At 63.0% G+C, this 55,173-nt stretch carries 57 protein-coding genes (2 of these 57 cut by a window edge); 24 read left to right on the plus strand and 33 right to left on the minus strand.

Annotated elements, in window-relative coordinates:
- On the minus strand, positions 1 to 51 hold the 5' end (the start) of the coding sequence (locus B0G62_RS07020) for a LysE family translocator (RefSeq protein WP_103703431.1). The gene continues 585 nt to the left of window position 1, outside the view; only the first 51 of its 636 coding nucleotides appear in the window; its start codon is at positions 49 to 51; its stop codon lies off the left edge, out of view.
- Positions 52 to 150: 99 nt separating this feature from the next.
- Positions 151 to 861 carry a CerR family C-terminal domain-containing protein gene (locus tag B0G62_RS07025; RefSeq protein ID WP_103703432.1) on the minus strand — a complete coding sequence of 237 codons (711 nt, stop codon included), beginning with the start codon at positions 859 to 861 and terminating at the stop codon, positions 151 to 153.
- Between the two features lie 111 nt (positions 862 to 972).
- Between B0G62_RS07025 and B0G62_RS07030 the strand changes: the two genes are divergently transcribed.
- Genes B0G62_RS07030 through B0G62_RS07040 form a run of 3 tightly spaced genes read left to right on the plus strand, consistent with a single transcriptional unit; the run spans position 973 to position 5,201 of the window.
- Positions 973 to 2,109, plus strand: coding sequence for an HlyD family secretion protein (locus B0G62_RS07030; protein ID WP_103703433.1), 1,137 nt, complete (start codon positions 973 to 975; stop codon positions 2,107 to 2,109).
- Positions 2,102 to 3,706: an MDR family MFS transporter gene (locus B0G62_RS07035; RefSeq protein WP_244193130.1), complete on the plus strand. Its 1,605-nt coding sequence runs from the start codon at positions 2,102 to 2,104 to the stop codon at positions 3,704 to 3,706. The genes B0G62_RS07030 and B0G62_RS07035 overlap by 8 nt, the downstream gene beginning before the upstream one ends.
- A 19-nt stretch (positions 3,707 to 3,725) precedes the next feature.
- Positions 3,726 to 5,201 (plus strand): efflux transporter outer membrane subunit, encoded by a 1,476-nt coding sequence (locus B0G62_RS07040; RefSeq protein ID WP_103703435.1) that lies wholly within the window; start codon positions 3,726 to 3,728, stop codon positions 5,199 to 5,201.
- A gap of 59 nt (positions 5,202 to 5,260) precedes the next feature.
- Here the strand turns inward: B0G62_RS07040 and B0G62_RS07045 are convergent, their stop codons facing one another.
- The gene (locus B0G62_RS07045; RefSeq protein WP_103703436.1) at positions 5,261 to 5,794 is read right to left on the minus strand and encodes a cytochrome b; all 534 of its coding nucleotides are present in this window, start codon (positions 5,792 to 5,794) and stop codon (positions 5,261 to 5,263) included.
- The gene (locus B0G62_RS07050) at positions 5,791 to 6,849 is read right to left on the minus strand and encodes a catalase family peroxidase (protein ID WP_103703437.1); all 1,059 of its coding nucleotides are present in this window, start codon (positions 6,847 to 6,849) and stop codon (positions 5,791 to 5,793) included. The genes B0G62_RS07045 and B0G62_RS07050 overlap by 4 nt, the downstream gene beginning before the upstream one ends.
- Positions 6,850 to 7,083: 234 nt before the next feature.
- Between B0G62_RS07050 and B0G62_RS07055 the strand changes: the two genes are divergently transcribed.
- The gene (locus B0G62_RS07055; protein WP_103703438.1) at positions 7,084 to 7,476 is read left to right on the plus strand and encodes a GFA family protein; all 393 of its coding nucleotides are present in this window, start codon (positions 7,084 to 7,086) and stop codon (positions 7,474 to 7,476) included.
- Between the two features lie 49 nt (positions 7,477 to 7,525).
- On the opposite strand, the gene B0G62_RS07060 is transcribed toward B0G62_RS07055, so the two are convergent.
- The 5 genes from B0G62_RS07060 to B0G62_RS07080 form a co-directional block, all read right to left on the minus strand.
- Positions 7,526 to 8,968 carry an NAD-dependent succinate-semialdehyde dehydrogenase gene (locus tag B0G62_RS07060; protein ID WP_103703439.1) on the minus strand — a complete coding sequence of 481 codons (1,443 nt, stop codon included), beginning with the start codon at positions 8,966 to 8,968 and terminating at the stop codon, positions 7,526 to 7,528.
- A 227-nt stretch (positions 8,969 to 9,195) separates the two neighbouring features.
- The gene (locus B0G62_RS07065) at positions 9,196 to 11,406 is read right to left on the minus strand and encodes a TonB-dependent siderophore receptor (RefSeq protein ID WP_103703440.1); all 2,211 of its coding nucleotides are present in this window, start codon (positions 11,404 to 11,406) and stop codon (positions 9,196 to 9,198) included.
- Between the two features lie 323 nt (positions 11,407 to 11,729).
- Entirely contained in the window at positions 11,730 to 13,880 is a 2,151-nt protein-coding gene (locus B0G62_RS07070; RefSeq protein ID WP_103703441.1) for a phosphocholine-specific phospholipase C, read from the minus strand.
- A gap of 57 nt (positions 13,881 to 13,937) precedes the next feature.
- Positions 13,938 to 14,348 (minus strand): hypothetical protein, encoded by a 411-nt coding sequence (locus B0G62_RS07075; protein WP_146055215.1) that lies wholly within the window; start codon positions 14,346 to 14,348, stop codon positions 13,938 to 13,940.
- A gap of 305 nt (positions 14,349 to 14,653) precedes the next feature.
- The gene (locus tag B0G62_RS07080) at positions 14,654 to 14,926 is read right to left on the minus strand and encodes a hypothetical protein (RefSeq protein ID WP_103703443.1); all 273 of its coding nucleotides are present in this window, start codon (positions 14,924 to 14,926) and stop codon (positions 14,654 to 14,656) included.
- A 254-nt stretch (positions 14,927 to 15,180) separates the two neighbouring features.
- On the opposite strand from B0G62_RS07080, the gene B0G62_RS07085 reads away from it, so the two are divergent.
- Positions 15,181 to 15,510: a hypothetical protein gene (locus B0G62_RS07085; protein ID WP_103703444.1), complete on the plus strand. Its 330-nt coding sequence runs from the start codon at positions 15,181 to 15,183 to the stop codon at positions 15,508 to 15,510.
- Between the two features lie 47 nt (positions 15,511 to 15,557).
- Complete coding sequence (locus tag B0G62_RS07090) at positions 15,558 to 16,022, plus strand: RbsD/FucU family protein (protein ID WP_103703445.1); 465 nt, start codon at positions 15,558 to 15,560, stop codon at positions 16,020 to 16,022.
- A 3-nt stretch (positions 16,023 to 16,025) separates the two neighbouring features.
- Here the strand turns inward: B0G62_RS07090 and B0G62_RS07095 are convergent, their stop codons facing one another.
- Positions 16,026 to 16,352 (minus strand): DUF1330 domain-containing protein, encoded by a 327-nt coding sequence (locus B0G62_RS07095; RefSeq protein WP_103703446.1) that lies wholly within the window; start codon positions 16,350 to 16,352, stop codon positions 16,026 to 16,028.
- 369 nt (positions 16,353 to 16,721) lie between these two features.
- On the opposite strand from B0G62_RS07095, the gene B0G62_RS07100 reads away from it, so the two are divergent.
- The gene (locus B0G62_RS07100; RefSeq protein WP_103703665.1) at positions 16,722 to 16,949 is read left to right on the plus strand and encodes a hypothetical protein; all 228 of its coding nucleotides are present in this window, start codon (positions 16,722 to 16,724) and stop codon (positions 16,947 to 16,949) included.
- Between the two features lie 37 nt (positions 16,950 to 16,986).
- Here the strand turns inward: B0G62_RS07100 and B0G62_RS07105 are convergent, their stop codons facing one another.
- Positions 16,987 to 19,161, minus strand: coding sequence for a tetratricopeptide repeat protein (locus B0G62_RS07105; RefSeq protein WP_244193131.1), 2,175 nt, complete (start codon positions 19,159 to 19,161; stop codon positions 16,987 to 16,989).
- A 295-nt stretch (positions 19,162 to 19,456) separates the two neighbouring features.
- Between B0G62_RS07105 and B0G62_RS07110 the strand changes: the two genes are divergently transcribed.
- Complete coding sequence (locus B0G62_RS07110) at positions 19,457 to 20,452, plus strand: aldo/keto reductase (protein ID WP_103703448.1); 996 nt, start codon at positions 19,457 to 19,459, stop codon at positions 20,450 to 20,452.
- Positions 20,453 to 20,540: 88 nt separating this feature from the next.
- Here the strand turns inward: B0G62_RS07110 and B0G62_RS07115 are convergent, their stop codons facing one another.
- A complete protein-coding gene (locus B0G62_RS07115) occupies positions 20,541 to 21,593 on the minus strand; it encodes an alcohol dehydrogenase (RefSeq protein WP_103703666.1) in 1,053 nt (350 codons plus the stop codon).
- A 356-nt stretch (positions 21,594 to 21,949) separates the two neighbouring features.
- On the opposite strand from B0G62_RS07115, the gene B0G62_RS07120 reads away from it, so the two are divergent.
- Both B0G62_RS07120 and B0G62_RS31570 read left to right on the plus strand, forming a co-directional pair.
- Positions 21,950 to 22,366 (plus strand): MarR family winged helix-turn-helix transcriptional regulator, encoded by a 417-nt coding sequence (locus tag B0G62_RS07120; RefSeq protein ID WP_103703449.1) that lies wholly within the window; start codon positions 21,950 to 21,952, stop codon positions 22,364 to 22,366.
- 41 nt (positions 22,367 to 22,407) lie between these two features.
- On the plus strand, positions 22,408 to 22,578 hold the full coding sequence (locus B0G62_RS31570; protein WP_167401198.1) for a hypothetical protein: 171 nt from the start codon (positions 22,408 to 22,410) through the stop codon (positions 22,576 to 22,578).
- Positions 22,579 to 22,654: 76 nt separating this feature from the next.
- On the opposite strand, the gene zwf is transcribed toward B0G62_RS31570, so the two are convergent.
- Together zwf and B0G62_RS07130 are read right to left on the minus strand one after the other, a co-directional pair.
- Complete coding sequence (zwf, locus tag B0G62_RS07125; RefSeq protein WP_103703450.1) at positions 22,655 to 24,130, minus strand: glucose-6-phosphate dehydrogenase; 1,476 nt, start codon at positions 24,128 to 24,130, stop codon at positions 22,655 to 22,657.
- A gap of 263 nt (positions 24,131 to 24,393) precedes the next feature.
- Positions 24,394 to 25,740, minus strand: coding sequence for an Nramp family divalent metal transporter (locus B0G62_RS07130; protein ID WP_103703451.1), 1,347 nt, complete (start codon positions 25,738 to 25,740; stop codon positions 24,394 to 24,396).
- Positions 25,741 to 26,088: 348 nt separating this feature from the next.
- Here B0G62_RS07130 and B0G62_RS07135 point away from each other — a divergent pair, with 348 nt between their 5' ends.
- The 4 genes from B0G62_RS07135 (at position 26,089) to B0G62_RS07150 (ending at position 29,915) form a co-directional block, all read left to right on the plus strand.
- Positions 26,089 to 27,111 carry a YncE family protein gene (locus tag B0G62_RS07135; RefSeq protein WP_103703452.1) on the plus strand — a complete coding sequence of 341 codons (1,023 nt, stop codon included), beginning with the start codon at positions 26,089 to 26,091 and terminating at the stop codon, positions 27,109 to 27,111.
- Positions 27,112 to 27,126: 15 nt separating this feature from the next.
- Positions 27,127 to 28,134: a sterol desaturase family protein gene (locus B0G62_RS07140; RefSeq protein WP_103703453.1), complete on the plus strand. Its 1,008-nt coding sequence runs from the start codon at positions 27,127 to 27,129 to the stop codon at positions 28,132 to 28,134.
- A gap of 189 nt (positions 28,135 to 28,323) precedes the next feature.
- Positions 28,324 to 29,451: a 3-deoxy-7-phosphoheptulonate synthase gene (locus B0G62_RS07145; protein WP_103703454.1), complete on the plus strand. Its 1,128-nt coding sequence runs from the start codon at positions 28,324 to 28,326 to the stop codon at positions 29,449 to 29,451.
- A 266-nt stretch (positions 29,452 to 29,717) separates the two neighbouring features.
- Complete coding sequence (locus B0G62_RS07150) at positions 29,718 to 29,915, plus strand: hypothetical protein (RefSeq protein ID WP_103703667.1); 198 nt, start codon at positions 29,718 to 29,720, stop codon at positions 29,913 to 29,915.
- A gap of 118 nt (positions 29,916 to 30,033) precedes the next feature.
- Here B0G62_RS07150 and B0G62_RS32630 read toward each other — a convergent pair whose 3' ends face one another.
- The 3 genes from B0G62_RS32630 to B0G62_RS07165 all read right to left on the minus strand — a co-directional run bounded on the left by B0G62_RS32630 (position 30,034) and on the right by B0G62_RS07165 (position 31,283).
- Positions 30,034 to 30,318 carry a hypothetical protein gene (locus B0G62_RS32630; RefSeq protein WP_103703668.1) on the minus strand — a complete coding sequence of 95 codons (285 nt, stop codon included), beginning with the start codon at positions 30,316 to 30,318 and terminating at the stop codon, positions 30,034 to 30,036.
- Positions 30,319 to 30,680: 362 nt separating this feature from the next.
- The gene (locus B0G62_RS07160; protein WP_103703455.1) at positions 30,681 to 30,920 is read right to left on the minus strand and encodes a hypothetical protein; all 240 of its coding nucleotides are present in this window, start codon (positions 30,918 to 30,920) and stop codon (positions 30,681 to 30,683) included.
- A 72-nt stretch (positions 30,921 to 30,992) separates the two neighbouring features.
- The gene (locus B0G62_RS07165) at positions 30,993 to 31,283 is read right to left on the minus strand and encodes a hypothetical protein (protein ID WP_103703456.1); all 291 of its coding nucleotides are present in this window, start codon (positions 31,281 to 31,283) and stop codon (positions 30,993 to 30,995) included.
- Between the two features lie 341 nt (positions 31,284 to 31,624).
- Between B0G62_RS07165 and B0G62_RS07170 the strand changes: the two genes are divergently transcribed.
- A complete protein-coding gene (locus tag B0G62_RS07170; RefSeq protein WP_144271821.1) occupies positions 31,625 to 31,891 on the plus strand; it encodes a hypothetical protein in 267 nt (88 codons plus the stop codon).
- A 73-nt stretch (positions 31,892 to 31,964) separates the two neighbouring features.
- Here B0G62_RS07170 and B0G62_RS07175 read toward each other — a convergent pair whose 3' ends face one another.
- Positions 31,965 to 32,189 (minus strand): hypothetical protein, encoded by a 225-nt coding sequence (locus B0G62_RS07175; protein WP_103703458.1) that lies wholly within the window; start codon positions 32,187 to 32,189, stop codon positions 31,965 to 31,967.
- A 278-nt stretch (positions 32,190 to 32,467) separates the two neighbouring features.
- Positions 32,468 to 32,671, minus strand: coding sequence for a cold-shock protein (locus tag B0G62_RS07180; protein WP_103703459.1), 204 nt, complete (start codon positions 32,669 to 32,671; stop codon positions 32,468 to 32,470).
- Positions 32,672 to 33,211: 540 nt separating this feature from the next.
- Between B0G62_RS07180 and B0G62_RS07185 the strand changes: the two genes are divergently transcribed.
- From B0G62_RS07185 to B0G62_RS07200, 4 genes are all read left to right on the plus strand, one after another.
- Positions 33,212 to 33,502, plus strand: a complete 291-nt coding sequence (locus tag B0G62_RS07185) for a hypothetical protein (RefSeq protein WP_103703460.1) — start codon at positions 33,212 to 33,214, stop codon at positions 33,500 to 33,502.
- Positions 33,503 to 33,593: 91 nt separating this feature from the next.
- Positions 33,594 to 33,809, plus strand: a complete 216-nt coding sequence (locus B0G62_RS07190) for a hypothetical protein (protein WP_103703461.1) — start codon at positions 33,594 to 33,596, stop codon at positions 33,807 to 33,809.
- 235 nt (positions 33,810 to 34,044) lie between these two features.
- Positions 34,045 to 35,940, plus strand: coding sequence for an FAD-binding monooxygenase (locus tag B0G62_RS07195; protein WP_103703462.1), 1,896 nt, complete (start codon positions 34,045 to 34,047; stop codon positions 35,938 to 35,940).
- A gap of 20 nt (positions 35,941 to 35,960) precedes the next feature.
- Positions 35,961 to 36,425: a MarR family transcriptional regulator gene (locus B0G62_RS07200; protein ID WP_244193133.1), complete on the plus strand. Its 465-nt coding sequence runs from the start codon at positions 35,961 to 35,963 to the stop codon at positions 36,423 to 36,425.
- 97 nt (positions 36,426 to 36,522) lie between these two features.
- Here the strand turns inward: B0G62_RS07200 and B0G62_RS07205 are convergent, their stop codons facing one another.
- From B0G62_RS07205 to B0G62_RS07235, 7 genes are all read right to left on the minus strand, one after another.
- A complete protein-coding gene (locus B0G62_RS07205) occupies positions 36,523 to 37,332 on the minus strand; it encodes a siderophore-interacting protein (RefSeq protein ID WP_103703463.1) in 810 nt (269 codons plus the stop codon).
- Positions 37,333 to 37,390: 58 nt separating this feature from the next.
- A complete protein-coding gene (locus tag B0G62_RS07210) occupies positions 37,391 to 38,191 on the minus strand; it encodes a PadR family transcriptional regulator (RefSeq protein ID WP_103703464.1) in 801 nt (266 codons plus the stop codon).
- A 297-nt stretch (positions 38,192 to 38,488) separates the two neighbouring features.
- Complete coding sequence (locus B0G62_RS07215) at positions 38,489 to 39,568, minus strand: porin (RefSeq protein ID WP_103703465.1); 1,080 nt, start codon at positions 39,566 to 39,568, stop codon at positions 38,489 to 38,491.
- 173 nt (positions 39,569 to 39,741) lie between these two features.
- On the minus strand, positions 39,742 to 40,476 hold the full coding sequence (locus B0G62_RS07220; protein WP_103703466.1) for an SDR family NAD(P)-dependent oxidoreductase: 735 nt from the start codon (positions 40,474 to 40,476) through the stop codon (positions 39,742 to 39,744).
- A 63-nt stretch (positions 40,477 to 40,539) separates the two neighbouring features.
- Positions 40,540 to 40,989, minus strand: coding sequence for a nuclear transport factor 2 family protein (locus B0G62_RS07225; RefSeq protein WP_103703467.1), 450 nt, complete (start codon positions 40,987 to 40,989; stop codon positions 40,540 to 40,542).
- Positions 40,990 to 41,080: 91 nt separating this feature from the next.
- Entirely contained in the window at positions 41,081 to 42,775 is a 1,695-nt protein-coding gene (locus tag B0G62_RS07230; protein ID WP_103703468.1) for an FAD-dependent oxidoreductase, read from the minus strand.
- Positions 42,776 to 43,145: 370 nt separating this feature from the next.
- The gene (locus tag B0G62_RS07235; protein ID WP_103703469.1) at positions 43,146 to 43,892 is read right to left on the minus strand and encodes a GntR family transcriptional regulator; all 747 of its coding nucleotides are present in this window, start codon (positions 43,890 to 43,892) and stop codon (positions 43,146 to 43,148) included.
- Positions 43,893 to 44,058: 166 nt separating this feature from the next.
- On the opposite strand from B0G62_RS07235, the gene B0G62_RS07240 reads away from it, so the two are divergent.
- From B0G62_RS07240 to B0G62_RS07250, 3 genes are read left to right on the plus strand one after another with little or no spacing between them, the layout of a single operon-like run.
- Positions 44,059 to 44,910, plus strand: coding sequence for a fumarylacetoacetate hydrolase family protein (locus B0G62_RS07240; protein WP_103703470.1), 852 nt, complete (start codon positions 44,059 to 44,061; stop codon positions 44,908 to 44,910).
- A 59-nt stretch (positions 44,911 to 44,969) separates the two neighbouring features.
- On the plus strand, positions 44,970 to 46,772 hold the full coding sequence (locus tag B0G62_RS07245; RefSeq protein ID WP_103703471.1) for an FAD-dependent monooxygenase: 1,803 nt from the start codon (positions 44,970 to 44,972) through the stop codon (positions 46,770 to 46,772).
- Positions 46,772 to 47,707, plus strand: coding sequence for a VOC family protein (locus B0G62_RS07250; RefSeq protein WP_103703472.1), 936 nt, complete (start codon positions 46,772 to 46,774; stop codon positions 47,705 to 47,707). Before B0G62_RS07245 ends, B0G62_RS07250 begins: the two co-directional genes overlap by 1 nt.
- Positions 47,708 to 47,741: 34 nt before the next feature.
- On the opposite strand, the gene B0G62_RS07255 is transcribed toward B0G62_RS07250, so the two are convergent.
- Positions 47,742 to 48,677, minus strand: coding sequence for a LysR substrate-binding domain-containing protein (locus B0G62_RS07255; protein WP_103703473.1), 936 nt, complete (start codon positions 48,675 to 48,677; stop codon positions 47,742 to 47,744).
- 115 nt (positions 48,678 to 48,792) lie between these two features.
- On the opposite strand from B0G62_RS07255, the gene B0G62_RS07260 reads away from it, so the two are divergent.
- On the plus strand, positions 48,793 to 49,659 hold the full coding sequence (locus B0G62_RS07260; RefSeq protein WP_103703474.1) for a pirin family protein: 867 nt from the start codon (positions 48,793 to 48,795) through the stop codon (positions 49,657 to 49,659).
- A gap of 706 nt (positions 49,660 to 50,365) precedes the next feature.
- Positions 50,366 to 51,343: a LysR family transcriptional regulator gene (locus tag B0G62_RS07265; RefSeq protein WP_244193134.1), complete on the plus strand. Its 978-nt coding sequence runs from the start codon at positions 50,366 to 50,368 to the stop codon at positions 51,341 to 51,343.
- Here B0G62_RS07265 and B0G62_RS07270 read toward each other — a convergent pair.
- From B0G62_RS07270 to B0G62_RS07300, 6 genes are all read right to left on the minus strand, one after another.
- Complete coding sequence (locus B0G62_RS07270) at positions 51,340 to 51,762, minus strand: OsmC family protein (protein ID WP_103703475.1); 423 nt, start codon at positions 51,760 to 51,762, stop codon at positions 51,340 to 51,342. The genes B0G62_RS07265 and B0G62_RS07270 overlap by 4 nt on opposite strands.
- Positions 51,763 to 52,030: 268 nt before the next feature.
- Entirely contained in the window at positions 52,031 to 52,417 is a 387-nt protein-coding gene (locus B0G62_RS07280; protein ID WP_103703477.1) for a DoxX family protein, read from the minus strand.
- 112 nt (positions 52,418 to 52,529) lie between these two features.
- The gene (locus B0G62_RS07285) at positions 52,530 to 53,168 is read right to left on the minus strand and encodes a hydrolase (RefSeq protein WP_103703478.1); all 639 of its coding nucleotides are present in this window, start codon (positions 53,166 to 53,168) and stop codon (positions 52,530 to 52,532) included.
- Positions 53,169 to 53,509: 341 nt separating this feature from the next.
- On the minus strand, positions 53,510 to 54,424 hold the full coding sequence (locus B0G62_RS07290; protein ID WP_103703479.1) for an efflux RND transporter periplasmic adaptor subunit: 915 nt from the start codon (positions 54,422 to 54,424) through the stop codon (positions 53,510 to 53,512).
- Positions 54,425 to 54,454: 30 nt separating this feature from the next.
- Complete coding sequence (locus B0G62_RS07295; protein ID WP_103703480.1) at positions 54,455 to 54,655, minus strand: DUF1656 domain-containing protein; 201 nt, start codon at positions 54,653 to 54,655, stop codon at positions 54,455 to 54,457.
- Positions 54,645 to 55,173 carry the 3' portion of an efflux transporter outer membrane subunit gene (locus B0G62_RS07300; RefSeq protein WP_103703481.1) on the minus strand. 935 nt of this gene lie beyond the right edge of the window, so the window shows 529 of its 1,464 coding nt (coding positions 936-1,464); its start codon lies beyond the right edge, outside the window — the gene reads right to left on this strand; its stop codon occupies positions 54,645 to 54,647. The genes B0G62_RS07295 and B0G62_RS07300 overlap by 11 nt, the downstream gene beginning before the upstream one ends.

A 55,173-nucleotide genomic window follows, 5' to 3' on the forward strand; every position in this document is an offset into this window, starting at 1 on the left:
ACCGAGCAAAACAGCGGCGAGGATGCTGACGACGGCGGTAGTGGGTGACATGGGGATCCTGGGCGCCGGGAAGGAATCTTTAACACTAGCACGCGTTTCCGATCGGGAACGGCGTGCCGCTTTATTCTCTTATCGGAAACGCATCGCAACTCAAGCCTTGCCGCGCTGCCGGCTCCAATGCTCCAGCAGAACGCGAGTCTGTTCGCAGACGCTCGCCTTGAGGAATTCGGTCCTCTCGCGATCGATCTCGTCCCACGCCAGCGTCGTCAATGCCGAGCGGCGCGCAATGTGAAACACCAGCAGCTGCCCGTAGAGGCTGAACATGCGCACGGCGGTGAGCGTATCGTCGGCCTGGGTGCCGGTGATGCGTGCCAGCAGTTCGATGTTCACCGCGTTAAGCGGCGTACGCACGCGCTCGCGCAGCACCTGGGAGCCGACCTCCGGTTCGCCGCCGCCTTGTTCACGCGCGAAGAACAGGCGCTGGTCCGGCTCGCTGCTCTTGATGAACGTGCGGTCGGCCACGGCGCGCTGGATGTCGAGAAAGGCCTCGATCAGCGCTTCGGTGTCGCCGTTGCTCTCCATCACGGCACGCGCGCGCAGCACGGCGGGCTCGAAAGCTTGCCACGATTCGTCGGCGATCGATTCGGCGCACGCGCGGTAAAGCCCTTCCTTGTTCTCGAAGTAGTACTGCAGCGCAGGGGCGTTCACGCCTGCGCGTGAGGCGATGTCGCGCGTGGAGGCACCTTCGAAACCATGCTGTCCGAACAGGCTGATGGCGGCTTCGATGATCTTGCGGCGGGTTTCGTCGCCGCGCGCATAACCGCCCGCCGAGGGGCGGCGCAGTCGTTTGGGTTCATTCATGTCATGTGGGCTGCGACTTTGGGCTGTCGAAAATATAACACTTGACAGAATTTTCCCGGCTGGAATAATTTTACCGAGTGGTATAAATATTTTACTGAGGTTGTAAAAAACATGTCTACGACAGCGGGAGCGCCTGCACGCGAAGTGCCGGGCGACGTCGTTTCGCCGGCGAAACGCGGCAACAAACGCATGGTGTTGATCGGTCTCGGGCTCGGGGCACTCGTTGCCGCGAGCGTTTGGGGTGGTCACTGGTGGCTCGTGGGCCGCTTTATCGAAAGTACCGACGATGCCTATCTCCAGGCGGACAGCGTGACCGTCGCGCCGAAGGTCAGCGGCTATATCACCGATGTCTACGTGGCCGACAATCAAACCGTGAAGGCTGGCGACCCGCTCGTGAGGCTCGATGCGCGCCAGTATCAGGTCGCGCTCGACCAGGCGAACGCCACGATCGACGCGCGCGCCGCCGACATCCAGCACGCCGACGCGCAGCTCGCGCAGCAACGCGCCAACATCGCCCAGGCGCTGGCCCAGCAGGAAGTGGCGCGGGTGAGCTTGCGTCACGCTCAGGACGAAGTCGCGCGCTATACGCCGCTCGCGGCCACCGGCGCGGAAACCGCCGAGCGTCTCGCAGAACTCAAGAGCACGCGCGACCAGGCTCAAGCTACGCTGGCCGCCGATTCAGCCGTTGTCGAAGCCCAGCGTTCGCAGATCGCCGCGCTGACCGCGCAACAGGCGCAGGCGCGTGCTCAACTGGAGGCGGCGCGCTCCAGTGCCGCCCAGTCGCAACTCGATCTCGACAATACGGTGGTGAAGAGCGTGCTGGCTGGACGCGTCGGCGATCGCACGGTGCGCGTGGGACAGTACGTGCAGCCCGGCACGCGCATGCTGACCGTGGTGCCGGTGCAGAAGACCTACCTCACCGCGAACTTCAAGGAAACGCAGATCGGCCGCATGCGTATTGGCCAGCCTGTCGAGTTGTACGTCGACGCGCTGCCTGGTCACACGCTGCATGGCGTGGTGGACAGTTTCTCGCCGGGCACGGGTGCGCAGTTCGCGCTGCTGCCGCCCGAGAACGCGACCGGCAACTTCACGAAGATCGTGCAGCGCGTGCCGGTGCGCATTCGTATCGACACGGGGCCGCAAACGCGCGGCGTGCTGCTGCCAGGCATGTCCGTGACCGTCGATGTCGATACGCGCTCCGCGCGCGACGACGATCGCCGTATCGACGCCGAGAATCATCGTGGCTGACGCAGCGAGTTCGTCTTCCGGCGCGGCCGCCGCGCCGCATCCGCACGGCGAGCGCGCCGGCGCCGCCGACTGGATCGCCGTGGCCGCAGGCGCCCTGGGCGCGCTGATGGCGACGCTCGACATCTCGATCACGAACTCCGCACTGCCGCAGATCCAGGGCGAAATCGGCGCGACCGGCACCGAGGGCACGTGGATCTCCACCGGCTATCTGATGTCCGAGATCGTGATGATTCCGCTTGCCGCGTGGCTCACGCGGGTATTCGGACTGCGAAATTTCCTGCTGGCCAATTCCGCGCTTTTCATTGGTTTTTCGATGATGTGTGGCTGGTCGGGCACGCTTGGCGTGATGATCGCCGGGCGCATTGGCCAGGGCTTCACGGGCGGCGCGATGATTCCCACCGCGCAGACCATCATCCGTACGCGGTTGCCGCTCTCGCAGTTGCCGGTCGGCATGACGGTGTTCGGCTTGATCGTGCTGCTGGGGCCGTTGCTCGGCCCCGTACTGGGCGGCTGGCTCGCGGAGAACATCAGCTGGAGCTGGTGTTTCTTTATCAATCTGCCGGTCTGTATCGCGCTCATCACGCTGCTGATCGTTGGGCTACCGCCGGATCGTCCGCATTGGGAAGCGTTTCTCAAGGCCGACTGGCTCGGCATCGTGGGACTCGCCGTCGGGCTGAGCACGCTCACGGTCGTGCTCGAAGAAGGGCAGCGCGAGCGCTGGTTCGAATCGAGCATGATCGTTTCGTTGACCTGCGTATCGCTTGCCGGCATGGTGCTCATCGGCATTTCGCAGTTCGTGGCGAAGAAGCCCATTCTGCGGCTGTCGCTGATGCACAATCCGCGTTACGCCAGCGTGATCGTGATTGTGTCCGCAGTGGGTGCCGGTCTTTATGGCATTTCCTATCTGCTGCCGCAGTTCCTGAGCATCGTCGCGGGCTACAACGCGGAACAGTCCGGCGCGATCATGCTGCTTTCCGGTCTGCCCGCATTTCTGATGATGCCGGTCCTGCCGCGCCTGCTCGGCAAGGTGGATTTTCGCGTGCTGGTGGTGAGCGGTCTGCTGCTTTTCACGCTGAGTTGCATGCTCGATATTTCGTTGACCGCGCAGAGCGTGGGGCACGACTTCGTCTGGTCGCAGCTTATTCGCGGCGTGGCGCAGATGCTCGCGATGATGCCGCTCAATCAGGCTTCGATGGCGGCGGTCGCGCGCGAGGACTCGGGCGACGCGGCGGGTCTCTACAACATGGCGCGTAACCTGGGCGGCTCGATTGGCCTTGCGATCATCGGCACGCTGATCGACCGCCGCGAGACCTATCACACCGCCGTGCTGCGCGAGTCCATTAGCGCCAATTCGCTGATCGGGCAGGAACGTCTCGCCTCGGGCGCGGCCAACTGGTTCGCGCAGACCGGCGACATGGCTTACTCGCAGATGCGCTCGCTCGGTCAGATCGCCGCGCAGATCCAGCAGCAGTCGACGGTCATCACGTACTCCGAAACATTCTGGGTGCTCGGCATCGCGCTCGCTGCCTGCGTGCCGCTCGCGCTCCTGCTCAAGAAACCGCAGCCCGGCGTGAAGGCGCCGTCAGCCGGCCACTGATGCTTTCTTTTTCCGACTCATGACGGCAACTCGTACTTATCGACTCGCACTCGCGCCGCTCACGGCGCTGGCGGCTGCCTGCACGCTCGCCGCGTGCACGGTTGGTCCCGACTATCACGGCGCGCCCGCAGTGGCGCCGGAAGCGGCCAGCGCCGCTTCGTTCGTGCGTACCCCCGCTCAAGGTGTGACGCCCGCGCGCGCGCCCAGCGAATGGTGGCTCGCGTTCAACGATCCGCAACTGAATGCGTTGATTGCGGCCGCCTTCGAGCACAATCCCGATCTGCGCGCAGCGCAGGCGCGGTTGCGCGAATCACGTGCGCAACTGCAGCAGCAACGCGGCGCGGAAATGCCGAAGGTATCGGCCAGCGTTGCCGCGCCGCGTATGCGTGAGCCTAACCTCAGCGCGTTCTCGCAGTCCGATGGCAGCAGTAGTTCGGGCTCGGGCGGCGGTGGTCCGCTGCAGTTCTATACGGCGGGCTTCGATGCCTCGTGGGAGATCGATCTGTTCGGCGGCACGCGTCGCGCCGTGGAAGCGGCGAGCGATGAAGCCGACGCTGTGCAGGCCGATCTCGCCGATGCGCAAGTCTCGCTCGCCGCCGAAGTGGCGCAGGCCTACATCGATCTGCGCGACGAGCAGCAGCGCTTGCTGATCGCACAGCGCACGGCAGAGTTGCAGCAGCAGTCGCTGACGCTCACCGAGCAGCGCCGCGCCGGCGGCACCGCCGCTGATGTGGACGTCGAGCGTTTGACCACGCAGGTCGAAACCACGCGTTCGACCATCACGCCGCTGGCCTCGCAGGTGGAAATCTCGCTCGATCAGCTCGCGGTGCTCACGGGCAAGGCGCCCGGCGCGCTCGACGCCGAGCTGGCGACGCCGCGCGCATTGCCGGCGCTGCCGGCATCGGTGCCGGTCAGCGATCCGGCGACGATGTTCGCGCAACGTCCCGACATCCGCGCGGCCGAACGCCGCCTGGCTTCCAGCAACGCGCAGATCGGCGAGCATGTGGCCGATTTTCTACCCAAGCTCACATTGTTCGGCGATCTGGGCTTTACGGCCGCGGACCCCGGTCATCTGCTGCGCAAGAACAATTTCAGCTGGGTGGGCGTGCCGTATCTGCAATGGAATCTGTTCGACTTTGGCCGCACGCTCGGCGCTGTGCATGGCGCCGAGGCTTCGCGCGACGAAGCCGAGGCGCGCTATGAGAAAGCCGTGTTGGCCGCGTTGCAGGATGCGAACGGTGCGCTTTCGCGTTACGGCTATCAGCGCGAGCATCTCGTGACGCTGCAGAAGGTGCAGGATTCGGCGCAGCGTTCAGCGGTGTTGATGCGCCAGCGCTATCGCGCGGGTACGTCCACGCTCGTCGATCTGCTCGATACGCAGCGCTCCGAATTTCTCGCGCAGCAGGACGTGATTTCGGGGCAAGCCGAACTGCTCAAGGATTTCATTTCCATCCAGAAGAGCCTGGGTCTGGGCTGGCGCAGCAACGCAAGCTGAATCCCCTGTGCGGGGACGCGAGCCTTCGCGTCCCTTTGGACATCGAGGGATGCGACGGATCAACCTCGCGCCATACTGGCGAGCACGCCATCGCGCCGGATCAACCCATGAAACAGCGCTGCGCCCAGATGAAGTAGCACGGTCGCCAACAGCAGCATGGCGAGCCACGTATGCGCCGCGCGCAGGAAGGCATAGAGCGCAACGTCGTGCGGCGCGATGGCGGGCAGATGCACGGCACCCGCAAGCACGACGGGATAACCGGCTGCGGACAGCATTGCCCAGCCGATCAGCGGCATCGCGATCATGAGCGCATAGAGCACGAGATGCGAGACATGCGCGGCCATGCGCTGCCAGGCGGGCATGTCAGCGGGCAACGCGGGCGCAGTGCGCGAGAGCCGCACGACGATTCGCACGATCACGAGCGCGAGCAACGCAATGCCGAGCGGCCGGTGTAGCGCAATCAAACTGTTATGAAGCCGCGAGACCGTGGCGACCATGCCCACGCCCACGAACAGCATCGCAACGATCAGGACTGCCATCGACCAGTGCAGCAAGCGGGCGAGACCGCTGAAGTGCGCTTGAGCGGGTTTCATTGCTGGGCTTCTCCATGAGCGTGGGCGAGCGCCGCTTCTTCGTGCGTGCGGCGATTGAACGAGACCGCATAGGCGGCGGAGCGCGCGGCGAGCAGCGGGTCATCCGAAGGCTTCAGGCCGTCGGGCAGCACGGTCGGGTCGTAGTTGACGTCGCGGCAGGCGCCCGAGCGCTGCGGTGTGGCCTGCCGCAAAACGAGCGTGCCCGCGTCGATCTGCTCGCGCGAAGCCGGCCATTGTTGCGTGGCATCGTTGGTGGGGTCGCCCAACGCGGCCACCGTGAGGACGAGATGCCAGCGCAGCGGGCCTTGTGCGAGCCGCGAACCGAGATCGTCGGCGAGGAAGTCGGGGTTGAGCTTCTGGTCGGCCGATTCGGCCTCGTAAGGCGTTTGCGGCACCATCTCCCAGCGTACGGCGTGCGCGTTGCCGTCGGCATCCGTGGCGAGGAACGCATTGATGCCCCAGAACGCCGTATTGGCGAAGCTCGATGAAGGCGGGTGGGCCTTGATCCACTGGCGAAACGGCAGCGTTTCCGGATTGGCCCCAAAAAACGCGTCGAGTTTTGCGGGATCGGGCTTGCCGGTCTGCGGATCGGGTTTCGATGCCACCAGTTGTTGATAAAACTGGTTCGGGGTGCGAACCACAAAGACCGGCGCGGAGTTCATACCGGTGCGCCATTGTTCGCCGTCTTTCAACTGGAACAGCAAGGCCATGCTGCGTACCGGTATGCTGGCGTCGGGCGTGGAAGGATTGCTGCCCGGAATCGCAAAGCGTCCGATCACGGGCGTTTCTCCGGGCGCGAACACGGCCGCGCGCGAGACCCGGGCGCCGTTGCCGTTGCTCTCGAATTCGCCTTCCACGCACAGGCCTTTCGCGTGATTGCGCCGGTAGCCCGCGTGGATGCCGTAGTTCGATTCGAAGGTGTTGACGATGTGCGGTGCGTCCACGCGCTTCGGCGTGAGCCAGCCGGCCGTCCACGCAAAGGCCGCCGCAGTGCAGCCGATCACGGCCGCAATGGCGGCGAGCCGGCATGGCACGCAGATGTCGGCGCGACTCATGATGCGCCTCTACACTGCGCGCGGGCGCATGAGGGACGCGAGGAAATCCGTGGCATGCGCTGTTGCAGCGAACGCAGCGGGCAGGGCGGGGCGCGATGAGGCATGATCGGTCCTGTCGAAGGTCGTGGTGGCCGTTATGGGCGTCAACAGGACGAAGGCGTGTTCTATTCCAGGCCTGTGCGAAAAAAACCGGCTGTAAGGCGCGCGCAAGAAAAAGCGCGCAAAGGAGTGGCAATGCTCAAGGGTGGCTGCTTGTGCGGAAAGATCCGCTATGAAATCACGGGCGAGGCGATTGGCACGACGGCGTGCCATTGCGTGGACTGCCGCCGTGCGTCGGGAGCACCGTTTGTCGGCTGGATGAGCGTGGCGCGCGACGCGTTGCGCTTCGTTGCGGGCGCAACCAGAACGTATGCGTCGAGTGCGGGAGTGGAGCGGGGCTTTTGCCCCGACTGCGGTACGCCGCTTACGTACTGCAGCGCGGCGTTCGCCGATGAGATCGATGTTGCCACGGGCACGCTGGACGCGCCCGGCGACGCGCCGCCTGAGGAACACACCTGGACGTCACAGCAGCTCGCCTGGGTGCGGCTGGCGGATGGACTGCCAAGGTATCCGCGCAGCCGTTCATGAAGAGAAGCTAATACAGCATGCCGATGCGGCGGCTGCCGCATCGAACGTTTCAACGATGCTCGGTGACGAACTTGGTCACGAGGTACGGCTCCATCGCTTCGGTGCCGCCTTCCGAGCCGTAGCCCGAATCCTTGACGCCGCCGAACGGCACTTCGGGCAGCGCGAGGCCGTGATGGTTGATCGAGAGCATGCCGGTCTCGATGTCTTCCGAAAGCGCCGCCGAAGTCGCGCTCGAACGCGTGTAGGCATACGCCGCGAGACCATAGGGCAGGCGATTCGCCTCGGCGATGGCGTCGTCGTAGGTCGAGAAGCGCGAGACCAGCGCGAGCGGGCCGAACGGCTCTTCGTTCATGATACGCGCGGAAAGCGGCACGTCGGTCAGCACGGTCGGCGCGAAGAAGTAACCTTCGCGGCCGATGCGCTCGCCGCCCGTCAGCACCTTCGCGCCTTGCTCGCGCGCGTCGGCTACCAGGCGTTCCATCGCGGCGAGGCGCCGATCGTTCGCGAGCGGCCCCATCTGCACGCCTTCGGCCAGACCGTTGCCAACCTTGATCGTCTTCGTGGCCGCGACGAAGTGTTCGAGGAACTCGTCGTAAGCCGCGTCCTGGACCATGAAGCGCGTAGGCGAAATGCAGACCTGGCCCGCGTTGCGGAACTTCGCGCCTGCGAGCAGCTTCGCCGCGCGCGGGATGTCCGCATCGGCGAACACGATGGCCGGCGCGTGACCGCCCAGTTCCATGGTGGCGCGCTTCATGTGCTCGCCGGCCTTCGCGGCGAGCAGCTTGCCCACCGGTGTCGAGCCTGTGAACGAAATCTTGCGGATGGCCGGGTGCGCGATCAGATAGGAGGAGACTTCGGCAGGCACGCCGAACACGAGGTTAAGCGCGCCTTGCGGCACGCCCGCGTCGATGAACACCTGAACGAGCGCCGCGCAGCTCGCGGGCGTTTCTTCCGGCCCCTTGAGCACGACGGTGCAGCCCGAGGCGAGCGCCGCGGAGACCTTGCGCACGGCCTGATTGAGCGGGAAATTCCACGGCGTGAAGCAGGCGACCGGACCCACCGGCTCGCGCGTGACGATCTGGCGGACCGCATCCGTGCGCGAGGGCACGACGCGGCCATAGGTACGGCGGCCTTCTTCAGCGAACCAGTCGATGACGTCGGCGCCCGCGAGCACTTCGCCCTTGGCTTCGCCAACCGGCTTGCCTTGTTCGCGCGTCATGATCGCGGCGATGTCGCCCGCGCGTTCGCGCAGCAGGTCGGCGGCGCGGCGCATCGTCTTGCTGCGCTCCAGCGGCGAGACCTTGCGCCATTTGCTGAAAGCGCGTGCGGCGGCGTCGGCGGCGTCCGAGAGGTCTTGTTCGCTCGCGAGGCTCAGGCGTCCGATCTCCGCCTCGGTGGCGGGGTCGATCACGGCAATCGTCTTCGCGCCGGCGCGCCATGCGCCATCGACGTAAATCTGGGTATCCGGATAGGGCTTCACGTTCGAAGTCATGATGGGACGATCCTCTTCAACGGTGCAAGGGTGGGGAACAGGTGCCGCGCGCGGCGACGTGCTGCGCCGAAGCCGGCTGAACGGGTTATCGCCGGCAACGCCGGGCACCTGGCAGCCGCCTATTCTGCCACCGCTGCGCGCGCTTTGCAGGCGGCCCCAAAGACAAGGGCCTTCGAGAAACTCGAAGGCCCTCGCGTCAAGTCCCTGTTTTGCGCGGATTTAATGCGTCAGAACTCGATCGTGGCATTCGCAACAAACGTGCGCGTCGCCGAAGGCATCACGTAATAGCCCCAGGCCGCGTTCCAGTAGCGGCGATTGAAGAGGTTGTTCACGCCGGCGCGCAACGTCACGTCCTTGCCGCCCACCTGGGTTTCATATTTCGCGCTCAGATCCCAGGTCGTATATGCGGGGACAAACTGCGTGTTGGCGGCATCGACGGCCATGTTGCCCACGTACTTGCCGCCAAACGCAACGGTCAGCGCGCGCAGATACGACGGGTTGTATTCCACGCGGCCCGTCAGCGTGAAGCGCGGCGCGCCGTAGATGCGCTTGCCTTCAACGCTCGCATCGTCCACATCGACGGCCTTGGTGTCGAGATACATCAAGCCGCCCATCAGGCGCCAGTCCTGCGCGAGCTGGAGCCAGCCGCTCGCGTCCAGGCCCTGGTAGCGTTTGGTGCCGCTTTGCACGAACACGTTGGCGGTGTTGGTGTACTCGTAGCCCTGATCGATGCGGAACAGCGCGACGTTGGCGCCCCAGTTGCGATGATCGGCCTTCAGGCCCACTTCGTATTGCTTGCTCTTGAGCGGGCCAAAAGTTTGCGGATAGTTGACGTTGGTGTTGCTCGACGAGCCGCCTTGCTGCAAGCCTTCGACATAGCTCGCGTACAGCGTCGTATCGCGGTCGAGCTTGTACATCAGCGCGACGGTCGGCGTGACCGGGTTGGCCGCGTAATCGGCCAGCACCGACTGGTCGGGGTTATAGGTGCGATCGCGGAACTGCGTGTAGCGCAGGCCGAGCAGCGCCGACAGGCGCGACGTGAACTGCACGGTGTCGCTCGCGTAGAGCGCAGTCTGCGTGGTGCGTTCGTGACGGAACAGGTTTTCGCCGATATTGACGGCGTCGTTCGTCAGCAGCGTGCTCTGATACAGATTGCCGTTGCCGAGGTTGAAACCGTCGTTCCAGCCTTCGCTGTTGTCGTACTCGCTTTGCTGCGTCTGATAGCTCGCACCGAGCACCACGTCATGCTTGAACGGGCCGGTATCGAATTTGCCTTCGACCATGGCGTCGACGTTCTGATAGAAGTAGCGCGTCAAGGCTGCATAAAGCGTGTTGCTGTAATTGCCGGCCGCATCGGTGACGGTCAGCAGGCTGTCCGAGTTGGTGCGGTTTTCCTTGGCGAAGCGGTATTTGAGGTTCGCGTGCCAGTTTTCGGAAAGGCGATAGTCAAGCCCGGTGCCGAACGAGGCGATCTCGGTCCGGTAATAGTTCTGCGGCTGCGTGAGCTGGTGCGTGACCTTACTGGCGTCGGGAATCGGCGTGTCGTAGAAGAACATGCCGAACAGCGTGCCGTTGGTCTTGCGCTTCTGATAGAACGCGTCGGCCGTCCACGTGAGATCCGGCGTGATGCGGAAATCGAGCGCGAGCGACGCCACCTGGCGGCGCACGTGGCCGTTGGCTTCGGCGGTGTTGCCGTCTTCGTTCACGAGATTGAGGCGATAGCCAAAGCGTTTGTCGTTACCGAAGCGCCCGCCCAGATCGAGTTTTTCGCTGAATACCCCCGCCGACTGATAGCCGATCGAGAAGCTGCGGTAGGGGTCGTCGGTGGGGCGCTTGAGCACATAGTTGACGATGCCGCCGGGATTGCTGAAACCGTACATGAACCCCGAGAGGCCCTTGAGCAGTTCGACCTGTTCGAAGGGTTCGAGCGATAGTTCGGTGTCCCAGGAAGGGAAATTCTGGCCGTCCACCTTGACGCCGTTGAGCATGTCGATTGCGAGTCCGCGAATGCTGAGCGCCGAGTTTTCGCCCGTCGCATTGTCGCCGACGACGTTGACCGCCGGATCGTACTTGAAGAGATCGTTGGCCGTGTTGGCAAGGCGGTCTTTGCCCTGCTCGGTCGTGACGACGTCGGTGGAAAACGGCGTGTCGACCTGGCGCCGGTTGCCGAGCGCGCCTGCCGTGACGCGCTCCGGCGACGCGGCTTCGCTGTCGCGCGCCGCGCTGACCTTGACGGTGGGCAGCGCCTTCGTGGCGTCGGTTTGCTGATCGGTCTGCACCGCGGGTTGGGCCGCCTCCTGGGCCCAGCCGGTGGTCGAAAGCGTGGAAAGCACAAGTCCCGCGCTTACGAGCAACGCGGCGCTCAGAGGAATCCGCGTGCAGGCGGTGCTGCGCACGGTGACGAAGCCCGAACGGCGGGCGGCGGCAATATTCTTCATGGTGATCGATCGGCCGGCTGCCCGGCTCAAGCTTATTTTGTTGTCGGTGCCGAAAACGGCGCAGGCGCTCCTGATGAGCGTCGCAAATGCTAATGCAAATGATTCGCATATACAACAAAATTAATCAAGCTAATTGAAAGTTAGAAATCAGGCAACAGTCAGCTTGAAATTGGGGCTGATTTATGCAAAGAGGGTAGTTTGGCGATTTTGTCTGATGAATTTCCGCTGGCGGCGATCTGCCCGAACCGGCGTGGAAAAGCACACGGCGCCCGAAGGCGCCGTGTGAAAGCCGAGTGAGGGCGGCCGCAGACGCGCCGCCTTTGTCAACTCAATTGCGTGATGGGTGCGACCGCAGCCGGATCGCTGATGCTCGGGCGGCCGGTTTCGACGTGACCGGCATAGCGGCGCGCGAAGGTCGAATCATCGGGGCTCGTGACCGTGAGGTCGTACCAATGATGGCTCGACGCGAGCACCCACGGCTCCTCGATGCGCGAGTGGGCGGCTACCGCCACGAGGCGCTCGCGAGCGCCGTAGGCGTTGTCCGTCACCGTGAGGCGCGCGATGCCGCCGCCGTTGTTCGTGAACTTCAGGAACAGGTTGCCGTTCGCGACGTCGTATTGCGCCGAGACTTCGGGCTGCGGCGTGCTGTTGTGCTTGCCGAAAAACCCTTGCGCCGAGGAGGACGCGGAGCTCGCCGCCGTGCCCGAGAAGCGGCGCACGAAGCCGTTCGGACCATGCACCTCGAACGCGTAGACGCCGTTGGTCACGCTCAGATCCCACGTGTCGTCGAGCGACTTGCCCGCTTCGACCGTATAGCGCCACGGGCCGTCGCTGCGGTTCGTGCCATAGACGTAGAAGTGCGCGCCCTGGCGGCCCTTGTTGGCGAAGGTGATCGAGAGCGTCTTCTTCGACGAATCGACCTGTGCGTTCACATGCAGCTCGTAGGGCAGCGCGCGGGCGTAGCGCACGCCCGGTTCCTGCGCGTCGATCGGGCCGGGCGTCGCGGGCACGGTCGGCGCCTTGTTCGCGGAGCACTGGTTGTCGGCCTGCGACATATAGTTGCTCGTATCCGGCAGCGACGGCACCGACGAATCCGGCGTGCGGAAATCGAATGCCGTCGTGAGGTCCCCGCACACGGCGCGACGCCATGCCGTGATGTTCGGCTCATGCACGCCGAAGCGTTCTTCGATAAAGCGGATCACCGACGTGTGATCGAACACCTGCGAGCACACGAAGCCGCCCTTGCTCCAGGGCGACACGATCGTCATCGGCACGCGCGGGCCAAGGCCGTAAGGCAGGCCATCGGCGGTGTACTTGCCGCCGCGTCCCGGATTGACGACGTTGTGAATTTCGCCTTCCACGCTCACCGTCGATTTGCCCTGCGTCGGCGTGGTGGGCGGTTGCGGCGGCACGATATGGTCGAAGAAGCCGTCGTTCTCGTCATACATGATGAAGAGCACGGTCTTGCTCCATACTTCGGGGTTCGAAGTAAGGGCGTCGAGGATCTGCGAGGTGTATTCCGCGCCGTACGCCGGCGTGTATTTCGGATGCTCGGAGAAAGCGGCGGGCGGCAGCAGCCACGACACCTGCGGCAGATTGTTCGCGAGCACGTCGTTCTTGAGATCGGCGATCGTGCGTACGGTCTGCGCGCGCTGATAGAGCGCCGAACCCGGCTGCGCGTTGATGAAGTTGACGAAGTTCTGCAGGATGTTGGTCCCGTAGTTGCCGTTCATCGGATCGTTGCCGTTCGTGCCCTGCTGGTAGATCTGCCAGGAAATGCCGGCGGCCTGCAGGCGCTCGGGGTAGGTGGTCCACGACAGCAGTTGATACGCGGGCGGCACGTCGCCGTCCACATAGTCGTTGTTGTCGAGCAGCGGGCCGCCCATCGTGCCGCTCGGATCGACCATGCCCGTCATCAGATAGGCGCGGTTCGGGTGCGTCGGCCCCGCCAGCGAGCAGAAATAGTTATCGCAGACGGTGAACGCATCGGCCAGCGCGTAGTGGAACGGAATGTCCGCGCGCATGTAATAGCCCATCGTCATGTCGGTCTTGTACTGCGGCCACTGGTTGTACAGACCATTATTGATGGCGTATTGCGTCGGATACCACGAGTGGTCGAGATCGCCCACGCATTGCACGCTCGTCGTCTGCGTGTCCAGATGGAACGGCAGCACCGGCCTGGTGGCGTCTTCCTTGGACGGCTGATACCAGACCGGCTGACCGCCGGGCAGCGGGATCGGCAGGCGGTCGTTATAGCCGCGCACGCCACGCAGATGGCCGAAGTAATGGTCGAAGGAGCGGTTCTCCTGCATGAACACGACGATGTGCTCCACATCGCGGATCGAACCCGTGCGCGAGAACGCCGGGATCGCCAGAGCGTTGCGGATGGACTCGGGCAGGACGGTCATCGCCGCGGCGGCGGCGCCGGAGGAAGCGACAGTCTGCAGGAAACGGCGACGGCTGTTTGACGTCATTGTTGTGCACCTTTCTGCTCGTTGGACGGGTGTGTGCATAAGCACACGAATGGTGTATTACTGACGCGTCGTTGCGGTACTGCGGGAATCGTTGCTGGACTGCGGCGGCTCGTCGCCAGGGGCGTAGCTCATGACGGGCGCGACCTGCTGGCTGTCGGCGGCGAGGCTTGCCTGCACACTCTGCACAGGGTCGCTCGCATAGGCGTAGCTGGCGGGGTTCGCAGTTTCGGCTGGCGCGGCGGTGCCGATGCTGCCGGCAAGCGCAGTGTTCGGCTGGTTCGCCGGGTTCGGGTCCGGTGCGGCTGGCGTGGGCTGAAGCGCCGCGCCGCTCTGCTGCTGGGCGGGGGCGCCGGTCGTATCGGTGGCTGCCGACGAACCCACTCCGGGTCCACACGCGGCGAGCGGGATAGTTGTCAGCACAACGGACATCACGCTCACCAACGACGGCTCGAACAGGCGTTTTTGCATATGCGCTTGCACTCCGATGATCGGGTCGGCGCACAGTTTCTACGGTCTCGAAGAAAGAATTGTGAAACGAGTGAAAACGTTTGCGTGCGATGATTTTTCTTTTACAAACGTTTTATGTCGAATAAAACTGGCGAAATAGTCGATGTCGAAACAGTGTCAATTACAAACTGTTTCGAATTCGCACTCGCGGGAAGTTTCGAACAAGGCGAGCGGCGGCTCGACCTGGCATGCCGTCGAATCGACAGGCGATTGAACAAATATTGAATCAAGCCGACGGAGCCGTCGGCTTGCCAGTCCTCTGGCGGCTAGGCGGCTCGCTGGCCGAGCGCTTCTTCGACGATGCGTCGCCCCACGCTATAGCCTCGCATGAGCGCGTCGACCTCGGTTACAAACCATCGGTCGCCGATGTCCGTCAAGCGCATCTGAGGAAAGCACGGTTCCTGTCGATCGGATTTGTAAATCGACACCATGGCGATGTAGCCCGATTCAGCCATGCGAACCTGGCGCAGCACCGGCTCCGAGATGGAATCCGTGCTGACTCGAATGGCATATCCCATGTAATCGTAATTGCGTTCCATGCCTGTTGCTCTCCGTGCAGCGAATCTCTGTCTGTGAGTAAAGACCTCTCCTGAATCCAGCGGTGACCTTGATCTTCAAGGAGTGTTCTATCCAAGGTTAACGATCGCCGCCAGGAAAAGTTGATAGCAAATAATGTGCCCCGATTTTTCTGTCTGCGGTGCCGGAGCTTGTCCAGCGGCGGCCAGGAATCGCCGATCCCGCCGCCGCATTCAGGTACGATGGGAAGATGATGCACACGAACCTGGGGCCTCTCATGGACACGTCCTCTCGCGAGCCGCACGAAGTTGCCGTCGAAGCACTGGCGACACTGTCGGAGTATCTCGAACGCTCGTTGGACAAGGGCGCCAGTCTGATTCTGGTGCGCTCCCACGCCGACCGCAGCGATATCTATCTGGGCGAGGCGGGCGAGGCCCAGGAGGAGTGGGCGCGCTGCGGTTTCATCCGCAACGCCCTGGTCGCCGAAATCCTCGAAGCGACCCGGGCGGGACTCAATTCCCTGTCAATCGACGGTCAGACTTATCGCTTCGTGCGCACCTTCACGCAGGTTGCCCAGCACGGCGCGATCGTATTTTCCGCTGCATAGAACAAGCACAGAAAAACCGTGTTCCGAACGATTTCGGAGGAGACATAGTGCTGAAGAATCTCGACCCGCTGCTCAACCCCGACGTGCTGCACGCGCTCGCCGCGATGGGGCACGGCGACGAAGTGGTGATCTGCGACGCGAATTTTCCCGCCGATGCCGTGGCGCGCGATTCGGTGCTGGGCCGCCTGCTGCGCCTCGACGGCGTGGATTCGCCGCGCGCGGTGCGAGCGGTGCTCTCGGTGCTGCCGCTCGATCGTTTTGTCGATCATCCGGCGCTGCGCATGGAAATCGTCGGCGACGCGCAAACGCTGCCCGCCGTGCAGCGCGAAGCGCAACGTGAAGTCGATGACGCCGAAGGACGCGCGGTGCCATTCGCGTCGCTCGAACGCTTTGCGTTTTACGAGCGCGCGCGCCGCGCGTACTGCGTGATCGCGACGGGCGAGGCGCGCGGCTACGGCTGCTTCGTCTTCAAGAAGGGCGTGCTGCTGGCGGCGGACGAGCCGCGCGGCTGAGATTCACTCGCGTTCGAGCACCTCGGTTGCGCGGTGCGGCTGCGCTACCTGATCGACAAGAAAGATATCCCCGCGCGCGTGCCGGGTGCGCAGCGGCAAAATCGCCTGATAAGCCGGGGAGCGATACCACGCGCGCGCCCGCTCGCGGTCTTCGAATTCAATCACGATCAAGTCGCCGCTGAAGCGTCCTTCTAGCCGCTCCACGGGGCCGCCGTGGAGGATAAAGCGCCCGCCGAACGGCGCCAGCGTCCCGTCGATTTTCTCCAGATATTCGACGATGTCGGCGCAAAGCTCGACTTCGTGCAGATGGCCGATGGCATAGCTCGTCATGGTTGTCCTCGTCTGGGTGATGTCCTGGTAGCGAGGATAGGGCGCCATGCGAACCGGATCGATTACCTCAGGGGTAAATCGGCGCTCGATCATTCAGGCCAGATATTTTTCAACGCGCCGCAAAAAACACTTGCCAAGGCTAGGGGAAAACCCTAGAATGAACTCGTCTCCTCCATGTCTCCTCCTGATATGGATTCAGCCCGCCCAATTCAGGCGGGCTTTTTCTTTTCCGGCGCCGGAAATCGCGCAGCCGCGTCGGCCCGCTCAGGGTCTTGCCTGATCCGTATGCCGCAAGGCTTCAAGAGTAAAATGCGTGAATCGGTGCATCATGCCGGTACGCCGAACGCTCAACGCTTCTTCAACGCTCCGATGAAACCGTCTTCCGCGCAGGAACCCAAGCAAAAGTCCAGGCGCAAGCCGCCGCCGTGGCTGCTGAACACGATGACCGCGCTCGTCGGCATCCTCACGCTCGCGCTGGGTGTGGGCTGGCTGATCCGCAGCTGGATCGTCGATATGGAAATTCCTTACTTCGCGATCCCGCTCGTGATGTGCGTGCCGGTGATCGTCGCCGTGGCCTTTCGCAACTTCTGGGACTGACGCACTCCGTCAGCCCAACAACCCTTCGGGCCTTCGTTCAGGAGGCCATGCCAAACTCTTCCTCGCACGCCTGCCGCACGCGCTCGATCGCCGTGCTCCAGGTGTCCTTGCCCGTCTGGCGGAAAATCCGCACGTTGCCAGGATACCAGGGCGAGTCCTCGCGCGCGTCGAGCCAGCGCCAGTCCACGTCGCGGCGCGGCAGGATCACCCAGCAAGGTTTGCCGAGCGACGCGGCCAGATGCGCCGTTGACGTATCCACGCAGATCAGCAGATCGAGTTGCGCGATGATGGCCGCCGTATCGACGAAATCGGCGATATCGCTGCCCAGATGCAGCAAGGGCTGATCCGATCCCGTTTTCTGCGCAGCCAGCGCCTCGTTCTCGCCCGCGCCTTTTTGCAGACTCACGAACTTCAGTCCCGGCACGCTCCAGAGCGGCGCGAGTGCGGCAAGCGTCGGGATCGAGCGGTGTAAATCGTTGTGGTGTTTGGGGTTGCCGCGCCAGACGAGGCCCACGCGCGGCCCCGCGCCCAGCGTCGCGAGGCGTGCCACCCAGTGCTCGACGCGTGCGGGATCGACATTGAAGCGGGTCGGCTCGGGCGTCGTGTCGAGCGTGGTGCCAAGCCGCAGCGGCAGGCTCAGCGGGCTGGCCCAGTAATCAAACTGCTGGGCGCGCTCGCTCGCTTCGGCGTGCGTAAGCAGCGTGTCGATGCCCTCGACGCCCGCGAGGATGCAATGCAGCGCCTCGACGCCGCCGAACGCGACATGCGCCGCGCCTTGCGCCTTGAGCAGGCGCGCGTAACGCGAGAACTGGATCATGTCGCCCAGTCCATCCTCCTGCCAGAGCAGCAGCGATTTGCCGGCGATCGGCTCGCCTTGCCAGTGCGGGCAGCTCAACATGCGGCGCGATGCGTAGTGCACGAAGCCGTTGTTTTCATAGCGGCGCTCGTAGAGGCGCCAGCCTTCCTCGTAGCGGCCCATCGTGATGAGCAGGGTGGCGAGGCGAAATAGCGCGTCGCCGTAATCGGGTTCGAGTTCCAGCGAGCGACGGTACGCCGCCACGGCCTCGTCGAGCGCACCCTGTTCCTTGAGCACGCTGCCCATGTTGAAGTGCGCGAGCGCCAGATCGCCGTTCTGGGCGAGCGCCAGCGCGAACGTCTCGTGCGCCTCGTCGATGCGGTCGAGCGCGCACAGCACGGAGCCCAGATTGTTGAAAATTTCGGCGCGCCCGGGGGCCAGGCGCAGCGCCACGCGGTAGCTGGTTTCGGCTTCCGGATAGCGTTCGAGCCGCTGCAACGCGACGCCCAGGTTGTAATGCGACTCGGCGTGATCGGGGCGCAACAGGATCGCTTTGCGAAAGAACTGCTCGGCTTCGGCGTAGCGCTGCAGATCGGTCAGCACGCAGCCCAGGTTGTTGAGCGCTTCCGCGTAATCGGGGCGGATCTGGATCGCGAGACGGCAGGACAGTTCCGCCTCGATATAGCGGCGCTGCGCCTTGAGCAGCGCGCCGTAATTGTTGAGCGCTTCGGGGTACTGCGGCTCGGCGAGCAGCGCCTGCCGGTAGGCTTCCTCGGCGTCCTCGATGCGGCCGCGCTCACGCAGCACATTGCCGAGGTTGTTGTGCGCGCGGGCGAACTTCGGATTGAGCGCGAGCGCGGCGCGGTAGGCCGCTTCGGCCTCATCGTGGCGGTTCAGTTCGTGCAGCAGGATGCCGAGGTTGTAATGCGCGTCGAGATGGCCGGGCTGGCGCGCGAGCGCCGTGCAATAGGCGTTTTCCGCTTCCTGATGCCGTCCGAGGCGATGCAGCACGAGGCCCAGGTTGCCGTGCGCATCCGCGTGGGCCGGGTTGACGTCCAGCAGGCGGCGCCAGACCGTTTCGGCGGCGGCCAGTTGGCCCAGCGCCGTGAGCATCGCGGCGAGGCCGTGGTAAGCCTCCTCGAATGCGGGCCGCGCGGCGATACAGCGCTGCCAGAGCGCGTGCGCGACGTCGGCGTTGCCCGAACCCATCGCGGCGAGCGCGGCGAGATTGAGCGCATCGACGCGCGCGGCGTCGGCTTCGGCATCGCCCTTGCCCTTGCCCTTGCCCTTGCCCGTCCCGGCGCCGACGAAGGGCGCGAGCATCTCGAACGCGTCGGCGAAGCGGCCTTGCGCGCATAGCGCGCTCGCTTCCTGCTGGCGGTCGGGATGAAGAGGCGTGTCGGTCGTCGAAGTCACGGTGAGCGCGGGAAGAATGATGGACGGTACGAAGCTTAAGCCAGGGCTGGCAAGGACAACGGGCCGATTAGAGCGTCCCGCGTGCGCTTATTCCAGCAATGGAGCCTTCAGCGCGGTTACGGCGCACGGCCTTTCAGCGGCGTAAGGCGCTGAGGCGGCGCCAGGCTGGATCGAGTGGTCCGCGCTATGCTTTCGGACAAGGCGCGGCGTGTCGGTTCGAAGGCTCTGCCTGTAACAGGACCCACAACACGACGCGCGCTTTGCGCAATGAACGTCCGTCAAAAAGGAGCATTGAATGCAATACCGTCGTTTCGGCCAGACCGGCCTCAATGTTTCACGTCTGTGTCTCGGCACCATGACCTTCGGCCTGCAGACCGAGGAAGACGTGTCCCGCCTCATTCTCGACAAGGCCGCCGACTCCGGCATCAATTTCATCGATACGGCTGACGTCTATCCCCTGGGCGGCGGCGAAACGCACGCCGGCCGCACCGAGGAAATCGTCGGGCGCTGGCTCAAGGGCCGTCGCGAGCATTTCATTCTGGCGACCAAGGCCGTGGGCAAGGTCGGGCCGTCGCCGTGGGATCAGGGCGCTTCGCGCAAGCATTTGCTCGATGCCATCGACAATTCGCTGCGGCGCCTGGGCACGGATTACGTCGATCTCTATCAACTGCATTCGGACGATGCCAATACGCCGCTCGACGAAACGCTCGAAGCGCTCGACACGATCGTGCGTGCGGGCAAGGCGCGTTATATCGGCGTGTCGAATTTCCTGGCTTATCGGCTCGCCCGCGCACTGGGCCGCGCCGACGTGCTGCGCGTGGCGCGCTTTGTCTCCGTGCAGCCGCGCTACAACCTGCTGTTTCGCCAGATCGAGCGCGAGCTGCTGCCGCTCGCGGGCGAAGAGGGACTTGCCGTGATCCCCTACAACCCGCTCGCGGGCGGGCTGCTCACGGGCAAGTATCGCCACGACAGCAAGCCGGGCGAGGGCCGTTTTTCGCAGAGCGTGGGGGTGGCCGGCACGATGTATCAGGACCGCTACTGGCATGAGCGCGAGTTCGAGAGCGTCGAGCGCCTGCGCGGCGTCGCTGAACAGGCGGGGCAGTCGCTCACGACGGCATCGGTGGCGTGGGTGTTGGCGAATCCGCTTGTGACCTCCGCGCTGATTGGCGCGAGCCGGCCCGAGCAACTCGATGCGTCGATCGCCGCCGCCGATCTCGAACTCGATCCCGAGTTGAAGTCGAAACTCGATGAAGCGAGCTTCGGCTACCGTATGGGTGATGCGGCGCGCTGATCGATATTAAGTAGCGATCCGAAGTAATTGTGGCCGTAAAAAAGGGCGATGTGTTCGCCCTTTTTTATCGGCTAAAGCAAGCCGACAATCACGGCACGAGCACCTGCCGTCCCATCACCTTGCCTTGGGCCAGCGCTTCGAGCGCTTCGTTCACTTCGCCCAGCGGACGCTGCGTGACCGACGCAGGCTGCATCTTGCCCGCGCGCATCAGCGCCACGAGTTCGCGCAGTTCGGGCAGCGTGCCCACATAGCTGCCTTCGATCCTGAGCGGACGCATCGGAATGATGGGCAGCGAGAGCGTGATGTCGCCGCCCATCAAGCCGACCACCACCACATGGCCGCCGCGCGCGCACGAATCGAGCGCGAGCTTCACGGTGGGCGTCGCGCCCACCAGGTCGAGCACGGCGCGCGCGCCGCCGCCCGTGGCTTCGGCGATCTGCTTGACCGCGTCGCTTGCGCGCGCATCGATGGCCGCGAGCGCGCCGGCCTTGAGCGCCGCTTCGCGCTTGCCGGGCTCGACGTCCACCACGACCGCGCCTTTCGCGCCCAGCGCCTTGAGCACTTCGATCGCCATCATGCCCAGGCCCCCCGCGCCGATGATGACGACCGGGTCCTGATGAATGCGCTCGCCGAACTTCTTCACAGCGGAATAAGTGGTCACGCCCGCGCAGGCGAGCGGCGCGGCCTTCACGGGATCGAGGCCGCCGAGATCGACCAGATAGCGCGGATGCGGCACGATCACGTAATCGGCGAATCCGCCGTCGCGCATCACGCCCAGCGATTGCGGCTTCACGCAGATGTTTTCTTCGCCGCGCTGGCACGCCGCGCACTGGCCGCAGCCGATCCACGGATGCACGACGGCCACGGCGCCGGTCTTCACGTCGCCGGCCTCGGGACCGGCGGCGACCACCTCGCCGCAGATTTCATGGCTCAAGGTCAGCGGCAGCTTGATGCCGCGATCGGCGAGCGAGAGTTTCTTGCCGCCGCCCAGATCGTAATAACCCTCCCAGATATGCAGGTCCGAATGGCACAGACCGGCGGCCTGCACGCGCACGAGCACTTCGGTGCCTTGCGGTTGCGGCGTGTCGCGCTGGACGAGTTCGAGAGGCTGGCCGTGATGGGTCACGCAGTAACAACGCATCTGCATCTTTGTCTCCGTGAGTGTTGTGTCGAGCAGGCTGGCGAGGTCGATCCCCTCGCATCATAACGCGGTTAGGCGGATAAATCGTCCGATCGTTCGTTTTTCATATGGGCATAACTGGAACGCATATTGAGTCCCCGCGCGGTCACTCAGCGTTCACAAAAAATGCGGGTCGCGTACCATGACTTTTCGCGCGCGCTTCAAGCACCGTGAATTGGGGGCGTGCACAACGAAGCTTCAATGAACTGAATCCGCGCCCTGAAGTCATATCGAATGTATTCGAAAAGTGCCTGAAATCAGGCCTCAATCGTATCGAATTCGTTGCATAGCTAACGATAACCGGTTATTCTTTCGCCATGTTCGATCAGTGTCTCTACTTCAATACCTCGGCGCTTGCGCGTCGTCTGGAACGCGAGTGGTCCGAAGCGTTCGAACCGTTCGACCTCACGCCGCCGCAGGGCTTCATGCTGCGCGCGGTGCTGGAGCGGCCGGGCTCGCTGCAGCGTGAGCTGGCCGATCTGCTGTCCATCGCGCGGCCCACGGCCACGCGCGTGCTCGACGGTCTGGAATCGCGCGGCTGGCTCGAACGCCAGCGCACCGAAGGCGATCAGCGTGAAGTAGCGATCGTGCCCACGGCGCAGGCCGTGGCGATTCGCGATGCGCTCAACCACGCCAGTGCGCAGGTCACGGGACGCATCAAGCGTTCGCTCGGCGGCGAGGCCTTCGTGGACACCGTAAGCCGCTTGCGCACCGCGCGCGCGACGCTCGGCTGAGCGCGGGCACCCTTTGTACGGAAGTACCGGAGTTTTTCATCATGCGGCGCATGGGCGCTTTTTTTGTTTCGACGTGGCTTGCAGCCGCAATGCTTTTTCTGGGCCGGCATTCGGTGCCGATGATGGCGCTTAGCGGTGTGCTGGTGTTCGCGGGGCTGGACCTGTTCCGTCCCGATCACGGTGATAGCACCGGGCGGGAGAACGGCGACTGAGCGCCAAAAGGAAACGCCGCGCAAGCGCGGCGTTTCTTCGTTCACGGGCGGACGATCGCCCGTATGAGCGCCTGCATCAGGCTTCTTCCGCCCACGACATACCCTCGCGCGCGAGCAGCGCCGACGATGCCGCCGGGCCGAACGTGCCCGCCGTATAGGTGCGCGGGCGATCGTTGAGTTCCTTCCAGCCGTCGAGAATCGGCTCGACCCACGTCCATGCGGCTTCGAGTTCGTCGCGGCGCATGAAGTGCGTGAGGCGCCCGCGAATCACGTCGATCAGCAGGCGTTCGTAGGCTTCGGCGCGGCGCTCGGGAATCGCTTGCTGCAGATCCAGATTCAGGCTCACCGGCAGCATGTTCATGCCGCTGCCCGGTTCCTTCGCGAGCATCTGCAACTGGATCGATTCTTCCGGCTGGAGCTGGATCACGAGGCGGTTGCCGTAGTTGCGCGGGCCGCTCGGGAAGATCGAGAAGGGCAGATCCGCGAACTCGATCACGATCTCCGACTGGCGCTTTTGCAGGCGCTTGCCGGTGCGCAGGAAGAACGGCACGTTGGCCCAGCGCCAGTTGTTGATGTGCGCGCGCAGCGCCACGAAGGTTTCGGCCTTGCTGTCCGCCGGCACGTTGTCTTCTTCCAGATAGCCCTTGACCGGCTGGCCGTCCACGGCGCCCGCGGCGTACTGGCCGCGCACCGTGTCGCGCGCGATATCGGCGAGCGACATCGGACGCAGCGAGCGCAGCACCTTGAGCTTTTCATCGCGCACCGCATCCGGGTCGAGCGACACGGGCGGCTCCATCGCCACGATGCACAGCAGTTGCAGCAGGTGGTTCTGCACCATGTCGCGCAGCGCGCCGGTGTGATCGTAGAAGCCCGCGCGGCTGCCGACGCCCACCGTCTCCGCCACCGTGATCTGCACGCTGCGGATATACGGCGCCTGCCATAGCGGCCCGAAGATCGGATTGCCGAAGCGCAGCACCATCAGGTTCTGCACCGTTTCCTTGCCCAGGTAATGGTCGATCCGGTAGATCTGCGATTCCGCGAAGTGGCGGCCCACCGACTCGTTGATCTCCTTGGCCGAAGCCAGATCGTGGCCGAGCGGCTTTTCGAGCACGACGCGCGAATTCGCATCGATCAGACCCACCGCCGACAGGTTGTCGCAGATCGTCGTAAAGAGTTCGGGCGAGGTCGAGAGATAGAACGCGCGAATGGCGTGCTCGCGCGAGGCGGCCTTCAGGCGCGTGTAGTCTTCCGTCGCATTGACGTCGATGATGACGTACTGGAACAGGCTCAGGTAGCGGTCCCATGCCTGGGCGTCGAAGGCCTTGGCATCGATGAAGGGACGCGACTGCTCTTCCATGAACTTGCGATAGTCGTCGATCGTCCAGTTCTTGCGGCCGACGGCGATGATGCGCGTCTCGGGCGGCAGATTGCCGTGCAGGTGCGCCATGTAGAGCGCGGGGAGCAGTTTGCGCGCGGCCAGGTCGCCGCCGCCGCCGAAGATGATCATGTCGACGGGCTGGTCGGGCGCGGCTTGGGCAGGCTGATTCGTCATGGCAGGTCGCTCGGTAGTGGCGCTGGGTTGTGGCGATTTGTGGCGCAGAGTTGCGAAATTTGCGCTAGCCGCAAGGGCGAACGCGGTGAAAGAGGCTAATGTTGCATGGTTTCACGCGAGTTTGCACGCATGACGAACGAAGTCACCGCTGACGTGCGGGCTATTGAGCGCTCATTGAACGGTTCGAGCAGGCCAGGCGCGCGAATTGAGCGAAACGCTCGCCAGGCGCATGTTGCGCTGCACGGTTTGCGCTGACGGATGTTTTAGCCGAGTCCCGGCACGTGCATGCCGAAGGTCTGCGCAAGCAACAGCGCATTAAGCGCCAGCACGGAGAGCGCACCCACGACGGCCAGCGCGGCCAGCGGCGCTGCATTCCTGTATCGCCCCATGACGTCGCGCCGGCAGGTGAACCAGACGAGCGCGGCCATCGGAAACGGCAGCGCAAGACTTAGCACGACCTGGCTTGCGACCAGCGCAACGGTTGCGTTCACGCCCAGACCCACCACCACGAAGCTCGGCGCCATCGTCACGAGGCGGCGCAGCCAGAGCGGAATCTGGAAGCCCACGAAGCCTTGCATGATCATCTGGCCCGCGAGCGTGCCGACCACCGAACTCGAAATCCCCGAGGCAATCAGCGAGACCAGAAAAATCGCCGCCGCCGCCGCGCCGAACAGCGGAGCGAGCGCGTGCCAGGCGGTTTCGATTTCGGCGACATCGGCGTGGCCCAGATGAAATGCCGCCGACGCCATCATGACCATCGCCATGTTGATCAGCCCGGCCAGTGCCAGCGCGACGATGACCTCGATGTTGGAAAAGCGCAGCAGGCGCGTGCGTTCGGTGTCGTTGCGCGGCTGCACGCGCGCCTGGATGAGGCCCGAATGCAGAAAGAGCACATGCGGCATGACCGTTGCGCCGACGATGCCCACCGCGATCGTCACGGCCTGCGCATCGGGCAGGCGCGGCGCGGCCAGGCTGCGCGCGACTTCGTTCCACGCGACCGGCGTGACGAAGAGTTCGAGCAGATAGCACAGCCCGATCACGCCGACGAGGCCTCCGATCACCAGCTCCAGTGGCCTGAACCCGGCACGCTCGAAAAACAGCAGGCCGTAGGTGACCAGCGCCGTTATCGCCATGCCTGCGAGCAGCGGCACGTGCAGCAGCAACGCGAGACCGATCGCGCCACCGAGGAATTCGGCGAGATCGGTGGCCATTGCCGCGATCTCGCTCACGATCCACATGAGCCAGACGAGCGGGGCGGGCAGACGCTCGCGGCAAAGCTCGGCGAGATTGCGTCCGGTGACGATGCCGAGTTTCGCGGAAAGCGACTGGAACAGCATCGCGACGAGATTGGCGAGCACCACGATCCACAGCAGCGCATAACCGTAGCGCGCGCCGGCCTGGATGTTGGTCGCGAAGTTGCCGGGGTCCATGTAGGCGACCGAGACGATCACGGCTGGCCCCGCGAGCGGCAGGAGCAGCGCGGCGCCGCGCCGGCGCCCTTCGAGCGCCTCGCGCACTTTGCGCGCCGTGCTGGCGGAGAGTCCGTCGGGTACGCCAGGCAGGCTGTCTTCGGGGTGGCCCTCCCAACGGGGGCGGGTGCGATGGCGCATGAACGCCTTGTCGAAATGAAGCGGCCGAAAGAACGGTGAAACTACGGCGAAACTACCAGGAAACGACGAGGAAACTACCAGGGCCGGATCTTGCCGCGGCAATCCGGCACATGCGAAATCGATGCAGGAAAACGCCTGTGCGCGTCATCGGAATACGAGCCTCGTGCGTTAACCAGACGTTCCGCGCGCGCTATTGGCGGTCCGCTTTGCAGTCCGCTTCGCTGCCCGGTTTCAGCGAGGTTTCGTCTGGCTTTCGCCCACGTTGCGGCGCACCAGGCTCTATCTCAGCACAAACCGGCCCTGCGCGCGCTCACCCCGGTTATGCACCGGTTCTCTTGCCCCTACGAAATGCCAGAATTCCCGACATTCAGCTTTACCCGGAACCCGAGACGCGGCCTCGCAGCGGCGCTGCTCCTCGGCGGTCTTGTGTGCAGCGCGCTCGCTCATGCGGACGACAAAGTCATCGTGCTCGACTCCGGCGAGGCGCAGCTCTCGCTGATCGACGAAGCGAGCCGCAGCGTCGTTGGCACCGAACCCACCGGCAAGGAGCCGCATCACCTGATGATCACGCCCGACGGTCAGTCGCTGATCGTCGCCGATTCGGTCTCGAACGACCTGATGTTCCTCGATCCGCACACGGGCAAGGTGCAGCGCCGCGTCGAAGGCATCGAAGATCCGTATCAGCTCGGCTTCTCGCCCGATCACAAATGGTTCGTGACGGCGGGTCTGCGTCTCGATCGCGTGGATGTCTACAGCTACAACGGCCATGACGTCACGCTCGCGAAGCGCATTGCGCTCGCGAAGACGCCGAGCCACATCACCTTCTCGTCGGACAGCAAGATCGCGTTCGTGACGCTGCAGGACACCGGCGAAGTCGCGGCGATCGATCTGTCCACGCAGACCGTGATGTGGAAGCTGAAGATCGGCAACACGCCCGCGGGTCTGTGGATGACGCCCGGCGACAAGTACCTGCTGGTCGGCATGACGGGCGAGGACGACGTGGCCGTGGTGGACTGGCGCAACCGCACGCTCGTGAAGAAGATCCAGACGGGCCGCGGCGCGCACAACTTCCGCAATCTCGACGACGGCAAGCATGTGGTCGTGTCCAATCGCGTGGAAAGCACCATCAGCATCATCGATTACACGACGCTCACCAAGGTCGGCGACATCACCGGTTTGCGTCCTGGTCCCGACGATATGGAACTTTCCGCCGACAAACGCTATCTGTGGGTTACGTTCCGCTTCGCTAAGCACGTGGGCATCATCGATCTCACGACGCGCCAGCTGATCGACACGATCGCCGTGGGCCGCTCGCCGCACGGCATCTATTTCGCGAACAGTGCGCCCGTGGTGGCGCCGAATCCGGACTGATGACCGGGAGTTTCGATGCTTGATACGCTGCTTTCGCAGGCCGACAACCTCGTTTCGTGGCTGCAAACCCTCGTCTACGTGGACGTGGTGCAGCCGATCTTCTACAAGGTCGGCCTGATGGGCTACGACGAGGACACCTACGACGCGCTCTACTGGGTGATCGTGGGGGTGCTCGAAATCCTGCTGACTTACGTGCTGCTGCGCCCGCTCGAAGCGCTGCGCCCGCTTGAAGCGTGGAGCGACCGCAAGGCGCTGCGCGCCGACGTCTGGTACACGTGGATCGCCAAGCTCGGCATTCTGAATATCGCGTTCTTCTTCGTGCTCACGCCGGTGTTCAATCACTGGCAGAGCCTGATGGCGATCCACAATATTCCGAACATCGACGTGGATGGTCTGTGGCCCGGCGTGACGGACAGGCCTTACGTGTCGTTCGCGATCTATCTGGTCGTGCTCGATTTCGCGGGCTACTGGTATCACCGCTGGCAGCATCGCTTCGGCGTGTGGTGGGAGTTGCATGCGGTTCATCACAGCCAGCAGCAGATGTCGCTGTGGTGCGACGATCGTAATCACTTCCTCGACGATATCGTGCAGGCGGCGTTCTTCGCGGCGATCTCGCTCTTTATCGGCGTGCCGCCCTCGCAGTTCGTCGTGTTGATCGCCGTGAGCAACTTCCTGCAGGCGGTGCAGCACGTCAACGCGCGGCTCGTTTATGGGCGCGTGCTGGAGCGCATCCTCGTGAGTCCGGCGTTCCATCGTCGCCATCACGCGATTGGCTATGGCCACGAAGGTACGCGTTATGGCTGCAACTTCGGCGTGCTGTTTCCGTGGTGGGACATGATGTTCCGCACCGCGTCGTGGAACGCGGCGCCCGAGCCGACCGGGATCCGCGATCAACTGCCGGCGCCGCACGGCCGTGGTGTCAACTACGGCGAGGGTCTGATCGCCCAGCAATGGTTCGCGCTCGTGCGTATCGCGCGGCGGCTGGCGGGCAAGGGCTATCCGCTCGGCGGGTCGGCTAACTGACCTTCGTCGGGTGGCTATTGGATCGGGAACGGGGCGGCTTTTGCCGCCTCGTTTCGTTTGGGCGCGCGTTTTTGCGTTTGCGCTGCCGGTTCGGGACGTCGCGGCGGATGCGATAATCATCGTTTGTCCCCCAACACATACCGCGCGACTATCGCAGCGCTTCGGCAGCAGGCGCCCGAGGAGAAAATCTTGAGCCGTATCGACAATCCGCAGCACGACCAGGAAGTCGGCGTCGCCGACGCTACCCAGGACACCACCCGCATCGACGACGTGCGTATCGGCGCGGTGCGGCCGCTCATCTCGCCGGCGCTGCTGCTCGACGAACTGCCGGTGCCGCAGTCCACGCAGACGCTCGTTGAAACAAGCCGCGCGCAGATCGCCGATGTACTCGCGCAGCGCGACGATCGTCTCGTGATCGTAGTCGGCCCCTGCTCGATCCACGACCACGATCAGGCGATCGAATACGCGAAACTGCTCAAGGAGAAGGCCGACACGCTCAAGGACGATCTGCTGATCGTCATGCGCGTGTACTTCGAGAAGCCGCGCACGACGGTGGGCTGGAAGGGCTATATCAACGATCCGCGCCTCGACGGCAGTTTCCGCATCAACGAAGGCCTGCGCGCGGCGCGGCAACTGCTGCTCGAAATCGACGCATTGGGCCTGCCCACCGGCACCGAATTCCTCGACCTGCTGAGCCCCCAATACATCGCCGATCTGGTGGCGTGGGGCGCGATCGGAGCGCGCACGACCGAAAGCCAGAGCCATCGGCAACTCGCCTCGGGGCTGTCATGCCCGATTGGCTTCAAGAATGGCACGGACGGCGGCGTGCAGGTGGCGGCGGACGCCATCGTCGCGGCGAGCGCGAGCCACGCCTTCATGGGTATGACGAAGATGGGCATGGCCGCGATCTTCGAGACGCGCGGCAACCAGGATTGCCACGTGATCCTGCGTGGCGGCAAGAGCGGGCCGAACTATGACGCGGCCTCGGTGGCGGCTTGCTGCGCGGCATTGGCGAAGTCGGGGCTGCGCGAGGAAGTGATGATCGACTGCTCGCACGCGAACTCGAACAAGGCGCATCAGCGTCAGATCGAGGTGGCGCGCGATATCGGCGCGCAACTGGCGGGCGGCGAGAAGCGCATCGTCGGCGTGATGATCGAGAGCCACCTCGACGAAGGGCGCCAGGATCTGAAGCCGGGCGTGCCGCTCAAGCGGGGCGTGTCGATTACCGATGCGTGCATCAGCTGGGCGCAGACGGAACCGGTGCTCGACGGGCTGGCGGAAGCGGTGCGCGCGCGGCGCAAGACCCTAGCGGGCTGAAATGACGGGAGCGTGTCGCTCCCGACTTTTTGCGCATAAAACAACGCGCGAGGCGAGCGATCGCGCGTATCCCAATCTGATTATTAGGAAAACGGAATAAATTCCGGCGCTGTACAGACGCGTAGTCTTATCGGGTCCATAATCAGGCATCAAACGAAGGATTGCTCTTGTGTCGGTCAGGAGCGGGCGGCTCAGCCTGGACAAGCGTAATAGCGGCATTGAAAAACCAATGTACTGAATTCGCAATCTCTCGAATGGAGGCGACGATGACGCAGAATGAGGTGTTCGCTGTCTTCGAGCGATTGAATCGGGAGGGTCATGCCTCAATCGACCTGGATCATGCCTGCGCGGAATTTGCGAAATGGCTGGCAGGCGCGTGGGATGGACTGGGTGAGCGTGACGTTGCGCTGCTGAGTTCCGTCGGCGCCACCTTGTGGCGCGAAGGCTATGCGAGGCGGTATTGAGACGGACCAGCGGCGAGCCGTTGTGCGCAGCGCGTGACGGATTTGTCACGGCATGATCGCTTCCCAGCGCGCTTGCAAGAGAACAAATTCTCCAACCTGAGCGTGACCGTGTGTCGAGTCAGAGCGACGTCAGTAAGCGGAGCTGGTGCTCGGTCTCGTTACCACTGATCAGCGAATACGCCCGTATTTCGTCGCGTTCGGCCAACAGAATGGACTCCGAATCAGAAAATTCATTCCACATCTCATCGCCGATCGAAATGGGCGCAGCGCGGGATCGGGCGAAGGATCTCAATAGTGAGCTTGCTTCACGCCGCAGGATGCGGAGGTCGCTGTTCAGGACATATGGCTGGCCGCCTGAACGAAAGACGAGATAGTGCGGGGTGAGATTTTGATCATTTTTCAAAGTGGACTCCGCATCCTGGACTATGAGCGTGCGCTCGATTGCTCGGGCGCAATCACTGAAGGCCGCACTGAAGGCGCGGTCGATGTCGCTAAAAGGGCGGCCGGTGTGTGCCACCGTAATCGACTGCTTTGGTGCGTCAGTCGCGAATTCCCGGAACGTGACTGGCAAGACGATGTAATACCAGGGGCGTCCTTCGCGGTCTGGCTGAAGTTCAACGGTTACGCATATCTGCCAGCCGTTATACATCCCAAGGCAGGTTTCCACAGGAACCTCTCACTGTGAGCGCAAGTCACTGCGCGTTGCCAGGAAAACCGGTTGCGGTGTGAAGGCGCGCCTGATGGGTCGGGTTTGGAGCGGTTGCGTCACCCGTTAAGAAGCGCCATGATCTGGCCGGCTTCGCGGTCCGAATCGTAGCTCGCCATTCCATCCTTGCGCAGCAGCGCGCGAACGGACACAAACATGAGATAAGCGTCCGCGTCGACCTCGTGACGACCATCGTGGATGACTCCATCCAGTTCTGCACGTGCTTCCAGCGGAAGAAACCGGTCGACAATGTTTGAACCGTCTTGTCGAATCCACTTCAACAATTCCGTCCTGCCCATATCAAGCCTCCAATGTTGCCTGCAGATCCGGCCACACCGCGCCATTGGGCGGTGCGGGGAGAGAGGCATGGCTTACAACTGCAGGTCGAGGACGTGCGTGTTCTGGGCGCACGAGTCGATGAGGTGTTCGGCATAGGCAGTCGATGCTCGTCGCGCGTCGCCAGCATTCTCGAAGGGCCTGACTGCTGCAAGTTTGAATACGCGGCTGCGGGGCGACCCTTCGGAGCTGCCCGGTTCCTGGATGCGCACAGCGGCGTCAAACCCTTCGTCGTAGTTATGCCCGCCGCCGGGCGTCGTGGCGCAATGCGGATAGACCAGAGGGTAAACCTCCAGCCCGCGATAGAGGCGGAAATCGGTAGTCATGGAAACACTCTTGAGGCCGCATCACCACGCGGCATAACAGAGAACAGTGTGAGCGACTGCATGCAGTCTCCACACGCCAGGCCGTGGTGTTCGGCCTGTGATGACAGTGAGCAGCCCGATTCCCATGGAACGGGTGGAGAGGGAGAGATCAGGAACGGGCAATCAGTAAACTGATCCTACGCCCATTCCAGGATTTGTACAGTGAAAGTTCCCTGACGTCCGGTGCAGGCGCCCAGCCAAAGATATAAGCCTTGTGACTGGCCGGGATAGAGCGCACCATGGACTCGGGAATCGTACTTTCGATCTCGCGACGGTCTTCCCGGTTTTGGATGGGAGGCCGTATGGAAACACGCCTTGATACCTTCAATGGGTGGCAGATGAGAGCCTGCGTCGAAAGTAGGCCCGAGTCAGGACAGTCGCGCTACTACATCGTGGCGCCACTTTCATATAAAGAGTTTTCGGTGGCCGAATTCATTCATCCGGCCAAAGGGCGCTACACCCAGGCGTCATTCGACAATGCCGATGACGCTTTTTCCGTGGCATTCGGTGTTTGCCGGCGCGACATCATGGCCGCGATCAAATTGCGCATGGTGCAGAGCTTCAACTAGCGAAGGCTCTACTTCCGGATGGCGTGCCTCGTGCTCGTGTACCGGTGCGTCGCTTTTAACCGCGTTAACCACGTTAACCGCGCGTGTCGACCCAGTTGCGTGCCCAGCGTCGCGAGTGCTGCAGTGCCTTCTCTTCGCTCGTGAAGTAATCGAGCGAATAAAACTGGTAACGGCCTTCGGTGCGCGCGTTATCGGTGCGTTCGAGCAGCAGGTTGGACGAAAAACTACCGTCGGGCAAACGATGCGCCGAGGGATGGACGGCATAGCCGTTGTATTGTTGAATTTGCTTGTTTTGCATTTTAATTTTAATGATGCACGAATGCTCGCATTCCATGCGCAATGTGCGCGGACGTGCCGATTCAAAGCCATTGCGAGCTGAATCTGACGCAGTCGGAAAGCGAAGAAGGGCTATTGCAGCCAGAGAGGGATGAAGTGCAACGAGGCGCGTGGCGCCTGGCAAGCTACTGATTGAACAGATACGGCTTGCGGGGGAATCGCGCTAACTTTGGGAGACAATGCTCCGCGAGGATTCGCTGCAACCCGGCTTCCGTTACGGGAAGCCGGGTTCTTCAAACTTTACAGCGGCGTGATGTTAGCCGCTTGCAGACCCTTCGGGCCTTGCTTCGTTTCGAAGGTCACTTTCTGGTTTTCAGCCAGCGTCTTGAAGCCGTCGGTTCTGATTTCGGAGAAGTGAGCGAACAGGTCGTCGCCGCCGTTGTCAGGAGCGATGAAGCCAAAGCCTTTGCTGTCGTTGAACCACTTAACAATACCGGTATCCATGGAAAATCCTTGAGAAACAAATAGAAAAATTGTGCTCTGTGATAGAGCGCTTGAAGCGTCAAGGAGGGAGAGGACCACGAATACCGCTTGGCAGCGAGCAATTGATGAACAGCAATCGAACTTCTTGAACTTCGAGACAGACACTAACCGTTTAGTGGTGTCAGCGTCAATATTTATCTTGTAACTGTTTCGCGAGGCGGTCCGTTTTGTGGGCAAAACGATGTGGCCCTGCGAGGCTTCGCGCCATGCCTGGCGTGACGTGCGCGCTGGCGAGAGCGTGTTGCGCCCGATCGCCGCGAACGACGCTTTCTTTTTAGTGAATTCAACTTTCCCTATACAAACGTGGGGATCAGCGTACGATGACTGGATCAGTCGACCTGCGACCGATCCCCGCGCCTCTTCTATCGCCTGTTCAGGCACCGAGCTGCTTCTCTTCCTCGCAGACCCCCTACGACAGCTTCGCACCGCAACGATGCGGCGTTCAGGCTGCGTCCCATTCTGGATCCTCCGCACGACGTGCGAGACCAAGGAGCTGGCTCCATGACAACCACTGTGCGCTTTTACCGTGGTCTTGAGATTTACCCGTTTGTCTTTCCGCATTTGCCGACCCAGGCGGGTTTCGGCCGCAATTACGACGAGGGCTTCGATGCAGCGGTACGCATCCAGGAACCCGATGCGATTCCTCGTGCCCCGAGAAGCCGTGTTTTCGGCGTATTGGTCAAGACGCCGTTTCTGAATGCGGGCGATGCACGCCGGGCGTCCATTGCGTATGCCGAGCATCTTATCGATATGTGCTCGCCAGGTGAGACTGTGCTCGACATGAAGGCTTGAGCGGATTGCGGTCGGCGGGTAACGACTGGAGAAGTCAGATCGACAGAATTCCACTGTCCCCGTGACCGGATACATTTTAAGAGGTAGCAATATGCGTTTGAATTCGACACGTTTCCGGATAGATCCCACGCCGCGTCGTGCGGATGGTGAGTACATGGCACATGTGCGCATCAGCACGAACCGCCCAGATGGCAGCGAATACGACGTTCATCTGAGCGGAGACCTCGCCGGATTTGAAATTCGCGAGGATGCAATCGCCTATGCGCAAAGCTGGGCGGAACAGTGGCTCTATGCGCGTTTTGGCTAGAAGCGCGACTTCACATTCTTTCCGCCAGACGCAGAGATAGCCTGATAGCGCACGCGATTCCGTCTCGCGGCGATCAGGCTCGCTGTTGACCTAGATTGCGTCGTTTCGTCGACGCAACTCCCGAAGCGCAACCAGAAATCAGGGTAAACATCAGATCCGCCTTGAAGTGCTTTCAAATGGTTGGTGTACGGAGTATATTTCCGGTCACGACGACATGCGATAAATGGAGGAAGACATGCAGTTCCATCTCAACGGTTTTCACGTTGGCGACCCGACGATCGAAGCGGCCGCCGAAAGCGGCCCACAAAGTCCGACACTCGATTCTGTCGATGTGCTGATCGTCGGAAGCGGGCCCGCCGGGCTTGTGCTTGCGGCGCAACTCGCGCGCTTTCCTTCCATCAGGACGCGTATTGTCGAGCGTCGCAATGGACCGTTGCAGATGGGGCAGGCCGATGGCGTGGCGTGCCGGACCGTCGAGATGTTCGAAGCATTCGGCCTTAGCGACCGTCTGCTGCGCGAGGCATATTGGGTCAATGAAACGGTATTCTGGCGGCCCGATCAGCAGGACCGCGGCGCCATCAAGCGTACCGGTCGTGTTCAGGACACCGAAACAGGTTTGTCGGAGTTTCCGCACGTCATCGTCAATCAGGCGCGCATCCAGGACTATCTGCTCGATGTGATGCGTTGCTCGGCACATCGGCTCGAACCCGATTACGGCCTCGAAGTCGTCGATGTCGTGCGTGAAAACGCGGGTGACTACCCGGTGCGCGTCACACTGCGTCGCACCGATGCGGACGGCGCCGCCGAACCGGTCGTCGTGCGGGCGCGCTACGTCGTGGGTTGCGACGGCGCGCGTAGCCGTGTGCGTACGGCCATCGGGCAAACGTTGCGTGGCGATGCGGCCAATCATGCGTGGGGCGTGATGGACGCGCTCGCCGTCACCGACTTCCCGGACATCCGCCTCAAAGCCGCGATCCAGTCCGCGAGCAAAGGCAATCTGCTCCTCATTCCGCGCGAGGGCGGTTATCTCGTGCGCTTTTACGTCGATCTCGGCGAGGTCACGCCGGAGAATCGCGACAGCATCAAGCAGACGGGCGTGGACCGCATTATCGAAACCGCGCAGCGAATCCTGCAGCCTTATACGCTTGATGTGAAGGAGGTCGCGTGGTTCTCGGTGTACGAAGTGGGGCAGCGTCTGACCGACCGCTTCGACGATGCGCTCGCGGCGGACGACACGTCTCGTGAGCCGCGCGTGTTCATCGCCGGCGATGCTTGTCATACGCATAGCGCGAAGGCCGGACAGGGCATGAACGTGTCGATGCAGGACGGCTTCAATCTAGGCTGGAAACTCGCCGCCGTGCTGGAAGGGCGCAGCGACACGGATCTGCTGCGCACTTATTCGGACGAGCGTCAACCTGTCGCCCAGGAGCTGATAGATTTCGACAAGGAATGGTCCGCGATGATGGCCGCGCCGCCGAGGGACCCGAACCGGCCCGAAGCGGGCGGCGTCGATCCCGCCGAATTGCAGGCGTATTTCGTGCGGGCGGGACGCTATACGGCCGGCGTCGCGACGCGTTACAGGCCTGGCACGCTTACGGGCAGCGCAACGCATCAGGCGCTCGCCAGCGGCTTTACGATCGGCACGCGGTTTCACTCGGCGCCGGTGATCCGGCTCGCGGACGCGAAACCTGTCCATCTCGGCCATGCCGCGCGTGCGGACGGCCGCTGGCGTCTCTACGCGTTCGCCGACGCAAGCCAGGAAGCGCTCCGCGCGCTGTGCGAGCGTCTCGTGGGAGCGCCCGATTCCGTGCTGCGCCTCGCTACGCCCGAAGGCGCTGACATCGACAGCGTGCTCGACGTGCGCGCGGTGTTGCAGCAAGCGCATCGCGAGGTGCGTGTGGAAGCGCTGCACGGCCTTCTGCTGCCGCGCAAGGGCCGCTATGGCCTGGTCGATTACGAGAAAGCATTTACGAGCGACGCGGCGGCTGATATCTTCGACGCGCGCGGCATTGACCGCGAACGAGGCGCGCTCGTGGTGGTCCGTCCCGACCAGTACGTCGCCCATGTTTTACCTCTGGACGCCTACGCGGAGTTGAGCGCCTTCTTCCGGCCGATATTCCGCAAGCGTTGACTGGCTTCGACACTGCAAAATTGGCAATCAAACTGGACAAGCACGCGGAGAAGCGCGCCGACGAGGCCGAGGCGCTCGCAAGATTCACCGGCAGCCTCGTGCGGCGTGCGCAGCAGCGCCACGTCGCGGTATGGTTGAGCGAAGTCTCCGCCGAGATCACGAGCGTGCAGTACGCCGCGCTCGAAATCCTGCACGACAGGCCGGGAATCAATCAGCGGCAGCTTGGCGACGATCTCGACGTGGATCGCTCGACCATTGCCGATCTCGTCGCGCGCATGGTTCGCAACGATCTCGTTCGGCGTACTGATGACCCGATCGACAAGCGCAGCTATGTGCTGTTCCTGACCGCGAGCGGCAAGAAGCAACTCGCGGCCTTGCGCCCGCGTGTCGAGGAGGTCGAGCGTATTCTGACTGCCAGGCTCGCTGCGGAGGAAGTTCTGCAGTTGCGGCGTCTGCTGTTGGCGCTTTTGCCGCCCCAGGTATAGCGCTGGCCGATCCCGGCAGTCTTGCCCGGCTCGACGGCATCGTTAGGCGATCGAGCCGCACCGCACGCGTGCGTCAGCGGACGATGCGCCGCCTGGCTTAGTCGTCGATCGTTTCGTGCGTCGCCTGCGCGCCGCGACGCCAGTAAGCCGATGCGCGGATGCGCTTCTTGTCGACGCCGCGTTCATTGCACAGATAGCCGCGCACGGCACGGATCGCCGAGGCTTCGCCGGCCGCCCACACATAGCCTTCGCCTGGCGGCAGCCAGACTTCGCCGAGCGCATCGACGAGCGGTTGTTCCGAGTCCAGTTCGTCGCGATAAACCCACGTCGCGTAGAGATCGGCTTCGGTCGGCAGTTCGATACGCGCCGCGCGGTTCGCCACTTCCACGACCACGGCGGCGCGCGCGCCCGACGGCAGCTCGTCCAGGCGGCGCTGAATGGCGGGCAGCGCGGTCTCGTCGCCGACCAGCAGATGCCAGTCGAAACCCGTGGGAATCACCATCGAGCCGCGCGGGCCGCCGACGCCCAGGTACTGGCCGGGCGCGGCCTGCGCGGCCCACGCGGTGGCTGGGCCGGCATCGTGCAGCGCGAATTCCAGATCCAGCTCGTTGGCGTTGATATCGAAGCGGCGCGGTGTGTAATCGCGCGCGGCAGGGCGCTCGACGCCGTCGGGGAAAGCGATGCCGTCCGGGCCGAGGCTCGGCAGCGCAGGCTTTTCGTCGCCCGGAGCCGGGAAAAACACCTTCACGTGATCGTCGAACGACGACGAGACGAAATCGCTCAGGTCGCCGGTCAGCGTGACGCGCACGAGCGCGGACGACAGCGCCTCGACGCGCGTCACGCGCAGCAGACGGAATTTCAGCGGATGTCGCACGCGGACGACTTCGAGATTGGATTGATTCTGCATCTATGACTCCGGTAAATAAGCGGCGGACGATCGACGGCGAGGGGGGCGGGTTGGGCTTTTATGCGCCGGGCGCCGCGCTGTCGTCCGTCCTGGTGTTCTCGCCGCCGTTTTCGATTTCCTGGGTGGCGCGTACGATGATGGCCGCGATGCGGCGCTGCTCCTCGGGCGACGCGTCCGTGCGGCGCAGCAGTGCGTGCTTGAAGGCGCGGCGCGCCTCGATCAGTTCGCGGACCCAGCCGCTGCCATCGGCGGGATCTTCACCTGCGAACGCGCGGCGCATCAGATCCATCTTGCGGCCGAAATGCGTGAGCTTGGCGAGGATCAGATCGGCGCGCTCGCGGTTCGCGCCAAGATGGGCGCGGCCTTCTTCGGACAGCTGGTAACGCTTGCGGTTGCCTTCGAGCGTCACGCTCACATAACCGAGTTCTTCGAGATACGTGAGGGCCGGATAAACCATGCCGGGACTCGGGCTGTAGAAGCCGTTCGAGCGCGATTCGAGCGCCTTGATCAGCTCGTAGCCGTGGCTCGGGCGCTCGGCGAGCAGCGCTAGCAGCATCAGTTGCAGGTCTTCCGAGGAGAACTTGCGGCCGCGGCCGAAACCGTCGCCGTCGCCGAAGCCGCCGGGGCCGCCGAAGCCTCGGCCAAAGCCGTCACCGAAGCGATCGCCGAAATCGCCGGGACCCTCGCCGCCGCGCCGGCCCATGGCATGGCGCAGCGCGTGCAACGCATGCAAGGGATGAAGCATGGAGAGACGGGCGCCGGCGAAATCGCCGTGGCCGAACGTTTCGAAAAAGTCGCGGGCGGCGCGAGCACCGTGGCGATGGTGGCCATGGTGGCCGGAATGATGAGGGTGGCGCATGTGGCCTCCTGTCTCTGAGTGTCTTAAGATGTGTCTTAAGATATATATCTTAAGAGTGTTTGTCAAAGATAATTTTTTGGGGGCAGAACTCGCGGCAAAGTCTGCGGGAGCGTGAGACCGGCGTTCCCGCGCAACCATGGCGGGTTAGGGGAAAGGGGAGAGAGGTCCGGCGCCCGGTTTCGATGAGGCTGTTGGCCGGTCGAAGTCGATCTGCACCTTGTAGTGACACGCTCACAGGTGCAGATAGTCGGGGCGGTGTCCGGCGTTACAGGGGCAACTCCGCGAATTTCTCTTCGATCAGAACGCGTGACGGATGCCGACAGTCGCGCCCACCGTCGTGCCGGAAGCACCGTATAGCGCGCCGTCGATCGACAAGCCGGTGTTCATCGTTCCGTGATTGTCGACCGAGGCCACCTGCGCGTAGAGCGCGGTCCGCTTCGAGAGGAAATAGCTCGCCCCCAACGCGGCCAGGAGCGAATGGTTGGCCGTGTGATTGCGGTCGCTTGTGACCCAGACGCCGCCGTCGAGGTCCAGCGCGGGTGTCACGTACCACGTCAGGCCGCCGCCATAGACGTTGTTGTTCAACGAGCCGGCGACCTTGTAGTTGACGAACGACGCTTTCACCGTGGCGGCGCCGAACTTGAACGCCGCGCCGAGCGTGCGGCCCTCGGCCGCCAGGCTGGTTGGCGTGGGGGTGGGATTCGCGGCGCCGCTGTTGCCGTCGAAGATCGCCGCATTGACCATCACGCCCGCGTAGTCGTAGCTGACGCTGGCGGAATATTGCCGTCCCGCCTGGAAGTCGCCGGGCTTGCCGCCGAACGAATACAGCAGACTCGCCTGCAGACCCCAGAGCGCCGGGCTCGTGTACGAAACCGAACTCGCGCTGAAAATGCTGGTACCAAGCACGTTGTCGACGAGGTTGACGCCGCCACTGCCGAAGAACGACATGTTGCGCGGGTCGGATGCGTACAGTGCGAGGAAAAACGGCGAGAGTTGCAGCCCGGTCTTCACTTCGCCGTAGCGGTTGCGCAGCGCGATCCACGCCTCGCAGCCGAAAAGGTTGCCGTCACAATGCGCGAGCGCGCCGTTGGCAATGCTGATCCCGCTTTCGAGCTTGAACCTGGCCTGGAGCCCGTCGCCGAGATCCTCGGTTCCGAGCATCCCGAACTGCGAATACGACGACCCTCCATCGATCATCGAAAGCTGCCTGCCGGCGTGGGCGCCCGTGGCGGAGCCGAGTGTCTTGTTCGTGTACAGCAGGCCACCGTCGATGAGGCCGAATAGCGTGATCTGGCTTTGCGCGTTCGAGGACCCGCAGATCAGCATCCCTGCCGTACATCCGGCAAGGCGCCACGCGCGCTTTCTGTCTTGCTGCATGAATGTCTCCCCCTATGTCTTCGTCTACGCGAATTGCGGGAATAAAATCGATTTAAATGTAGTGATGCTAACTAAATTTTCCAATCTGACTCATGCCGACCTTCGGCCGGGTTGAAGCGACGGCGATACGTACAGGCACCGGCGCGCAGCGCGCGGGTGCCTGTACGCCGGGACTAGATCGCCCAGCCTCCGTCGATTGCGATCTCGGCGCCGGTGATAAACGCGCTTTCGTCGCTCGAGAGGAACGCGACCAGGGCGGCGACCTCATCGGGCGTGCCGTGACGCTTCAGCGGGGCTGCCTCGGCGCCAAAGCGGTTCGTTTCGTCCGGGTTCTCCTTGAGCATGTCGGTCGCGATGAAACCTGGATGAACCGAATTGACGCGAATGCCGAACGGCGCGAGTTCCGCCGCCGCCACCTTGGTCATGCCGCGCACGGCCCATTTGGTGCTGCCGTACGAAATGGCATTGGCGAAGCCGCGCAGCCCGGCGACTGACGAAATGTTGACGATCGCTCCCTGCCCGCTCGCGGTCAGCGGTTTGATCGCGTGCTTCATGCCTAGCAGCGTGCCAAGCTGGTTGACACGAAAATGTTGCTCGGCCAGTTGGGCCGTCGTGTCGCCTAGCGCCGCGGGCCGGTAGATGCCGGCGTTATTGACGAGCACGTCGCATTGCCCGAAAAGACGCGTGGTGTGTTCGAAGACACGTATCCACGACGACTCGTCGGTGACATCGTGATCGACGAAGGCTGCGCGTTCGCCAAGTTCGCGCGCGAGCGCCTTGCCTTCTTCCACGAGCAGGTCGGTCAATACCACGTTTGCGCCTTCGCGATGAAAGCGCTTCGCCTCGGCCGCGCCCTGGCCGCGCGCCGCGCCGGTGATGACCACTGTCTTGCCTTCGAATCGATGCATGATCTGCTCCTTGCTGAACGTTGTTCCGTGTGAAGTGATGAAAGCGCCAGTTCCGGGCGTGTATCAGTAGCGGCCCGCCGCGTCTTTGGCGAGCCATGGATAGCGCGCTGTATCGGCGCCCGCATAGTCCGGGTCCAGATAGATGTGGCAGCGCTGGATCTTGAAGTCGCGGATTTCGAACACGTCGCACCAGCGGCCCGCGTGGGACGTGCCCGCGCGCCATGTTTCACCGCTTTTGAGCCAGCCGTGCGAGGTCGCCTCGACCACGACGAGATCGCCCTGCTGGATGAAATTGGCGTACGTCACGTCATGGCTGATTGCAGCCAGAATGCCGAGCAGGTCGTCGAATAACCTGGCGATCTCGCTGCGGCCGCGGGCGATGCCCCACTTCGGGAAATAGACCTGGGCATGTTCGTCGAAGAGGCTCAGGATTTCGTCGCCGCGATCCATGCGCCTGAAATATTCGAGCGCCACTGCCTTGCGTTGTTCATCGGTCATCGGCTGGATTTGCATGTGTAGCTCCTGGAAGCGCGCAGCGGATTGCTCGTGCCGCTGCGAAAGGGTTAGATGAATGGCTCGGATGTGTCGTGATGCAAACCCGCGTTCAGCCGACGGCGGCTTCGACAGGCAAGGTCTCTTTGATGGCTTCGGCGTGCGCCGCGTGAGCCGCGCGCCACGCGAATGCGATGATCGGTCCCAGCGTGCCGCCGCCGGCCCAATAGGCTCGTGCGGAGGCGGAAGCGACACAGTTGCCGACGCCGTACAGGCCCGGGATCGCCTCGCCCAGGTCGTCCAGAACCTGCGCGTTGGCATTGGTCAGTGGGCCGCCTTTCGTGTCCAGCGTGCCGCCGGCCACCAGGGCCGCGTAGTAGGGGCCTGTTTCGGAAACGGGATGCAGCGTCGGGTTGCCGTGATCGAGCGGCTCGCCGGTCGGGCCGTTGAACATGCGTTCGACCAGACGGTCGCCGCGGTGGAAATCATGGTCTTTGCCTTCGCGTGCAAACAGGTTGAAGCGCGCGATCGAAGCCCGCAGATTCGTTGTGAAATCGTCGCCAAGCTGGACGTTTCCGGTCAGATGCGCGTACTTCTGCAAACGCTCGCGGATGGCGTCCGCTAGTTCATCGAGCGTTTCGCCGTGCAATTCAAACGCCTCGTTGCCTGGGCCTGGACGGATCAGCCGGCCATATTCCGTGCTGGCCGAATGTTGCTGGCTGCGCTGATCCCAGATGGCGACCTGCACGAAGTTCGGATATTCGGCGCGTTGCGGGTCCCATTCGAAGAACGACTGGGCGATCTCGTTGTAGGCGAGCTTTTCGTTGACGATGCGGCGGCCGGATTTGTTTACCCAGAGCATCGAGTCCCCGCCGACCGAGAAGGTGCCCGTGAAGTCGTCACTGCCCGCCACCGCGCGTTCGAGGGCAACGGGGCACATCCATGCGTAGTTCATGTTGCGTAGCTGGGCGCCGGCGGCGCTGGCGATGCGCACGAAGTCGCCTTCGTTGCTGCGCGCGGCGCAGCCTCCAACGAACGGCGCATGCAGGAAATTCGCGCGCAGCGCGGGATCATGCGTAAAGCCGCCGGTTGCGAAGATCACGGCCTTGCGCGCACGCAGCGTGAGCTGCTCGCCGCCTGCACGCGTGCCTTGCACACCGACGACTTCGCCTTTTCCGTTGCGCACGATTCGCTGCACGCGCACACCCGTCATGATCTGCACACCGTCGCGCAGCGCCGCGGCCTGCATCGACCCGATCGCGACCTTCCCGCCGTCGGACATGGACTCGCATGCGTCCGCGGGCACCAGCACGCGGCCGCGCGGCGCCTTGTTTTCCGGCATCTCGGCCCAGTAGTCGGTGACGTCGGCGCAATGCCGGTAGCGCAGGGCACCGCGTTCGTGAAGCGCTTCGGCGGCTGGGGAGGCGCTTTCGTAGATGGCTTCGAAAGCTTCGTATTCCCAAGGTTCCAGCCCGAGCATCGGGGCATCGGGCTGGTAGCGTTCAGGACGCGCGAGCCGCGCCATGTAGCGCAGACAATCGTCCTTTTCGTCGACGAGTCCGGCTTCGCGCATCGGCCGGTTGTTTGGCACCCAGTACCAGAACGCGGCCTTGCGCGCCGTGCCGCCCACGACGTCGGTCTTCTCCACGAGCGCCACCGAATTGCCGAGCCAGCGTGCAAAAAGCGCGGCAGGCAGGCCGCCGCCGCCCGCGCCCACCACGACGACATCGACTTCGCCGTCGTAAGCGGCAGGCTGTGTCACGGGTACGCCCGTTTCGCGCCCGGCCCATTTCAAGCTTCGATGCATTGTCTTCCTCCATATGTTTTCGGTATGTGATCGAGTGCCTCCGCAGTTGGCTACGTTTGGCTACGATTCGTTGATAAATATACGAGAGAAATAAAAATATACAAAAATATAAAAACTATTGAAGCGATAGGGCGCATGCAGATGCCCGCGTCGAGGTCGGTCGGATGGTGCGCATGGCGCAAAGGGGGTGGATGGCAGACGCAGGAGAAGGCCCGCGCGCCGACTACCTGAGGCGGAGGGAGGACGGGTGAGAAACGCGCAGACTAGCGCGATGAACGGGCGTGCGCGTAGAGAGGCCGCCGGTTAGCGCCGGGGAGGCGAGGCAGCGTGTAGCGGTGTCGGGCGACTGAGCGCCCGATCGTGCGGGGATTCAGGACGTCGTCCCGCGTTTGCGCGCGGGGGATGCCGCGCTCTTCCGGGGCGTGGCGGACTCCGCGGTGCGTTCGAGCACGAGCTGGGTGGTGACGGCGAAGTGCTGGCTCAGCAGCGTGCAGGCGAGGTCTGCGTCCCGCGCCAGTACGGCCTTCACAATATCCTCGTGCTCCTTGGCGACGTTGCGTTCCACCGCATGCGCGTTGCCCAGCGACATGTGGCGATAGCGTGCCGTCTGGGTGCGCAACGTGGCCGCAAAATGCTTGAGCCACTTCGATCGGCACCCGGCGAGCAGCGTGGTGTGGAAATGATCGTGAGCACGCTCCCACAGCGGGTTCATGTGCGGTGGGTTGCCAACCGCGGTCGGCAGGCTGTTGACCTGATGGAACGCCGAGAGCACGGCGCCTTCCCATTCGAGATTCCCGCTTTCAATCGCGTCGCGCAACGCTTCGGACTCGATGCACTGGCGCACCGAAGTCACGTCTTCGAGGTCTTCGCGGGATACCTGCGTGACCCGGAAGCCGCGCTGGTCTTCCGCTTCGACGAACCCGCTCATCGCGAGCCGCGAAACGGCCTCGCGCAAGGGAATGACGCCCGCCTGGTAGCGGTCGGCCAGTTCCCGGATCTTGAGCTTCGACCCGGGCGGCAGGGCGCCCGTGACGATGTCCTGAAGAATGGCGTCTGCCAGCATGGAGGCCATGGTGCGCGAAGCGCCAGCGTCTGCGTTGTCGAATGTGATGTCCACAAGGTTCTCCTGCATGTGCCCTTGATTATATTCAAAAGCGCCTATGCATGCAGAATTCAGGGTTAACGATAAAAGACTAAAATATATATATTTTGTACTTTTGTATAAAGCGGCGGATACGGACATCCTCCTCTCGCTGCTGCCCCTGACCCGAACTGGAGATGTCATGCGCTACGTAAATTTTTCGCCCGATGGGAAGACCCACCAACTGGGCTTGCTCGAAGGCTCGACGATTGTGTCGCTGGGCGATGCCACGCTGGAGCAACTGTTGGAGCAAGGCGCGGATCTCGCGGTCTGGGCAGCCGCCCGGCGCTCGTCCGGCGCGCAGTACAACGCGAACGAAGTCACGCTGCTCCCGCCGCTCACTCGTCCTGGAAAAATTATTTGCGTGGGCCTGAACTACGCGGATCATACGAAAGAAAGCCCGTACGACCAGCCCACCTATCCGACCCTTTTCCCGCGTTTCAATACCAGCCTGATCGGTCATCGCGCGCCGATGATCCGCCCCGTTGTCTCGGACTCCCTCGACTTCGAGGGCGAACTGGCGGTCGTGCTCGGACGCGGCGGCCGGCATATTCCTCTGGAGAAAGCGCTGGACTGCGTGGCGGGCTATTCGGTGTTCAACGACGGCTCGGTGCGCGAGTACCAGTTCAAGGCGCCGCAATGGACGGTCGGCAAGAATTTCGACGGCACGGGCGCATTTGGGCCGACGCTCGTGACCGCGGACGAAGTCCCTCTGGGCGGCAAGGGCTTGAAGCTCGAAACACGGCTGAACGGCAAGGTCGTGCAATCCGCGAACACGAGCGACATGGTGTTCGACGTGGCGTCGCTTATCGTCATCATCAGCGAGGCCATCACGCTGGAGGCCGGTGACGTGATCGTGAGCGGCACGCCCGCGGGCATCGGCTGGGCACGGGAGCCGAAGCTCATCATGCGCGACGGCGACGTGTGCGAAGTCGAGATCGAGGGGCTGGGCGTGCTCACGAATGCAGTACGCGATGAGGTGCCGCAGCGCTGATACGGCGCTTCGTGAATCAGACGGGCAGACAGACGGGCAGACAACAGGAAGGAGATGATATGAGACAGATTCGCGTCCCGGTATTCGTGGTGGGGGCGGGCCCCGCAGGATTGACGACGGCTGCGCTGCTGGCGAAATACGGCGTGGAGGTGCTGGCCATTACGCGCTACCCCGGCACGGCGCATTCGCCGCGCGCGCACATTACGAACCAGCGGACGGTGGAAGTGTTCCGCGACCTCGGTATCGAGGAGCGCGTGCGCGCGCTTTCCACGGCGAACGAGCTGATGAGCAACAACGTCTGGGCGACGAGCTTCGCGGGTACGGAGATCGCGCGCCTGCAGACGTGGGGCACCGGCACGAAGCGCCGCGCTGACTACGAGGCGGCGAGTCCCTCGCAGATGTGCAACGCGCCCCAGCACCTGCTGGAGCCGGCCATCCTCACGGCCGCGCGCGAGTATGGCGCGAAGGTGCTGTTCAACACGGAACTGGTGTCGATACGGCAGACCGAAGACGCCGTTCATTCGCGCGTCGTCGATCGTTTGACGGGAGAAGAGTTCGAAGTGATCTCGGACTACGCGGTGGGCGCGGATGGAGCGCAAAGCCTCGTGGTCAAGGAACTCGGCTTCGAACTGGAAGGCGAGATGGGACTCGGCTGCGCGGTGAACTGCTGGCTCGAAGTGGATCTGGAGAAGTATTGCGCGCACCGGCCGGGCGTCCTCTACTGGATGACCCAGCCGGGCAGCAATTACTGGGTGGGCAGCGGCACGTACATTTGCGTGCGCCCCTGGAACGAGTGGGTGCTGCTCTTCATGTACAACCCGCAGGACGGCGAGCCTGACCTCAGCGAGGACGCCGTGATCGCACGGGCGCGCGCGACCATCGGCGACCCCGACATTCCCATTCGCGTGAAAGCCGTGTCGAAGTGGACGATCAACCGGATGTTCGCGCGCAGCATGGTGAAGGGGCGCGTCGCCATTGCAGGCGATGCCGCGCACCGCCATCCGCCCGCCAACGGTCTTGGCTCGAATACGTCGGTCCAGGACGCCTTCAATCTCGCCTGGAAGCTGGCGATGATCGTGCGGGGCGAGGCAGCGCCCACGCTGCTGCAGACGTATTCCGACGAGCGCCAGCCGGTGGCCGAAGGCGTGGTGAACCGCGCGATCAAGTCGGTGGGCGAGATGCTGCCGATCGCGAATGTGCTCGGCTTTGCCGCTGGCCAGAGCGAGGAGGAGGGCTGGGCCTCCCTCGACGAGCTGTTCTCGGACTCCGCGACTGGCCGTGCGCGCCGCAAGGCGCTGGCCGAGGCGGTGGAACTCCAGAACTATCAGTTCAACTGCCACGGCGTGGAACTGGGGCAGCGCTACACGTCGACGGCGATCGTGCGCGACGGCGCCACCTTTCCGGCACCCTCGCGCGACCCCGAACTCTATCACCACGCCACGACCACGCCCGGCGCCTCCATCCCTCATGCGTGGATTCAGCGCGACAATACGCTCGTCTCGACGCTCGATCTCGTGGGTCATGGCGAGTTCTCACTGCTGAGCGGCCCGGGCGGCGAGGCCTGGCTCGACGCGGCGCAAAAGATTGGTGCGGAATTCGGCATTCGGGTGAACGGCGTGCAGATCGCGCACGGCACCTCGACGTTCGACGCTTACGGCGATTGGGCGCGGCAGCGCGAGATCGAAGACCATGGCTGCGTGCTGGTGCGCCCGGACCGCTTCGTCGCGTGGCGATCCGTCGACCGTGTGGCCGATCCGGCCGAGGAACTGCGCCGCGTGTTCGCCCAGTTACTCGGCCGTGCACCGGGCCAAAAGGCGACGGCAGGCGTGCGCGATGGCCACGGTTTGAAGGAGGTTTGCTGATGGCGTCCTTGACGACGGAACGCGCGGCGTTCGGTATTCACAGCATCGATCATTTCGCGCTCGAGGTGCCGAGTCTGGCTGACGCAACGCACTTCCTCACGGCGTTCGGTTTCGCGCTCGAACGCGCGGGCGACCAGATCCTCTTGCGCACGCCGGCCGGCGACCATATCTGGGCGCGCGTGGGCGAAGGCGCGCGCAAGCGTCTCGCTTATCTTTCGCTGAACTGCTTCGCCGACGATTTTGAGCCGCTCTGCGCGCAGATCCTGCGTGCGGGGGGACGCGCCGCGGCCCCGGCCGTCGGGGCCAGCAAGGAGGGCTTTTGGTTCGAGGACCCGGATGGCAACCTGATGCAGCTTCAGGTGGGCGCGAAGACCTCGCCGAGCTTCAAGGCGAAGCTCCGCTCCGCAGCCGGGCCGGTACGTCTGCGCGGCGCTTCGATGCGCGCGGACGCGTCACCCGCGCGGCCACAGCGGCTTTCGCACGTGCTGATGTTCACGCCGGACATCGGGCGTGCCGTTGCGTTTTACGAACAGGCGCTCGGTATGCGACTTTCCGACGGCTCGGCCGGTATCGTCGCGTTCCTGCATGCGCGTCACGGAAGCGACCATCATCTGATCGCGTTCGCGCAGGGCGAGGCGAAGGGCTGGCACCATAGCGCGTGGGACGTGCCGGATGTCGATACGGTGGGCGTCGGCAAGATGCAAATGCTGCAGGCGGGCTACGCGCAGGGCTGGGGCGTGGGGCGGCATGTGCTGGGCTCCAACTACTTCCAGTACGTGCGCGATCCCTGGGGGTCCTATTGGGAATACTCGGCCGACATCGACTTCGTCCCGCCGGGCTTCGAGTGGCCCTGCGGCGACCACGCGCCCGAAAACTCGCTCTATCTGTGGGGGCCCGACGTGCCGGCGTACTTCTTCGAGAACACGGAACGTTAGTCGCGGTCAGTCTGCATGCGCCGGAAGGAGGCTGTCACGGACGGGGACGGCTGTGCGAAAGCACCGACATCGTGTCACGACGTTGACGTTCGCATTGGTTGGCGAGGAAGTCGAGCAGCGCGCGTACTGATGGCAAGAGCCCCCGTCTGGACGGAAAAACCGCATGGACGATGCCGGCGGCCGGTTGCCACTCCGGCAGCACCTGAACCAGGCGGCCCTCCTCGACATCGCGCCAGATCATCATCGTCGGCAACTTGGCAATGCCCACGCCTGCCAACGCAGCTTCCCGAAGCGTCGCCAGGTCGTCGGTCACGAGCCTGGGATGGTGAGGCAGCGTCGATGTCTGCCCGTCGGGGCCTTCGAGATGCCATTGGTGAAGCCGTCGCGCCGGATCGAGATCGACGCTGGGCAGACCCACCAGGTCCGCGGGCGAGCGGAGTGTCTGCGTCAGGAGACCCGGCGCGCCGACGAGACATTGCGTACTGATGTCGAGTTTGCGCATCACGAGATCGGTCGAATCCAGCGGCGGGAAGCGGACCCGGATGGCGACGTCGACGCCTTCGGCTATCACGTCGACACGCCGGTTGCTGCCTTCGAGGTGAATCTCCACGGCGGGGTTCTCGGTCATGAATCTGCTGAACAACGCCCCGAACTGAAAGTTGAGCAACGCGACGGGGCAACTCACCCGGATCGTCCCACGGGGTTCCGCCCGCAATTCGGCAATCAGTTGGTCGGCCGCGTCTGCTTCGACAAGCATCGCGACGCAGCGATCATAATATTCGGCCCCGACCTCAGTGACCGAAAACCGCCGCGAAGAGCGATTCAGCAGGCGTACGCCCAGCCGCTCCTCCAGCAGTTGCACCCTGCGACTCAGTTTCGATTTGGGGATGCCGAGCGCGCGTCCGGCAGGAGCAAAGCCTGCGTGGCCAACCACCTGGGCAAAAAAGTAAAGGTCATTGAGATCTTTCATCGTTCTGCCTATAGGACGTTGCGTCAGAAAATCGCTATCTTAAGCGCACGGGCTTAATTGGGTATATTGACGATGTTGGTTAGCGCTTTATTCTCAGCTTATAGGGAGAGAAAAGATGAGAAAGAACATCCTGGGTCGTTATGGAAACAATCGTGGCCATTGGGTTGGCGATGGCTTCCCGGTCCGCTCCCTGTTTTCGTACAACACCCTGGGTCAGCACATCAGTCCTTTTTTGTTGCTTGATTTCGCCGGACCGCATCATTTTGATCCTACGACCCAGCGGCGAGGCGTTGGCCAGCATCCGCATCGCGGCTTCGAAACGGTCACGATCGTCTATGACGGTGAGGTTGAACATCGCGATTCGGCGGGAAACGGCGGTGTCATTGGACCGGGTGACGTGCAATGGATGACTGCGGCAGGCGGGATTTTTCACGAGGAGTACCACTCGCCTGGATTTGCGAAAAGCGGTGGATTGTTTCGCATGGTCCAGCTCTGGGTGAATCTTCCGGCGAAAGACAAAATGAAGCCCGGGCATTATCAGGGCATTGTTTCCGCTGACATTCCCGTTGTCGATCTGTCGAAGGGCGCAGGACAGGCGAGGGTGATTGCCGGGGAGTTTCTCGGACATCGTGGACCGGCGCGGACGTTCACGCCGATTAACGTCTGGGATATGAAGCTCACTCCCGGCGCAGAATTGACGCTTGATCTTCCTGAAGGTCATACGGCGATGCTGGTCGGACTGAGTGGAAGCGTGACGGTTGAGAGCCAACATGTCCTCTCCGAGGCAGAAATGCTGTTGCTTGGGCGGGACGGTGACAGTGTGTCCCTGCGCGCCGATGACCACGCCACGCTGCTGGTGCTGACCGGAGAACCGATCGATGAGCCGATCGTGGGTCACGGGCCGTTCGTGATGAATAGCGAGGCGGAGATTCATCAGGCCATCAGCGATTTCAATAGCGGCCGCTTCACCCGCGCCACGTAATAATGCTGTAGCCGGAGCATCCGGGACGGCCGTTGGCCGGGTGGTTGACGTCCGTGCCACGAACCCCGGAGTTCCGGAAGGCGCCTGGTAAGCGATCCCACTACTGTTGGGGGACGTTGCATTCCCGCGAGGCGCTCGGGTCGTCTGGCCGGTGAACGCTCGTGGTACGGGCTCGCCGGACCAGGACCTGGGCGCCACTTCAGGCGCATGAAACCCTGGTTGAAGGTCCCCGTATCCATTTGCCGATCGATGCGGATCGGTCACGTTTGTCGTGGCGCAAGACGCAATATCGCGACGAAACGAACAGACGGATACCCGTCGTATTTCAGCTTTCTGGCCATTTTGTGGCATTCAATGCGACGGAAAGACCGGCGAGGCCGGACTCTATCCAATAAATTCGTAAAGCGATTTTTATAAAAATAAAAGGCACATTGTAAAAATCTAACGTCTGATGAAATATGAGATTTCAAATCAATGTGAGTCCATTTTTCTCGTCTGAGGAAAATCGATTCGGGAATGTCATCAAATAAAAGCGCTCCACGCATATTTATGCGCGCACGCCCGATTGAAAGCAATTCGGATCGGCCACGGCGATGTCCAGGTTTTTGGACTGAACGGCAGTCGTTATTTTTAAGCTATGTCTGTTGAGTGAAAAGGAAGGTCCGATGGGCGCGAAGGTGGTTTCGGCATCTCTGGAGATAAAGTCTTGAAGCCGCTTGATAATGAGGAAATTCAGGCATTCATGCTGGTGGTCGAGAAGCGCAGCATCACCGCAGTCGCATACCAGATGAACCTCTCCAAGTCGGTCATCAGCAAGCGGGTGAGCGATCTCGAACGTAATCTCGGCGCCCAGCTTCTGGTACGTTCGACCCGCGGCGTCATGCCGACCGAGGCGGGATTGCTCTTCTACGAAGCGGCCACGGAGTCGATGCGTAGACTGAACGCCGCCGTCGAGGCTATCTCGGAGCGGAAAAACAATCTCTTTGGCAAACTGCGCGTCGTCGCTCCAGTGAGTTTCACCCAATTGTGGCTTGGCAGGGTCGTCGCGGAGTTCGCACAGATCCACCCTGATCTCAACGTTGTGCTGGATCTGGACGACAGGATCGTCAACATCGAAGCAGAACGATTCGATGTTGCGATCCGTGTTGCGCGGCTGCCGGACAGCGCCATGCCGACAAAGCATCTGGGGGTGAGCAGTCGCGTATTGGTCTGTAGTCCAGAGTATATGAAAAGGCATGGTTCACCGAAAACACTCGACGATATCCTGAGGCACCGCTGCTTGTGCTATAGCGATGCGCCAGTTTCCCGGACATGGTCATTTCGCCCGGCTTCGCCGGATGGCAAGCCTCGCACGCTTTCTCCAGTGAGTAGGTTTGCGTCCAACAATGGCGAGACCCTGCGCGACGCGGCCGTCGCCGGAGTCGGGCTGGCCCTGTTGCCGAACTTCGTTGTGGCGCGAGATCTGGCGGAACATCGGCTGGTCAAAGTCCTGCCGCAAGAGCGACCCGAAGACGACGTCATCTATGCCGCGTATCCTCGCAGCCCGTTTACGTCCCACAAGCTACGCACGTTCATCGAGTACATGAGGCTTTGGTTGATCGACACGCCCTGGGAGGGATTCGATTTCGCCGACGCGCGCCAGAGCGGAGGAGCCGCGCCGGTCGAATGCGCACCGGTACGTTAGCTGGCAGGGGGCTGCAAGCTGCTCAAGGTGGTGTCGATACGCGTTCCGCGCTTGATGAACAGCGTGACAGGCGTTTTTTCGCAGATTTCCGCCAGGCGCACGTTTTGGGCATCGTCCAATCGGACCGCTATATCCACTGTCCGGCGAATATAGGGCGTGCCATCGTGATCGCGGTGCAGTTCGGCGTTTACAACGAGACTTCCTGTCGGCCAGTTCTTTCTCTGCATATACATCCGCAACGTTGCGGCAGTACAGGCAACAAGCCCTGACAGGACAAAGGCGAAAGGCGCGGGCCCCTGGTCCGTTCCACCTTCATGCGGGCCTTCGTCGCCGGTCAGGGTGTGGTTGCCGGTCTGGATGCTTACGACATAGTCAGGTGCGTCGGCACCGAGATTTGCGCTGGCTGTGGCAAGTGGCACGATAGTTCCTCAATGACCGTTGCTGGATGAAGCCGGGTTGCTGAAGGCAGTGCAATCCGGCTGGTTTCCGTGGATACGCGCGGAAATTCATCCGCCTGCCAATGCTGCTTTGCATCCTCCATGGCCTCTTGCGTACCCGAAATGAAATTCCAGTACATAAAGCGTTTCCCGTCAAGCATGCCGCCACCATCACAGGAGTGTCCCGGCGGCGGCCATTGCGACGTTCAATTCACGCATGCTCGCGCGCCGGTTGCAGATCGGATTGCGGTCATGAAGGGAGCACGAATTTCCCCGGCCCGGAGGCGATGAGGACGACGAACCCGCCGATGATGCTGATGTGTTCGAGGAAGCCGGTGAAGAATAACGTGCGCTGCGCGCCTCGATAATTCCAGAAGTTGTAGAAAACCACGGCCGTCGCCAACGTGAAGATGGCGAGCAGTATTGATGCAATCGTGGTCAGGTGCCCTGCCATGATCGCCGCTCCGCAAGCAAGTTGAATGACGATCGTGCCACTTAGCGCGAGGCGGGGAAACGGTAGATTCTTCGCCTGAACCTCTTCAAGGCCATGGCGGAAGAACAACAGCTTGTTGAAGCCGCTAAGCACGTACATTAGCGCAATGAATAAACGTCCGGCGAGAAGATAGTAGTCGGCCATTTTGCTTCCGGCAACGATGGTTCGAGCGTCGCGACAGGGGTTCGTCTGGAGGGTCCGGGCGCGGGCGTGAGCGTCAGCGTCAGCGTCAGCGTCAGCGCCGCGCCCGGTTCGATCAACTGCGATCGTAGGAAAACTGAATACCCGCAGTTCCGCCGGTTTCGATGAACAGGTCAATGAAGGCGGGGACGGTTTCGCTGCGTGCCCAGTCGCGCTGGAGTTCGCAGAACAACTGCGTGACGCTGATCAACTTGCCGCCCGCCTGCTCGATCCGGCGAAGCGCGGCTTCATGAGCGGCCACTGACGTCCCGCCCACTGCATCCACCACCGCATAGACCTCATAGCCCTCCTTGAGCGCGTCGAGCGCCGGAAACGTCAGGCATGCCTCCGTCCAGAGCGCCGTCATGATGAGCTTCTTGCGGCCCGTTGCCTTGACTGCCGCGCGGAATTCGACATCCTCCCACGAGTTGACCGAGGTACGGTCGTAGGTCGTATAGTCGCCGAGCACCGCGCGTAACTGGGGGATCGGCGGCTTGTTCAGGCCGGTCTTGACGTTGACGGTCGAATGGACGATCGGCAGCTTGTAGGCCACCGCGGCCTTGGCCACGCCGACGATATTGTTGACCAGTTGTTGCCGATCCATCGAAGCAATCGAGTTCACCTGTACCGGCTGGTAGTCGATGATCACAAATGCGGAGTTCTGCGGAGTCAGCAGATGGTCGTTAACGGGATCGCGAATCGGTTCGCTAGCCATAATTTCTCCTGTCCAGTAAAGGGAAAGATTCAATCCTCAACGCGCATTGATGCAACGGATCGCTGATACGCGATACGCGGGTATTCAGGGCGCTCGCTCTGCCTGTGGAGGGAACTGGCCGCAGGCGGCCGGGACCGCGGCGACACGGAGTCCGATTGCAATTGTCCGCAGCGGAGTCCGCGTTGAGCTTCCCAAGGATAGGCGAATAGTCCTCGATAGCGTGAGCCCCATTTGACGAACACGGCGTTCTGCATTAGAGAACATCGCGGTAACGTAAATATCGTTCGTATGACTAATCATTGTATGGAAGTCTTGATGAAATCAGGTTTTTCGCACCTTTCTCACTGTTTCAGTTCATGTGAAATGGCCACCGGGGTGATTTTAGAAGCCTTCTCAGCGGGCAAAATCGTGACGGTGCATGTCGTGCCCGCTGCCAGAGGCACATCGTCGGGCACGGCGTCGAGATGAATGCGAACGGGGACGCGCTGGGCGAGCCGGACCCAGGTAAAGACCGGGTTCACGTCGGCGAGCAGCGTCGGGCCGGATGGATTGTCGCGATCGCTGACGCCGCGCGCAATGCTCTCCACATGGCCCTCGATGACCGGGCTGCCGGACAGCAGACGTATTTCCGCCTTATCGCCGACGTGCACATGAGGCAGTTTGGTTTCCTCGAAGTATCCGTACACCCAGTATGAGTTGCGGTCGATGACGGCGAGCCGTGCCGCTCCCACGCTGGCATAGTCGCCGGGATACAGGTTGAGGTTCGTGACGTAGCCGTCCACGGGCGAGCGGATCGCGCTGCGTTCGAGATTGAGTCGCGCGACCTCGCGGGCGGCGAGCGCGGCCTGGTAGCCCGCATAGGCCTGGCGCGCCTGGGAGCCCGAGTCCTCGCGCACTTCTGTGGAAATGACCGATCCGTCGAGTTGGGCGCGCCGGGCGGCCTGCTGCTTGCGCATGTCGAATTCCGACTTGCGCAGCGCGACTTCCGCTTCGGACTGCTGCAGCGCCAGGCGAAAACGTTCCCTGTCGATATCGAACAGGATGTCGCCGCGATGCACGAACTGGTTGTCCGCGACGGGCACGTCGGTGACGATGCCCGCGACGTCCGGGGCAATATTGACGACCTTGGCTCTCACGCGGCCGTCGCGCGTCCAGGGCGCATACATGTAGTGATTCCAGAGCGTGTGGCCCAGCACGATCGCGGCCCCCAGAAGGGCAACGGTGGAGATGGCGCGGATCAGCGACGAAAGATTCATGATGAGAGAGGGAGAACACCGCGGATCGGACTAGGTTCCGAGCGCCAGACTCGCGCCGCTGAACAGGCACACGAACAGCGCGGCCCGGAACAGCGCGGGATGCCAGACATGCCCGAACAGGCCGGTGCGGGCGAGTATCCGGTCGATCAGCCAGTAAGCCGCCGCACAGCCGAGGAAGACCGGCAGCAAGGTGGGTATAAGAAGCGAAGCGAAGGCGATTTCACGGGGCACGGCTGCTCGCTCCTTGCGGCGGATTGGCGGCCGTTTCCATGCCGCCCCCCAGCGCGGTCATGAGTTGCGCCCACGCGTCAAGCCGCGCGGCACGGACGAGCGCCGCACTTTGCTGGGCGCGCAGGAGTTCGGTTTGCGTGGCAAGCACATTCAGATAGTCGCTCATGCCGGTTCGATAGCCTTGTTCGGCGTAGTCGAACGCCTCCGTTGCGGATTGCAGGGAGAGGTTCACGTCGCGCTGCTGGATTTCCAGAGAGCGTAGCGATACGACCTGGTCGGATACGCCCTGAAAGGCGCCGAGCACGGCCTGGTTGTAGCTGTCCACGGCCTCGTCGTATTGCGCGACGGCGGTGCCATAGCGGCCCTTGCGCAGGCCGCCATCGAAGATGGGGAGCGAAATCGCCACGCCGAAGCTGTGATCGGCGGCGTTGTTGTTGACGAAAGTGAAGAAGCCGCCAAAAGCCGCCGACGCGAGACTGGCCGTGGCAATGAGGTCGATATTCGGATAGAAGTCCGAT

Source organism: Paraburkholderia eburnea (assembly GCF_002917095.1).
Taxonomy (GTDB): Bacteria; Pseudomonadota; Gammaproteobacteria; order Burkholderiales; family Burkholderiaceae; genus Paraburkholderia; species Paraburkholderia eburnea.

What these genes read in the sequence shown, in the direction of transcription:
- B0G62_RS07025 (WP_103703432.1), bottom strand. Translation starts at nt 861, where the DNA reads ATGAATGAACCCAAACGACTGCGCCGCCCCTCGGCGGGCGGTTATGCG.
- B0G62_RS07030 (WP_103703433.1), top strand. Translation starts at nt 973, where the DNA reads ATGTCTACGACAGCGGGAGCGCCTGCACGCGAAGTGCCGGGCGACGTC.
- B0G62_RS07040 (WP_103703435.1), top strand. Translation starts at nt 3,726, where the DNA reads ATGACGGCAACTCGTACTTATCGACTCGCACTCGCGCCGCTCACGGCG.
- B0G62_RS07045 (WP_103703436.1), bottom strand. Translation starts at nt 5,794, where the DNA reads ATGAAACCCGCTCAAGCGCACTTCAGCGGTCTCGCCCGCTTGCTGCAC.
- B0G62_RS07050 (WP_103703437.1), bottom strand. Translation starts at nt 6,849, where the DNA reads ATGAGTCGCGCCGACATCTGCGTGCCATGCCGGCTCGCCGCCATTGCG.
- B0G62_RS07055 (WP_103703438.1), top strand. Translation starts at nt 7,084, where the DNA reads ATGCTCAAGGGTGGCTGCTTGTGCGGAAAGATCCGCTATGAAATCACG.
- B0G62_RS07060 (WP_103703439.1), bottom strand. Translation starts at nt 8,968, where the DNA reads ATGACTTCGAACGTGAAGCCCTATCCGGATACCCAGATTTACGTCGAT.
- B0G62_RS07065 (WP_103703440.1), bottom strand. Translation starts at nt 11,406, where the DNA reads ATGAAGAATATTGCCGCCGCCCGCCGTTCGGGCTTCGTCACCGTGCGC.
- B0G62_RS07070 (WP_103703441.1), bottom strand. Translation starts at nt 13,880, where the DNA reads ATGACGTCAAACAGCCGTCGCCGTTTCCTGCAGACTGTCGCTTCCTCC.
- B0G62_RS07075 (WP_146055215.1), bottom strand. Translation starts at nt 14,348, where the DNA reads ATGCAAAAACGCCTGTTCGAGCCGTCGTTGGTGAGCGTGATGTCCGTT.
- B0G62_RS07080 (WP_103703443.1), bottom strand. Translation starts at nt 14,926, where the DNA reads ATGGAACGCAATTACGATTACATGGGATATGCCATTCGAGTCAGCACG.
- B0G62_RS07085 (WP_103703444.1), top strand. Translation starts at nt 15,181, where the DNA reads ATGGACACGTCCTCTCGCGAGCCGCACGAAGTTGCCGTCGAAGCACTG.
- B0G62_RS07095 (WP_103703446.1), bottom strand. Translation starts at nt 16,352, where the DNA reads ATGACGAGCTATGCCATCGGCCATCTGCACGAAGTCGAGCTTTGCGCC.
- B0G62_RS07100 (WP_103703665.1), top strand. Translation starts at nt 16,722, where the DNA reads ATGAAACCGTCTTCCGCGCAGGAACCCAAGCAAAAGTCCAGGCGCAAG.
- B0G62_RS07110 (WP_103703448.1), top strand. Translation starts at nt 19,457, where the DNA reads ATGCAATACCGTCGTTTCGGCCAGACCGGCCTCAATGTTTCACGTCTG.
- B0G62_RS07115 (WP_103703666.1), bottom strand. Translation starts at nt 21,593, where the DNA reads ATGCGTTGTTACTGCGTGACCCATCACGGCCAGCCTCTCGAACTCGTC.
- B0G62_RS07120 (WP_103703449.1), top strand. Translation starts at nt 21,950, where the DNA reads ATGTTCGATCAGTGTCTCTACTTCAATACCTCGGCGCTTGCGCGTCGT.
- B0G62_RS31570 (WP_167401198.1), top strand. Translation starts at nt 22,408, where the DNA reads ATGCGGCGCATGGGCGCTTTTTTTGTTTCGACGTGGCTTGCAGCCGCA.
- zwf (WP_103703450.1), bottom strand. Translation starts at nt 24,130, where the DNA reads ATGACGAATCAGCCTGCCCAAGCCGCGCCCGACCAGCCCGTCGACATG.
- B0G62_RS07130 (WP_103703451.1), bottom strand. Translation starts at nt 25,740, where the DNA reads ATGCGCCATCGCACCCGCCCCCGTTGGGAGGGCCACCCCGAAGACAGC.
- B0G62_RS07135 (WP_103703452.1), top strand. Translation starts at nt 26,089, where the DNA reads ATGCCAGAATTCCCGACATTCAGCTTTACCCGGAACCCGAGACGCGGC.
- B0G62_RS07140 (WP_103703453.1), top strand. Translation starts at nt 27,127, where the DNA reads ATGCTTGATACGCTGCTTTCGCAGGCCGACAACCTCGTTTCGTGGCTG.
- B0G62_RS07150 (WP_103703667.1), top strand. Translation starts at nt 29,718, where the DNA reads ATGACGCAGAATGAGGTGTTCGCTGTCTTCGAGCGATTGAATCGGGAG.
- B0G62_RS07160 (WP_103703455.1), bottom strand. Translation starts at nt 30,920, where the DNA reads ATGGGCAGGACGGAATTGTTGAAGTGGATTCGACAAGACGGTTCAAAC.
- B0G62_RS07165 (WP_103703456.1), bottom strand. Translation starts at nt 31,283, where the DNA reads ATGACTACCGATTTCCGCCTCTATCGCGGGCTGGAGGTTTACCCTCTG.
- B0G62_RS07170 (WP_144271821.1), top strand. Translation starts at nt 31,625, where the DNA reads ATGGAAACACGCCTTGATACCTTCAATGGGTGGCAGATGAGAGCCTGC.
- B0G62_RS07175 (WP_103703458.1), bottom strand. Translation starts at nt 32,189, where the DNA reads ATGCAAAACAAGCAAATTCAACAATACAACGGCTATGCCGTCCATCCC.
- B0G62_RS07180 (WP_103703459.1), bottom strand. Translation starts at nt 32,671, where the DNA reads ATGGATACCGGTATTGTTAAGTGGTTCAACGACAGCAAAGGCTTTGGC.
- B0G62_RS07185 (WP_103703460.1), top strand. Translation starts at nt 33,212, where the DNA reads ATGACAACCACTGTGCGCTTTTACCGTGGTCTTGAGATTTACCCGTTT.
- B0G62_RS07190 (WP_103703461.1), top strand. Translation starts at nt 33,594, where the DNA reads ATGCGTTTGAATTCGACACGTTTCCGGATAGATCCCACGCCGCGTCGT.
- B0G62_RS07195 (WP_103703462.1), top strand. Translation starts at nt 34,045, where the DNA reads ATGCAGTTCCATCTCAACGGTTTTCACGTTGGCGACCCGACGATCGAA.
- B0G62_RS07205 (WP_103703463.1), bottom strand. Translation starts at nt 37,332, where the DNA reads ATGCAGAATCAATCCAATCTCGAAGTCGTCCGCGTGCGACATCCGCTG.
- B0G62_RS07210 (WP_103703464.1), bottom strand. Translation starts at nt 38,191, where the DNA reads ATGCGCCACCCTCATCATTCCGGCCACCATGGCCACCATCGCCACGGT.
- B0G62_RS07215 (WP_103703465.1), bottom strand. Translation starts at nt 39,568, where the DNA reads ATGCAGCAAGACAGAAAGCGCGCGTGGCGCCTTGCCGGATGTACGGCA.
- B0G62_RS07220 (WP_103703466.1), bottom strand. Translation starts at nt 40,476, where the DNA reads ATGCATCGATTCGAAGGCAAGACAGTGGTCATCACCGGCGCGGCGCGC.
- B0G62_RS07225 (WP_103703467.1), bottom strand. Translation starts at nt 40,989, where the DNA reads ATGCAAATCCAGCCGATGACCGATGAACAACGCAAGGCAGTGGCGCTC.
- B0G62_RS07230 (WP_103703468.1), bottom strand. Translation starts at nt 42,775, where the DNA reads ATGCATCGAAGCTTGAAATGGGCCGGGCGCGAAACGGGCGTACCCGTG.
- B0G62_RS07240 (WP_103703470.1), top strand. Translation starts at nt 44,059, where the DNA reads ATGCGCTACGTAAATTTTTCGCCCGATGGGAAGACCCACCAACTGGGC.
- B0G62_RS07245 (WP_103703471.1), top strand. Translation starts at nt 44,970, where the DNA reads ATGAGACAGATTCGCGTCCCGGTATTCGTGGTGGGGGCGGGCCCCGCA.
- B0G62_RS07250 (WP_103703472.1), top strand. Translation starts at nt 46,772, where the DNA reads ATGGCGTCCTTGACGACGGAACGCGCGGCGTTCGGTATTCACAGCATC.
- B0G62_RS07255 (WP_103703473.1), bottom strand. Translation starts at nt 48,677, where the DNA reads ATGAAAGATCTCAATGACCTTTACTTTTTTGCCCAGGTGGTTGGCCAC.
- B0G62_RS07260 (WP_103703474.1), top strand. Translation starts at nt 48,793, where the DNA reads ATGAGAAAGAACATCCTGGGTCGTTATGGAAACAATCGTGGCCATTGG.
- B0G62_RS07280 (WP_103703477.1), bottom strand. Translation starts at nt 52,417, where the DNA reads ATGGCCGACTACTATCTTCTCGCCGGACGTTTATTCATTGCGCTAATG.
- B0G62_RS07285 (WP_103703478.1), bottom strand. Translation starts at nt 53,168, where the DNA reads ATGGCTAGCGAACCGATTCGCGATCCCGTTAACGACCATCTGCTGACT.
- B0G62_RS07290 (WP_103703479.1), bottom strand. Translation starts at nt 54,424, where the DNA reads ATGAATCTTTCGTCGCTGATCCGCGCCATCTCCACCGTTGCCCTTCTG.